48 protein-coding genes (2 of these 48 only partly in view) are annotated in these 57671 nt (G+C 57.6%); 18 read left to right on the forward strand and 30 right to left on the reverse strand.

The features are described from left to right. The 3 genes from lysA to BGIM_RS0104080 form a co-directional block, all read left to right on the forward strand. On the forward strand, nucleotides 1-109 hold the 3' end of the coding sequence (gene lysA / locus BGIM_RS0104070) for a diaminopimelate decarboxylase (protein WP_020468523.1). It extends 1181 nt beyond the left edge of the window; the window shows 109 of its 1290 coding nt (coding positions 1182-1290); its start codon lies beyond the left edge, outside the window; its stop codon occupies nucleotides 107-109. 80 nt (nucleotides 110-189) lie between these two features. Beyond that, a complete protein-coding gene (locus BGIM_RS0104075) occupies nucleotides 190-3162 on the forward strand; it encodes a response regulator transcription factor (RefSeq protein ID WP_020468524.1) in 2973 nt (990 codons plus the stop codon). Nucleotides 3163-3320: 158 nt separating this feature from the next. Then, nucleotides 3321-4094 (forward strand): tetratricopeptide repeat protein, encoded by a 774-nt coding sequence (locus BGIM_RS0104080; protein ID WP_157368599.1) that lies wholly within the window; start codon nucleotides 3321-3323, stop codon nucleotides 4092-4094. 7 nt (nucleotides 4095-4101) lie between these two features. On the opposite strand, the gene BGIM_RS0104085 is transcribed toward BGIM_RS0104080, so the two are convergent. Further along, on the reverse strand, nucleotides 4102-5019 hold the full coding sequence (locus BGIM_RS0104085; protein ID WP_029629726.1) for a ribonuclease Z: 918 nt from the start codon (nucleotides 5017-5019) through the stop codon (nucleotides 4102-4104). Nucleotides 5020-5110: 91 nt separating this feature from the next. On the opposite strand from BGIM_RS0104085, the gene BGIM_RS0104090 reads away from it, so the two are divergent. Next, nucleotides 5111-5572 (forward strand): YbaK/EbsC family protein, encoded by a 462-nt coding sequence (locus BGIM_RS0104090; protein ID WP_020468527.1) that lies wholly within the window; start codon nucleotides 5111-5113, stop codon nucleotides 5570-5572. Between the two features lie 12 nt (nucleotides 5573-5584). On the opposite strand, the gene BGIM_RS0104095 is transcribed toward BGIM_RS0104090, so the two are convergent. From BGIM_RS0104095 to BGIM_RS0104105, 3 genes are read right to left on the reverse strand one after another with little or no spacing between them, the layout of a single operon-like run. Beyond that, nucleotides 5585-6670, reverse strand: a complete 1086-nt coding sequence (locus tag BGIM_RS0104095; protein WP_020468528.1) for an alpha/beta hydrolase family protein — start codon at nucleotides 6668-6670, stop codon at nucleotides 5585-5587. 12 nt (nucleotides 6671-6682) lie between these two features. Next, complete coding sequence (locus BGIM_RS0104100) at nucleotides 6683-7870, reverse strand: TolB family protein (protein WP_029629727.1); 1188 nt, start codon at nucleotides 7868-7870, stop codon at nucleotides 6683-6685. 51 nt (nucleotides 7871-7921) lie between these two features. After that, nucleotides 7922-8836, reverse strand: coding sequence for a dihydrodipicolinate synthase family protein (locus BGIM_RS0104105; RefSeq protein ID WP_020468530.1), 915 nt, complete (start codon nucleotides 8834-8836; stop codon nucleotides 7922-7924). 208 nt (nucleotides 8837-9044) lie between these two features. Here BGIM_RS0104105 and BGIM_RS0104110 point away from each other — a divergent pair, with 208 nt between their 5' ends. Beyond that, the gene (locus tag BGIM_RS0104110) at nucleotides 9045-9848 is read left to right on the forward strand and encodes a glycerophosphodiester phosphodiesterase (protein WP_020468531.1); all 804 of its coding nucleotides are present in this window, start codon (nucleotides 9045-9047) and stop codon (nucleotides 9846-9848) included. 57 nt (nucleotides 9849-9905) lie between these two features. Here BGIM_RS0104110 and BGIM_RS0104115 read toward each other — a convergent pair whose 3' ends face one another. From BGIM_RS0104115 to BGIM_RS0104130, 3 genes are all read right to left on the reverse strand, one after another. Next, on the reverse strand, nucleotides 9906-10331 hold the full coding sequence (locus tag BGIM_RS0104115; protein ID WP_020468532.1) for a hypothetical protein: 426 nt from the start codon (nucleotides 10329-10331) through the stop codon (nucleotides 9906-9908). A 120-nt stretch (nucleotides 10332-10451) separates the two neighbouring features. Continuing rightward, entirely contained in the window at nucleotides 10452-10634 is a 183-nt protein-coding gene (locus tag BGIM_RS0104125; protein ID WP_020468533.1) for a hypothetical protein, read from the reverse strand. Between the two features lie 41 nt (nucleotides 10635-10675). Then, the gene (locus BGIM_RS0104130) at nucleotides 10676-11557 is read right to left on the reverse strand and encodes a Mov34/MPN/PAD-1 family protein (RefSeq protein ID WP_020468534.1); all 882 of its coding nucleotides are present in this window, start codon (nucleotides 11555-11557) and stop codon (nucleotides 10676-10678) included. A 411-nt stretch (nucleotides 11558-11968) separates the two neighbouring features. On the opposite strand from BGIM_RS0104130, the gene BGIM_RS0104140 reads away from it, so the two are divergent. Beyond that, the gene (locus tag BGIM_RS0104140) at nucleotides 11969-13588 is read left to right on the forward strand and encodes a hypothetical protein (protein ID WP_020468536.1); all 1620 of its coding nucleotides are present in this window, start codon (nucleotides 11969-11971) and stop codon (nucleotides 13586-13588) included. A 155-nt stretch (nucleotides 13589-13743) separates the two neighbouring features. On the opposite strand, the gene BGIM_RS0104145 is transcribed toward BGIM_RS0104140, so the two are convergent. The 3 genes from BGIM_RS0104145 to BGIM_RS0104155 all read right to left on the reverse strand — a co-directional run bounded on the left by BGIM_RS0104145 (nucleotide 13744) and on the right by BGIM_RS0104155 (nucleotide 22750). Then, nucleotides 13744-19008, reverse strand: coding sequence for a tetratricopeptide repeat protein (locus BGIM_RS0104145; protein ID WP_020468537.1), 5265 nt, complete (start codon nucleotides 19006-19008; stop codon nucleotides 13744-13746). A 240-nt stretch (nucleotides 19009-19248) separates the two neighbouring features. Continuing rightward, a complete protein-coding gene (locus BGIM_RS0104150; RefSeq protein WP_157368600.1) occupies nucleotides 19249-21354 on the reverse strand; it encodes an SMP-30/gluconolactonase/LRE family protein in 2106 nt (701 codons plus the stop codon). 133 nt (nucleotides 21355-21487) lie between these two features. Further along, complete coding sequence (locus BGIM_RS0104155) at nucleotides 21488-22750, reverse strand: hypothetical protein (RefSeq protein WP_157368601.1); 1263 nt, start codon at nucleotides 22748-22750, stop codon at nucleotides 21488-21490. A gap of 153 nt (nucleotides 22751-22903) precedes the next feature. Here BGIM_RS0104155 and BGIM_RS0104160 point away from each other — a divergent pair, with 153 nt between their 5' ends. Further along, nucleotides 22904-23872: a 2-hydroxyacid dehydrogenase gene (locus BGIM_RS0104160; protein ID WP_020468539.1), complete on the forward strand. Its 969-nt coding sequence runs from the start codon at nucleotides 22904-22906 to the stop codon at nucleotides 23870-23872. Between the two features lie 54 nt (nucleotides 23873-23926). On the opposite strand, the gene BGIM_RS0104165 is transcribed toward BGIM_RS0104160, so the two are convergent. After that, the gene (locus BGIM_RS0104165; protein WP_020468540.1) at nucleotides 23927-25387 is read right to left on the reverse strand and encodes a Dyp-type peroxidase; all 1461 of its coding nucleotides are present in this window, start codon (nucleotides 25385-25387) and stop codon (nucleotides 23927-23929) included. Between the two features lie 25 nt (nucleotides 25388-25412). Further along, complete coding sequence (locus BGIM_RS0104170) at nucleotides 25413-26672, reverse strand: hypothetical protein (protein WP_157368602.1); 1260 nt, start codon at nucleotides 26670-26672, stop codon at nucleotides 25413-25415. A gap of 432 nt (nucleotides 26673-27104) precedes the next feature. Between BGIM_RS0104170 and treZ the strand changes: the two genes are divergently transcribed. Then, the gene (gene treZ / locus BGIM_RS0104180) at nucleotides 27105-28967 is read left to right on the forward strand and encodes a malto-oligosyltrehalose trehalohydrolase (protein ID WP_020468543.1); all 1863 of its coding nucleotides are present in this window, start codon (nucleotides 27105-27107) and stop codon (nucleotides 28965-28967) included. Next, nucleotides 28964-30199 (forward strand): trehalase family glycosidase, encoded by a 1236-nt coding sequence (locus BGIM_RS0104185; protein WP_020468544.1) that lies wholly within the window; start codon nucleotides 28964-28966, stop codon nucleotides 30197-30199. The genes treZ and BGIM_RS0104185 overlap by 4 nt, the downstream gene beginning before the upstream one ends. A gap of 10 nt (nucleotides 30200-30209) precedes the next feature. Here BGIM_RS0104185 and BGIM_RS0104190 read toward each other — a convergent pair whose 3' ends face one another. Beyond that, entirely contained in the window at nucleotides 30210-30455 is a 246-nt protein-coding gene (locus BGIM_RS0104190) for a hypothetical protein (RefSeq protein WP_020468545.1), read from the reverse strand. 334 nt (nucleotides 30456-30789) lie between these two features. Between BGIM_RS0104190 and BGIM_RS0104195 the strand changes: the two genes are divergently transcribed. Then, nucleotides 30790-30975 carry a hypothetical protein gene (locus BGIM_RS0104195; protein WP_020468546.1) on the forward strand — a complete coding sequence of 62 codons (186 nt, stop codon included), beginning with the start codon at nucleotides 30790-30792 and terminating at the stop codon, nucleotides 30973-30975. A gap of 15 nt (nucleotides 30976-30990) precedes the next feature. Here BGIM_RS0104195 and BGIM_RS0104200 read toward each other — a convergent pair whose 3' ends face one another. Further along, nucleotides 30991-31398, reverse strand: a complete 408-nt coding sequence (locus tag BGIM_RS0104200; protein ID WP_020468547.1) for a response regulator — start codon at nucleotides 31396-31398, stop codon at nucleotides 30991-30993. Between the two features lie 289 nt (nucleotides 31399-31687). Beyond that, nucleotides 31688-33352 carry a CocE/NonD family hydrolase gene (locus BGIM_RS0104205; RefSeq protein ID WP_040888067.1) on the reverse strand — a complete coding sequence of 555 codons (1665 nt, stop codon included), beginning with the start codon at nucleotides 33350-33352 and terminating at the stop codon, nucleotides 31688-31690. Nucleotides 33353-33546: 194 nt separating this feature from the next. On the opposite strand from BGIM_RS0104205, the gene BGIM_RS0104210 reads away from it, so the two are divergent. The 5 genes from BGIM_RS0104210 (at nucleotide 33547) to BGIM_RS0104235 (ending at nucleotide 43559) form a co-directional block, all read left to right on the forward strand. Further along, complete coding sequence (locus BGIM_RS0104210) at nucleotides 33547-35886, forward strand: PSD1 and planctomycete cytochrome C domain-containing protein (RefSeq protein WP_020468549.1); 2340 nt, start codon at nucleotides 33547-33549, stop codon at nucleotides 35884-35886. Between the two features lie 14 nt (nucleotides 35887-35900). Then, nucleotides 35901-37301, forward strand: a complete 1401-nt coding sequence (locus tag BGIM_RS0104215; protein WP_020468550.1) for a DUF1501 domain-containing protein — start codon at nucleotides 35901-35903, stop codon at nucleotides 37299-37301. A gap of 116 nt (nucleotides 37302-37417) precedes the next feature. Then, the gene (locus tag BGIM_RS0104225; protein WP_157368603.1) at nucleotides 37418-39868 is read left to right on the forward strand and encodes a DUF1592 domain-containing protein; all 2451 of its coding nucleotides are present in this window, start codon (nucleotides 37418-37420) and stop codon (nucleotides 39866-39868) included. Nucleotides 39869-39891: 23 nt separating this feature from the next. Continuing rightward, a complete protein-coding gene (locus BGIM_RS0104230) occupies nucleotides 39892-41157 on the forward strand; it encodes a DUF1552 domain-containing protein (RefSeq protein WP_020468553.1) in 1266 nt (421 codons plus the stop codon). A gap of 170 nt (nucleotides 41158-41327) precedes the next feature. Continuing rightward, nucleotides 41328-43559 (forward strand): EF-hand domain-containing protein, encoded by a 2232-nt coding sequence (locus BGIM_RS0104235; RefSeq protein WP_162136213.1) that lies wholly within the window; start codon nucleotides 41328-41330, stop codon nucleotides 43557-43559. A gap of 117 nt (nucleotides 43560-43676) precedes the next feature. On the opposite strand, the gene BGIM_RS48595 is transcribed toward BGIM_RS0104235, so the two are convergent. The 15 genes from BGIM_RS48595 to rsfS all read right to left on the reverse strand — a co-directional run bounded on the left by BGIM_RS48595 (nucleotide 43677) and on the right by rsfS (nucleotide 54906). Next, nucleotides 43677-43934, reverse strand: a complete 258-nt coding sequence (locus BGIM_RS48595) for a F0F1 ATP synthase subunit epsilon (protein ID WP_020468555.1) — start codon at nucleotides 43932-43934, stop codon at nucleotides 43677-43679. 95 nt (nucleotides 43935-44029) lie between these two features. After that, a complete protein-coding gene (gene atpD, locus BGIM_RS0104245) occupies nucleotides 44030-45475 on the reverse strand; it encodes a F0F1 ATP synthase subunit beta (RefSeq protein WP_020468556.1) in 1446 nt (481 codons plus the stop codon). A 42-nt stretch (nucleotides 45476-45517) separates the two neighbouring features. Then, nucleotides 45518-46000: a DUF1569 domain-containing protein gene (locus BGIM_RS0104250; RefSeq protein ID WP_020468557.1), complete on the reverse strand. Its 483-nt coding sequence runs from the start codon at nucleotides 45998-46000 to the stop codon at nucleotides 45518-45520. Further along, nucleotides 45972-46238 (reverse strand): type II toxin-antitoxin system RelE/ParE family toxin, encoded by a 267-nt coding sequence (locus BGIM_RS68155; protein ID WP_020468558.1) that lies wholly within the window; start codon nucleotides 46236-46238, stop codon nucleotides 45972-45974. The genes BGIM_RS0104250 and BGIM_RS68155 overlap by 29 nt, the downstream gene beginning before the upstream one ends. A gap of 80 nt (nucleotides 46239-46318) precedes the next feature. Beyond that, entirely contained in the window at nucleotides 46319-46531 is a 213-nt protein-coding gene (locus BGIM_RS60160; protein WP_020468559.1) for an addiction module protein, read from the reverse strand. 12 nt (nucleotides 46532-46543) lie between these two features. Then, nucleotides 46544-47422: an ATP synthase F1 subunit gamma gene (atpG, locus tag BGIM_RS0104265; protein WP_020468560.1), complete on the reverse strand. Its 879-nt coding sequence runs from the start codon at nucleotides 47420-47422 to the stop codon at nucleotides 46544-46546. 88 nt (nucleotides 47423-47510) lie between these two features. After that, nucleotides 47511-49169, reverse strand: coding sequence for a F0F1 ATP synthase subunit alpha (atpA, locus tag BGIM_RS0104270; protein ID WP_029629733.1), 1659 nt, complete (start codon nucleotides 49167-49169; stop codon nucleotides 47511-47513). Beyond that, the gene (gene atpH / locus BGIM_RS0104275) at nucleotides 49126-49761 is read right to left on the reverse strand and encodes an ATP synthase F1 subunit delta (RefSeq protein ID WP_020468562.1); all 636 of its coding nucleotides are present in this window, start codon (nucleotides 49759-49761) and stop codon (nucleotides 49126-49128) included. The genes atpA and atpH overlap by 44 nt, the downstream gene beginning before the upstream one ends. Before the next feature lie 6 nt (nucleotides 49762-49767). Next, nucleotides 49768-50439, reverse strand: a complete 672-nt coding sequence (gene atpF / locus BGIM_RS48600) for a F0F1 ATP synthase subunit B (protein ID WP_020468563.1) — start codon at nucleotides 50437-50439, stop codon at nucleotides 49768-49770. Nucleotides 50440-50491: 52 nt separating this feature from the next. Next, complete coding sequence (gene atpE, locus BGIM_RS0104285) at nucleotides 50492-50773, reverse strand: ATP synthase F0 subunit C (RefSeq protein ID WP_390566149.1); 282 nt, start codon at nucleotides 50771-50773, stop codon at nucleotides 50492-50494. Between the two features lie 107 nt (nucleotides 50774-50880). Further along, entirely contained in the window at nucleotides 50881-51747 is an 867-nt protein-coding gene (atpB, locus tag BGIM_RS48605) for a F0F1 ATP synthase subunit A (RefSeq protein WP_020468565.1), read from the reverse strand. Nucleotides 51748-51749: 2 nt separating this feature from the next. After that, a complete protein-coding gene (locus tag BGIM_RS0104295; protein WP_162136214.1) occupies nucleotides 51750-52085 on the reverse strand; it encodes a hypothetical protein in 336 nt (111 codons plus the stop codon). A 47-nt stretch (nucleotides 52086-52132) separates the two neighbouring features. Next, a complete protein-coding gene (locus tag BGIM_RS48610; RefSeq protein ID WP_040887599.1) occupies nucleotides 52133-52342 on the reverse strand; it encodes an AtpZ/AtpI family protein in 210 nt (69 codons plus the stop codon). Between the two features lie 175 nt (nucleotides 52343-52517). Further along, nucleotides 52518-54341: an arginine--tRNA ligase gene (gene argS / locus BGIM_RS0104305; protein ID WP_020468568.1), complete on the reverse strand. Its 1824-nt coding sequence runs from the start codon at nucleotides 54339-54341 to the stop codon at nucleotides 52518-52520. 178 nt (nucleotides 54342-54519) lie between these two features. Further along, nucleotides 54520-54906 (reverse strand): ribosome silencing factor, encoded by a 387-nt coding sequence (gene rsfS / locus BGIM_RS0104310; RefSeq protein ID WP_020468569.1) that lies wholly within the window; start codon nucleotides 54904-54906, stop codon nucleotides 54520-54522. Nucleotides 54907-55283: 377 nt separating this feature from the next. On the opposite strand from rsfS, the gene BGIM_RS0104315 reads away from it, so the two are divergent. The 3 genes in view from BGIM_RS0104315 to BGIM_RS0104325 are tightly spaced (at most 59 nt apart) and all read left to right on the forward strand, a layout consistent with a single transcriptional unit that may run on beyond the window. Continuing rightward, on the forward strand, nucleotides 55284-56273 hold the full coding sequence (locus tag BGIM_RS0104315; RefSeq protein ID WP_020468570.1) for a phosphoglycerate dehydrogenase: 990 nt from the start codon (nucleotides 55284-55286) through the stop codon (nucleotides 56271-56273). A 59-nt stretch (nucleotides 56274-56332) separates the two neighbouring features. Then, the gene (locus BGIM_RS56900) at nucleotides 56333-57535 is read left to right on the forward strand and encodes a 3-keto-disaccharide hydrolase (RefSeq protein ID WP_020468571.1); all 1203 of its coding nucleotides are present in this window, start codon (nucleotides 56333-56335) and stop codon (nucleotides 57533-57535) included. Nucleotides 57536-57578: 43 nt separating this feature from the next. Beyond that, nucleotides 57579-57671: the beginning of a TIGR03067 domain-containing protein gene (locus tag BGIM_RS0104325; protein ID WP_020468572.1), read on the forward strand. 348 nt of this gene lie beyond the right edge of the window; 93 of the gene's 441 nt are visible here — the first part of the coding sequence; it begins with the start codon at nucleotides 57579-57581; its stop codon lies beyond the right edge, outside the window.

A 57671-nucleotide genomic window follows, 5' to 3' on the forward strand; every position in this document is an offset into this window, starting at 1 on the left:
CCGCTGTCGCGCGGCCGAAGTCCTCGTCACAGGCGGCACAGCCCGTCTGATCCGTCGTCGGGAGACGTATGAGGATTTGGTGGCCGCGGAAGTGGATTGCAAAGATTGATCCGGTCGTGTTGAATGGATATTGAGTGTGTCCGTGTCAACCGACCCCCGGTATTCCATTCGCCGACGGAGGCAGCCACCGTGTCGTGCCGCATTGCCCTGACATCCCTGCTCCTGCTCGCCAGTTGCCCGTTGGTCGGTCTCGCGCAGCCGGATTCGGATTTTTACCTCGTCCCCAAAACCGTCCCCGAATTCTGGCGGGCGGCTCGTTTTGAACTCCGCACCGGAAGTTACGAACGGGCGGCCGAGCGGATCAAGGGTTTGCTCGCCCTCAACCCGGACGAGAAAACCCTTTTCGACCTCGCGGAAAACCCGCCTGTTGGTGGTGAATCCGGCGTCACGCAATTCTTGAAACTCCGCAACATTCCCAGATGGAATGTGAACGACAAGCTCAATGGAGAAGCCAAGGAGAACGTCGAAAAGCTCATCAGTCAGGTGACAACCGCCGTCAACAACGAATTGAAAAGCGAAGTTCGCATCAATCGCTTCATCAAAGCCCTCGTGGGAGAGCAAGAGGAATCGGCTTACGCGATCAAGGAACTCCGTCGTTCCGGCAAGGCCGTTGTCCCGTTGCTTTGCTCCATCCTCTCGAACAAGCCGGATGACGAAACTCGGAACGCCATTTTTCAGGCCATTCCCCAACTCGGGGATGACACGATCCCCGGCTTCGTGGCCTATCTGAGCATTGCCGAACAACCCGATCAGGTCGAGTTGATTTCGTGTTTTCAAAAGCGGGGTGATTTCCGGGAGATGGTCAGCCGCGTGCAGTCCGACCCGGTTCCCACGCTGCTGTATCTCTGGGGTAATCCGAACAGCGCCGCCACGGTGAAAAACGCCGCTTTGCGAGGGGCGACGCTGTGGACGCTCAAAGATCCCACGTTGTCCGCGAAGCCGGAAATGCGCACGGCGGTGGGTCAACTAACGGCGGTTGCCAAGGGTTTTCTGGAAGGCAAGCCAAACCCCGGAAGTCCGACCGGCAACGACATGGGAACACCGACCTATCAAGTCTGGATGCCCGAGGGGAAGACGGTCAAGGAGGTTGCCCTTTCGAAATCGGCGACCTTCGAATACTACGGCCTGCGATATGCCCGTTGGGTGCTGGAACTGGAACCGGACAACGCCGCCGCCCAGGAAATATTCCTGAGCATCGCCATTGAGGGGCAGGCCAATCGCACCGGGGGCACGTTGCCGCTTTCCAAGACGGCCCCCCAACTCAATTCCGTGCTGTCCACGGCTTCATATTCGTTGCTGACCAGCTTGTTGGAAGACGCCATGCGGAACAAAAAGACGGCCATTACCCTGGCCGTGGTTCGCACGCTTGGCGAACGGGCCGAACTGCGGGCGGGCAAGTCCGAGGAAATCCGGGTGGATGGCGAGAAGACTAAATTCCGGCCCTCCGTGTTGGTGAAAGCCCTCGATTATCCCGATCCTCGCGTGAAGTTTGCCGCCGCCGACGCTCTCTTGAAGATTCCCGGCGAACCGACCCACGGCCGCACGGATGAGATCATGAAGTTGTTGATGGCGACTCTCGCCGCCGACCCGCCTGCCGGGGCGAAACAAAAGGCTCTTTACGCCGACCCGGACCCGGTTCGCGGAAATGGCATTTCGACGGTTCTTCAGCAATCTGGCTATCAGACGGAAGTTGTGAACACCGGCCGGGAATTGATGAAGCGGATTCAACAGTCAACGGATGTGGATTTCGTCGTGATCGACCGGCATATTGTCGATCCGATGCTCACCGACCTGTTGCCTCAATTGCGGGCCGACCTCACGGCCAAGACCCTGCCGTTGTTCGTGGTCGCCTCTGCCGAGGGAATCACGCCCGTCAACAAACTGACCGCCTTGGCCCGGCTGGCCACCATTGTGGCTTTTCAGGATCTTCCCGACGCCCCGTATCGAGAATGGCCTCGCAACGAGGCGGAACTCCGGGAATTGCGGTTGCTGAACAACCAAATGGTCGCGGCCGTGCTCGGGCGATACGAGGCCCAAGTCAAGCGGATGACGACCATGGTTCAACAGGCTGGGTTTACCCTCGACGATCAAACCCGGAATCGTATCAGCTATCTCACGCTTCAAACGATTCCGTTCGTCACGCTTGATAGTTTTGCGCAAAACCTCTTGTTGGAAGAACGGCTCGACGCCATCAAACTTCTGCCCCCCGGCGTTTCGGATGAATTGGCCGGTCAGAAGATTGCCCAAATCCGGCCAAGGATCGCCACGGACGAAACTCCCTCGAAACCGGAAACGGAAAACATCCTCAATTTGATGCGGACCACGAATGAAGCCGAGTCTGCTTTGCTGGCAGATCGTCTTCCTCGCATGAATGCGACTTGGGATTCCTTCTGGTCGAAAGAAACTCCGCGACTTCCCGCCATCGTCGGTGTGCGTCACCCGGACATTGAGATGGCCGTCGCCCGCAAGATTCGCGGTTACAATCGCGTTCATGTGTTGCCGGCCGTGTTCACCCCGGCCGGATTGAGCGAGGAACTGGTTCAACTGATTGATCCCAAAGCCCCGATGGTCAGCCCCGAGGAGCGGCGAGATCAGGCGGCGACGGCGATGAATTGGTTCCGAAAGATGGCTCGCGGAGAAGTTCTTGGCTATCGCGTCATGCAGGCCGAGGCTCAAATTCGACATGCCCTGAATTCGGATGAGCTGGCGTTAATCGCCATCGACACCATTGTTCGCATGCCCAGCAAGACCGGCCAGCAAGACCTTGCGACGATTGCGACATCGGACACTCGCCCGGCGCCGATTCGGATTGCCGCCGCCGAGGGGTTGATCCGCAGCGTGCAGACCTACGGCAAGTTCGTCACACCGGAACAAATTGATGCTCTGGTGGTGATCGCCAAAACCACGGAAGACGCGGATGTGAAGGCAAAACTGAATTCGGTCATCGGCGTGCTCAAACCGGATGCCAAGGTGACAGGGGGGCTGTTGAAGACCTATACGCCGGATCTATCGGCTGCTCCTATGAAAGAAAAGGGACCGGACCCGAAGGAAGATCCCAAGGATCCAGAGAAGAAAGAACCGGACCCGAAGGAAAAAATGTAAGTTTTGGAATGTTCATTTGTACATCAAAAGCCGGTCGCCTTGCCAGAGGTGGTCGGCTTTTATCATTCACACACCCTTCGGGGAGGTTTTTTGCGCAAGTCCCGAACTGCCGAGTATTCTGTTGGTAACGAACTACATTCCTTATGGCGGGTCCGATCATGTCCATCCAACCAAGCATTGCCGAACTGACTTCCAAAGTCGTTTCGTGGGGAGAAGATGCGGAAATGCTCGCCACGGCGGCTGACGCCCTTGGACAGGTCGAACCGCACGAAATGACCGTCGGCCTGCGGACAGACCCCCGGACAGCCTGGACCCAATCGATGGAAGCTCTCGGGACGGATTCTGAAAAGTTGAAGGGTGTGGTCCTTCCGGGGGAATGGGGCCGTTTGGTCGTCCGGCTGGAGTCGGTGGCCGCGTTGCCGTTCGCCCTTGGGAACTACCCGCAACGGGTTCGTGAGCTTGGCACGTTGGTCCAGACGGAAGATTTGAAGTCCCTACTGGCCTCCGATCCGATCATTGACGAAACGCCGAAGGCTCTTGCCGATTGGTGTCGCAAGCAAGTCGATGCGGACAAGATGCCCCAAGCTTTGATTGCCGCCGCCTTGCATCGGGTGAGCCGAAATTATCCGATGGCCGAACGGGTTTTGGGTGATCTGGCCCCCAAAGTTCCGTTTGAATGGCTGACGATGCTGGAAAACGAACGGGCCACTTTGCTTTGGGAACGCGGCCTTCATGCTGCCGCCAAAACACTGTGGGATTCCCTGCCGGACACCAACCCGGTCATTTTCAACCGGGGCATGGCCTCGCTGTTCCTCGGCGAATCGCAAATGGCGATCGCCCACTTCCGCAAACTGGCCGACCAACTTCCGGAAGCCAGTGCCTGGCATCACTTGGCCAGCCTTTATCTGGCCCTTGCCGAAATGCGGGCGTAAAAGCCTGTCAATCGGGGAATGTGATTGAGGTGGAAAGCATTTCACGCCCCAACACCACGCCGGGATAGATTCTTTCCGCTTCGGCCCGGTACTGCTCGGGGAAGGGCAAAGCCGGGCTGAAGTGGGTCAGCCACAGTTGACCCGCGCGAGCGGCCGCCCCAATCATTGCCGACTCGGCGAACACCATGTGCTTGTTTTCCAAAGCCTTCGGCAAATCCTCCGGGTCGCCGTACATCGCCTCGCAGATCAGCAGATTCACGTCCGTCACAAACTCCACCAATTGCTGCGTCGGCCGGGTGTCGGTCACAAACCCGACGGACAAACCCGGCCTAGGCGGGCCAAGCACGTCTTCCGGCAGGTAATTCTTGCCGTCGAAGGTCACGGTTTCCCCACGCTGGAGGCGTTTCCAAAACTCAACGGGCAAGCCGAGTTTTTTCGCATTCTCCGGTAGAAACGGCCGGGCACGAGGCAGATCAAACCGATACGCCAGACAGGGAATTTCGTGTTCAGCCCAAGCTGACGTAACGCGCAGGGGACCGACGGGAATCACATCATCGGGCTTGCCTGTCATCTCGCGGTATTTCACCGGATAGGGCAAGTGGGGGGCGATTACCCGCAAGCCATCGACGATCCGGCCAATGCCCCTCGGCCCGGCAATGGTCAGGGGTTCGCTTTTCGTGCGGCCGCTGTTGCCGATGGTGAGCAACAAGCCCGGAATCCCCCCGACGTGGTCGGCATGGAAATGCGAGATCAAAATGGTCCCGATGTCCTTGATGCCCCAGCCAAGTTTGCGAAGACCAACCTGCGTGCCTTCGCCGCAATCCATGAGGATCATCTCGCCACCGCAGCGGATGAGCGCGCTCGACAAAGGTCGGCCCGGCATGGGCAGCGTGCCCCCGACTCCCAACATCCCGACGTCAATCATGAAATTCCACTTCCCGAACGAATGCGATCCCGAATAGTCTATCGGACAACTCCAACGGGCCAGCGGTTCAGCCATCGAAAGGTCAGCGATCATGCCAACCGTTTTTGAACGCATCATCGAGCGGCTGACGTCGACAGGCATTTCCCATCAAGTCAGCCACCACGCCCCGGTGTTCACCAGCGAAGAGGCGGCCGCCGTCCGGGGTGTCTCGCTCTCATGCGGGGCGAAAGCCCTCATCATGCGGGCAGGCGACGAGTTCTTGATGGGCGTGATCCCCGCCGACCGCAAGCTGGATAGCAAGAAGTTGAAACAATTCAGGGGCGTAAAATCACTGCGGTTTGCGAGCAGGGAAGAAGTATTGGAACTCACCGGCTTGCTGCCCGGTTCAATCCCGCCGTTCGGGAGTTTGTTCGGCTTGCCAACCCTCATGGACCCGGCCCTCGGGTTGAACGAAACCATCACGTTCAACGCCGGGGACCACGCCATTTCGGTCTTCATGAGCTTCGGCGACTACCTGACCGTCGAAAAACCGGTCGTCGCTGAATTGACTTGAGCCGGTCCTGACTCACGGCAGATCTTTCAACGGCGACGTCATCTCGATGCGAACTTTGTACTTTTTCGGATTGGAAACGACGGTGACCTTGGGGCCATCCGGGCCGGTTTCATACTCAACGGTGACTGAACCTCGCGTGCCGTCTTCGACCCAAACTTGGAAATTCCGGGTGACCACATAACCCGGCACAAACAGTTTTCCCTTTGCTGGAAGCCGAAGGGGCGTTTCAGCGGGCCTTGAAAGCACATCTGGCAAAAAAAGTTCGTCGGCCTTTGTCAAATCCCGGTTGCCGGTTCGATAGTTATGCACCCAACGAACCTGGTCTGTTGCCTTGCTGACATTGGTGACAATCTCTTTCTTTCCGGCGTTTTTGCAGTTGATGATAAACTCCTCAATCATGTTCGCCGGGCACATCGTTTCTTTCTCATCCCAAACGAAATGCAACTTGCCGGGACCGACGTTGGCGGCCGCCGGGATGGCGTTGCGGGATTCATACAGTTCGGGCAGCTTCGCCGGCGGGCCGCCGAGGGCTTTTTCCATCCATTCGTTGCAGTCGACCCGCCCTTTCGAGGCATGCCAGCCGCCGTAATCGCTGATGCCGAAGAACGAGATGTAATTCCGAAACAAGTCCGGGAATCGTACCATGCAAGCGATGGCGTTGCCGCCCCCGCCGCTGTAGCCGACGATGTTCAAATTCTTCACGTCGATCTCTTGGGGATATTTCTTCATGGCTGCCAACACCGCGTCGAGAATGTCATGCACATCCAAGCCGCCGCTATCCCATTTGCCGCCAGAGTCGCCGCACCCCCGCATGTCGGGAGCGATGGCGAACACCCCTCGGGGGGCCAGTTCTTTGACATCCAACGCGACGGCCTTGCGCGATCCTCGATAGCCGTGCATGACCACCAAGAGCGGTTTCTTTTTGCCATCGGGGATGTATTCGACATCGGCCAGCAACGGCTTGGTGTCGTCAATGGAACTGGCGTAGGTGAGCAGTTCTTTTTTGGTCGCGGGCTTTGGCTCATCGGCGAATGTCCGTTGATCGAAACATCCGGCTATGAACAGGCCGACAAGGAGAATGCGGAACGTGATGGTCATAATTGGTTCATTTCATTTGAGGTTAATGGTGGGCTGCCAATGGGGCCACATCGCGGCATAACCGGTTTTCAACTCCGTGAGGCGTTGTTCCCGGCGGTCCGCGAGATTCATCACGAATAGCTGACGGATGCCGTCGCGTTTCGATCCATACAACAGCGATTTTCCATTAGGCGATGGCTGCGGATGATAGTGAAGCGTCCCCTCGGGAGACTTCGTCAGCTGCTCCGATTTTCCATCAAGAGTGACGCGAAACAACTCGACAGACTTGCCTGCCAATCCTGTGTGGAAAATGGATTTCCCATCAATGGCCCAAATCGGGGTGTCGCTGCTGCCGCCGTGAAAATCCGGCACATCGAGAAATTCGATCACCCCCCGATAGCCGCCGCGATCCGCGAGCTTTTTCAACCCCGTCCCGTTCGCCCGGACGATGTGCGGATGGCAGTTGTAATGCTCTCCCGAGACAAACAACACCCATTCGCCATCAGGGGACCATGTGGGGGCGAAATTGAATGGATGGCCGGTGTTGATTTGCCGGGCGTTCGACCCGTCGGCGTCCGCGAGGAACACTTGATAATTCTTGTGATAAGCGATTCGTTTGCCATCCCGCGAACTGTTGAAGCCGTAGGTGAACTCCTTCGATGATTTCGTGAGATCCGTTTTGTTCCGGCCGTCGCGATCCATGCGAAACGGGTGGGAATTACCGTCGATGATCGCCGTGAAGCCGAGTTTCGTTGGATCGTTCGGCCAGAAGAACAAACCGCTGTTGTAAAAGCTGATCCGCTCCACGGCGGTGATGTTTGTCGCTTTGCCGGTCGAGAGTTCAACTAGGTAAGTGTCAATCAGCCATCCTTCCTTGGTGTGCCGGAAGGTTTTGTGTTCCTCTTCCCATTTGGCATTCTCCGGGCTTTGCCAGCCGCGAACGATCACGGCCGTCTTGCCATCGGGGGACCAATCGGCGAACTGTGTCCAGGTGTCTGGTTCTCTTGCTAACTCTTCGGCTATTCGCTGTCGGCCGGAACCATCCGCCCGCACGATCATTGCCCGTGAAGTGCGAACATTCGCATGTCGCCCGCCGGGCAGGTTGGTCTGCAATTCGGTGTAGCCGATCAAAGGGACCGAACGGACTGGTTCTTGGGCTGACAGAGAAAGCCAGCAAGCCTGCAAGAGAACCAGCATGACGGTGGCAATCAATTTCATCATGTTCTCCGGTCCGGACCATCAACCCGTTCACTATTTCACCACATGATGAATTCAAACGCGAACTGAATCAAAGAATCCTAATCGTTCCAAATTGGCCAGCAATTGGGCGTGCTGATCCACCGTCAGATTCGCGTTGGGAAGCCGGGCGAGGCCGACATCCACACCTAATGCGGCCATGACAGATTTGGAAGCCGCCATGTAACCGAACTCGGCCAATAATTGAATGAGCCGCACCGAGCGATATTGCTCGATGCGGGCCGTGGCGAGATCACCAGTGGAGAACGCCGCCATCATCCGGGTGTAAATCGGAGTGGCAAAATTATAGCTGCTACCAACCGCTCCGATGGCTCCGACCGCCAGTGCGGCCAACAAATATTCGTCGATTCCCCACGGAACATCGAAACGGCCATCGCGGCTGTGCAGACACCGCTGATACATCATCAGATCGAAGTTGGAGAATTTGAGGCCGGCCAGCGTCGGAATCCGTTCGGCGGCCATGTCGAGAAAGTCGGCCATCGGCAGATACACGCCGGTCATCGGCGGGATGTCGTAATAGTAGAACGGCAACGACGGGGCGGCCCCGGCGATCTGTTCGCAGCAGGCGATGAGTGTTTCCAAAGATTTCGGCTTGAAATAACTCGGTGCCACGGCCGAAATGGCGGCGACTCCGAGGGATTGGGCTTGGGAGGCAAGTGCCCGCGAATCAGCGAGACAGTTCGAGCCGACGTGAACAATCAGCCGGAGTGATGAGTTGCGAACAACTTCGCTCCATCGTTGGGCGAGGGCCAGCCGTTCTGCAACTGTGAGGGACTGGCTTTCACCGGTGCTTCCTCCGATGAAGACTCCGGAGACTCCGGTTCGCAGCAAATGATCGGCTTGTTTCTCCACCGCTGACAGATTCAATTCGCCATCCGCAAGGAAGGGGGTGTGAGTGGCGGCAATGAGGCCTTGCAGGCGTGAATTCATCGTGAAGATTCCAAGGGAGAGGGCGGGGGTTATGACACGATAGCCCGAGGGGGCCGTTTGGGACCGGCAATTTACGAAAGTTCTCTTCCGAGGTTTTTCAGTTGAACGCCCCATCGCTTGGATAAAGCAGGCGAGCCGCCGCCTCATTTTAAAACGGCCCTAAACTGATTTCGTCGGTCATCCTGTTCTCGGTCACGAGAGAATTCTCATGCGACTTTCCCTCCTGCTGGTGCTGCTAATCGTCAGTGGTTCTCACGGCGAACCGCCCCCGTTGATCTCAACAACGACAAGCGTGATCGCCCATCGAGGCGGGACCGGTCCGGACGGCACGCTGGCGGGAATTAAAAAGTCCCTTGACCAAGGCTACTTGTTCATCGAACTCGATGTGAGATTGAGCAAAGACGGCCGGGCGGTCATCATGCACGACCCGACGGTTGACCGCACAACCAACGGCAAGGGCAAGGTGGCCGACATGACGTTCGATGAATTGCGGACACTCGACGCGGGGGCAAAATACAAGGATGTTGACGACCCCAAAAAATCCTACGCCGGGCAACGCATCCCCACGCCGGAGGAAGTCCTCGAACTTGTGGGGGGTCGCGGGATTGTGCTGTTGGAATTAAAAGTTCCGGAGGCCGCCGAGGCCGTCGTGAAAGCGGTTGTCAAAAGCAAGGCCAAGAACCGGGCGGTGGTGCGAACGGCTGATTACGAAATCTTGAGGGCGATCAAAAAGCTTGATCCGGAGGTGCTGACCGGGTCGATGGGGGCGATTCCCGAAAACAGTCCGGACGCTTTGATCGCCAAACTCAAGGAAGCGAAAGTTTCCGCCTTCACCCCAAAAGTCAACACGGGGGTGACGGCCGCCGTGGTCAAGAAGTTTCACGAAGCCGGAATTGCCTTCTGGGGGACAAACACCAACGACCCGGAAGAGATGAAGCAATTGATCGAAGCTCACGCGGCCGGGATCATCACGGACTTGCCCGGTGTGTTGCAAAAGCTGTTAAAACCATAGACAAATCGTCTGGATCGTTTGGCCGGTGGTGGTCGCCAATGCCGGGAAACAGGCCCGCTATCGGGCGTCCGGCATCGGCCATTCGCCGGTGGTGTGCCAGACTTCATAACAGGCGAGCCAGCGCCAGGCGGCTTGGATGGCGAACACGCAAGTGAATTTGGCCGCGTCCCACCGGCTGGAGTCGCGGGTGGAACCCTGCCGCCAGAGGCACATCGTCTGGCCTTCGAGCAAATGGGGGCTGTGTCGGATCGGCGTGATGATCCGGGTGACGGGGGGAATGACGGGGTAGTTGGTGTCGAGCCGTGTTTCCAGCGAATAGGTATTGTGGCAGGGTTTGAGACAGTAGCACAGCGTCAGGGAGTTCTTGGCGCGGATGATCCGCACCCGGAAATCCGTGTCACGTCCCTCGTTGTATTTTTCGATGGCCGGCAACTCGATGGTGAGAAGTCGCCGTTTTCCCGTGTCAGAATCGAAAAGTCCCATCTCGCTTCAGCCAACGGTGGAAGGGAAAGACGTCGTTTGAATGGGTGAAAATTGGAATGCGGAATGGAAGACAACCAACGGCAATCTGTCATTGATCCTGATTCCGCATTCCAAAACTGGTCAATAGTGGCAGGGCACGGATCGGATGGCGTTGATCACTTCTTCGTCGGGGACTTCTTCGGTGGTGCCGATGAAACCGGTGTTGGCGCGGTCCATCAGGACGGTGAGGCCATCTTGGGCGTTTCCCCGCAGGGCGTTGACGAGTTCCTTGCGTTCGGTTTCCGTCAGGGGTCGAAAATCCATGACAATCTCCTCGAATGAGGCTTCGGGATCGGGCGATACGGTCAGTTCATTAACCGGACGAGAAGACTCAGGATATTGAGATCGATCCGGTCATCGGGTTTTTCGGGGGCCAAGGGGATCAGAGAGGTTCCGCCGTTGGTCTTTTCCAGCAAATAATACCGGCGTTCCGTTCCTTCGATTTGCACATGCAACGCCGTCTCACCTTGTGGGTGGCGGATGGTCAGGCCGATCATCGGCGCCTGCCGACCCATCGCCACTTCCAGCCTCGTCTTGGGCAGGAGTTCGGTCAGCGGATTCAGACGGTCCGCCACCGCTTCCAATTCGGCCCACACCTTGCGGAGAGGTTCGGCCAGGTCCGGGCCTTTCTCCACTTCCACCGGAAGTTTCCGGTAATTCCGGTCCTTGCTTCCGAGGACGTACCACGTTTGTCGCAAAACTCCAAGCCCCAAGACATGTGGCTCGGGCTGACAGCGTTCGCCGGTTGCAGTCGGATAAGCATCCGCCGTGCCGATCCCGAAGACACCTTCTTTGCCCCATTGGTTCGCCACCCATTTGATGTCCCCGCGATAATCGCTGGAAGTCGGATGCCGCAAACTGCCGGGATGAGTGTGAACCACACCCAATAATCGCAGGTCTTTCCTATCTTGCCGGATGAACCAATTGGCCAATTCCTGCGATTTATTGTCAAATAGCACATGCGATTCGCTTGCGTTGCGGTTCGTCCCGGCCGGCAGGGTCGCCAGCACGATGGCCTCATCGCGGCCCCGCAAACCCAGCAACAGCCAGCCGATTTCCTCCTGCCCGCGATCTGACTCTCGATGGGCCGCATATTCCGCAAAAAGCACGCGAAACACACCTTCAGTCAGGACGACCCGTCGAAGCGGTTCCGGGTTCGACCATGTTGTCGTGGTGGCTGGAGGCATGGTCGTCTCGCGAGGGACGCCTTGCATCCAACGAACCAATGCACGGGTGAGTTCCCGCACCAACACGACGAAATCGATCAGCGTTCTCCCATGAAGGAGGAAACCCGGCCAATTTAACCATTCGAGGGGTTTTGGCCGGAGAGCAGATCGCCGACCTTGGCGTCGGGGAAGAGGATGTCATATTCCGTCCGTGCATCATAACTGCCACAGGCGAACCTGTAAAGTTCGCCCGCCAAATTTGACATGATTACTACAATCAGCATGTCCTGCGCATCATCACCAACCCTTGTGGCTATCCCGGCTTAATGTCATTGACAAGCCGGGCGGGCTGGTTAGAGTGAAGTTGGTGACCACATCGTTCGGTGCGGGGCGTCCTTCCGTTCCATCGGCATTTCGGGGAGTCTCATCCAAATGGCCAAGAAGAAAAAAGAAACCGGTCCGGGGCCGGTGATGATCATGTTCCTTGTCTTCTTCATCCTTTCGACCACAGCCTTGGGGGTGACCACTTACCTCGGCTTCGAGTCCGAAGGCCAGGCCCGCGAGGAAACGAAGAAGGCCGTGGAAGACAAGAAACAAGCCGAGAAGAAATTCGCCGAAGAAACCGCTCGCCGGAACGTGGACCGGATCGCCATGGGCATCGAGGACCCACAGGATCGGGAAGATATTGCCGGGGCCGCGAAAGAACACAATGCGGTGATCTTGGAGGAACACAAACGTATCACGGACCGTCTGACTGGTGCTTTCCCCACAAAGGACGCTTTCAGATGGCCGCTCATTGACGATCTTCGGGGTGGCGGAACCGGCGGCGAGGGGGACAAGAAGCCCGCTCCGGCCCCGAACAAGACTGTTCCGTCCATCGCCAAGGAATGGGCCAAAATGTACCTTGATGCGGACAAAAAACTGAAGGATGCGGCGATTGCATTGCAGAACGCCGATGCGCAGAAGAAAGCCGCCGATGACCGCGCTGTTGCCGCCAAGACCACCTTTGACACGAAACTGGCCGAACTCGACGCCACCTACAAGGGTGCTATTGCCAAACTGACCGCCGACTTCAACAACCTCAAGGTGGAGGCCGACAAGGCAGGCACCACGTTCGCGGCCAAGGCTGCCGATTGGGCGGTTGAGAAAGCTGATCTTGAGGGACAAATTCAGAAGATGGGAGCCGACAAAAAAGACCTGAAAGAAAAACTCGTTCGCGCCCAGAATCCCGATCCCACCGACTTTGAAACCCGGTTCAAACACTTGGACTTGGTGAAACTAGAGGAGCGCAAAGGGGAAATTGCGGGCAAGGCCGACAGCAAGTCTGTCACGCTACAATTTAACTCCCGAAATATTCTGGCGGTCGGGCAGACCTTCATGGTTCTCGCCCCGGACAAATCCCTTGTCACGGTGATTGAACGCGAAAAGGCCTTGGAAAAAGATCACCGGGATCGTCGCGGCCTTTTTGACCGCGAGCCGTTCACCAACAACGAACAGATCAAGGGGATGGTGGAAATCACCGAAGTCACCGGCGCTTATTCGGCCCGCGCCCGCATTGTTTCGCAAGCCGAAAGCATCCGTGATCCGATTTCCAAGAAGGACTCGATTTACAATATCACCCTTACGGGCAACAGCCGCGAACACGTGGCCTATTGCGGCATCATCGACCTTGACGGGGATGGCCTGCCGAACAACGAAGAATTCGTCCGAATCCTTGAGAAGAACGGTGTGATTGTCGATGCCTATCTCGATTTGAAGACGGGCGAGATCAAGGGCCGCGGGATGAACGCCGCCACCAAATTCTTGATCCTCGGCCCCGATGCCCCGGAAGTGGGCAAGGTGAAGGAAATGATGAACAAGGCCAAGGAAAACGGAATTCAGATCGTCGACGCCCGGAAGTTCCTGAAGCTCATCGGTGTGACGCTGCCCGCCAACCCGATCCCGCCCCGGTATAGCACGACGAACATCGTCGGCGACGGGGCGGCCCCGATGGGTGATGCTCCCGCCGCCAAGAAGGATGAAGTCCCGCCGCCGGCCAAGAAGGGCGAATAAATCGTCCGGATGATTGGTTGATAAAAGCAAAGAACCCCGTCGTTCAACGACGGGGTTCTTTGCTTTTACACGTTGATGGTTGCCGCTCAATCAACTGGCGTCAGTGACCAAGAAAGCATCCTCTCTTCGGTCACCGACCACCGACTCAACACATTTCACGCCTTCTTCTTCGCCTTTGACAAGGCAAGGAACTTCTTGGCGTTCGCATCCGTCGGGTACAATTTCAGGGCGTTTTCAAAACTAACCGATGCCTCGGGGAATTTACCCGCCGCCAAATCCCGCTGGCCTTGCACCATCCAGGCACAAAGGTCGGATTTCTTCTTGGCTTCGGCATTGGCCGGAGAGAGTTTCAGAACTTCTTGATAGTTCTTGTAAGCATCGACGAACTTCCCTTGATCTTCCAAACCATCCGCCGCTTTGAAGAGGGCGACGATCTTCCCCGCGTTCTCGTCGGCCTTCGGCTCTACTTTCGGAACCACCTTCGGCGGGACTTTCGGTTCCACCTTCGGCATGGGCATCGGCTCAATCTTCTTGGGAACAATCGGCGTTTCCTTTTTCGGCGGAACCATCGCCGCTTTCGCCTCGGCCAACCCCTTGAGGGCGGCCGGGTCGGCCGGGATTGCCTTCAACGCGGCTTGATATGCCTCGACCGCATCCGGGTAATCTCTCATCTGCATGGCCCGTTGGGCGGCGGTCATGGCGGCGACGTATTGCTTCTTGCGAGCCTCCATTGCCCCGGCCTCGGCGTCAAGAGTCTTGGCTTGTTTCAGCAAAGCCGTCGCCGTCGGGTCGTTCGGGATGATCTTCAACGCGTCCGTGAATGCCTTTTCTGCGTCGTCGTAATCCTTCTTCACCAAGGCGGCCCGGCCGGTCTTGATGGCGTTGTCGTAGGCTTCCTGACGCTTCTTGGCTTCCATCGCCCCGGCCGTGGCCGTTTCGATCATTCTTTCGGAGTCGTTCAAAATCTTGGTGGCGGCCGGGTCTTCTGGTTTGAGGGCGAGGGCTTGCTTTGCAGCGGCCATTGCCTCAGGGTACTTCTTCGTCGCGAAGGCCGTTGAAGCGTTCCTCAAGGCGAGCAGATAGGCTTCCTGCTTCTTCTTCGCTTCCGTGTCCCCGGCTGCCATTGATCGGCGCACCGCTTCGTACTCGGCCTGCACCTTCTTGATGTCCGGGTCAGTAGGGTCTTCGACGGCCGCTTCTGCAAGGAACTTGGAGGCTGCGTTCAGGTCTTTCGCGGCGATTGCCTTGCGGGCATCCGCGAGCAAGGCATCGACCTTGAGGCCCTTTTTCGCATCCATTTCCTTCTTCTGGACGATGGCGGCCGAGGCTTTCTTGGCCGTGTCGATGTCGACAAACAACTTCTTCACATCCGGGGCATCCGGGCTGATCTTCGCGGCCTTGTCCGCAGCGGCTTGGGCCTCGCTGAACTTGCTCGACCGCAGGGCGGTGCGGGCCGTTCCGAGGTGTTGGGCCAATTCCGCGGCTTTTTGCTTCGCAGAGATGCTGGCCTTCGCCTCGTCCTGTTGCTTGGTCACTTCCTTGATGAGTTGAAGCGAAGCCGCATCCCCCGGCAGGATTTCTTGGGCTTTTTGGAAGGCGGCCAAGGCCGATTCCAATTGCTTTAAGCGAAGGGCCGCCTGGCCGGTTTGAATTTGCTTCTCATAAGCGGCCCGCTTGGCCTTCGCCTCGGCTTGAGCCTTGGCGTCTCCCGCCATCTTCGCAGAGGCGGTTTCGGCGGCTTCCAACCCGGCTTTGGCTTCTTGGTTGTCCGGTGAAATCTTCAGGACTTCGTTGAACGAGACAATCGCCGCATCGTATTGCCGGGCCTTGAGGTTGGCCTCTCCATTGGCGAGCAACTTAGTCAGGTTTGTCTTTTTATCCGTCTCTTCTTTCTGTCGGCGAGCCAGGGCAGCTGCTTCATCGCGGAGTTGTTGGGCCTTGGTCAGTTCCGTTTGCAGGGCCACATCATCCGGCTTCAGGGCGGTTGCGGCTTTAAGCGTCAACACCGCCTTGTCGTATTGCTTTGCGGCCATGGCCGTGCGGCCTTCGGCGAGTCGCTTTTGGATGTCAGCGATTCTGCGTTGTTCCTCGGCCTTCTTTTTCGCATCCACATCGGCTTCGGCTTTCGCCTTGGCGAGCAAATCAGTCGCCTCGCGGAGTCCATTGTTGGCCTCCTCGGTGCGGAGAGTGTTGGAGGCGAGTTTGTAGGAAACCACCGCCTCGTCGTACTGTCGGCTCTTCATGGCTTCGCGGGCCTTGGCGAGAGCGGCCTGATATTTCACTTGAAGGCTGGCGTTTTGCTCCTCCAACTGCTTCCGACGAAGCTCTTCTTGCGCGAGTTGGGCTTCCAGCTTACGGTGTTCTTCTTCGCCTTTCTTCATCGCGTCCGCACGGGCTTGTTCCACCAAGGCGGCCGAGACGAGTTTTTCGATTTCCGGCGAAGGCTTCAATCGGCGGGCATTTTGGAAAGAGGCCACGGCGATGCCGTAATTTTGTTTTGCCAATGCCCGCTGGCCTTGATCGACGAACGTGTCGTACTCGGCTTGGTTCTTCTCGGCGATGGCCTTCTGTCGGGCGACTTCCAGAAGAGCCTTCTTTTCCTGTTCGGCGACAAGTTGAATTTTCACCCGATCCAGTTCAATGTCCTTCAAGCGGCGAACTTCCGCATCTCGGGCGGCTTGTTCGGCGGCCTGACGCTTTTGCCGTTCGACGGCGAGCCGTGCCTTGGCGTCCGCGAGTTCTTGAATGACCGCGTCATCTCGCTTGATGGCGTTGGCGCTCTCCAAGAATGACACCCGTTGCTCAAGGTTGTTCTGGCGGTTGGCCAATTGGGCTTGGGCGATCAGGTTTTGTTGCGCGAGCAACTGTTGACCGAGGAATGCCTTTTGTTGCTGCGCGCCAAGCAGGGCTTGTTGCCGTTGAGCTTGCAAGCGTTGAGCCTCGGCGGCGGCGGCCAAAGCGATTTGGCGGTCCCGTTGCTGGGCGGCCAGCACTTGTTGTTGCTGCCAGGCGGCTTGCCGTTGAGCTTCCAAGTCGGCCTGCCGTTGTTGAGTCTCCACCTGAACCAGCAATTGCCGGGTTTCGACGTGATTGGGGTTGGTCTTCAAGACCGACCGGAACAGGTCGATGGCGATGGCAAACTTTCCTTTGCCGATTTGGATGTGGGCTTCCTTCACTTGTTGTTGCACAAACTGCTGTTGCTGGACAACCACCACCTGTTGCTGCGGCGGCAAGGTCGTGAGCCGGGCGATATCTCCCATGCGGTATCGGAGATCATTCGCATCCTGACAGCGGACCGTCGTGTTGGCCACTTGAACATTCAACTCGGCATCAAGGATGAACGTGTTCACGTCAAAGCTGGCGACCTCCCGGAGAGAACCCATCAGGAAGAAACGAGCGCCGACGGCCCGGCCGAGTGTGAGACGGGCGTACCCGTTGGTCAGCACATCGCGGAGCGTCAACCCGAGGCGACCCATCCACCAGTACACTTCGCCGGGGTTCACCACATCGTACTGCATACGAAAATAGGGAGAAATCGTGTCGGCGGTCCATTGTCCCAATCCGGGGGGAATGCTGGACTGGATGGCGAACGGATCGCGGAATTCCACGAACGGCAACACCACCATCCGGGGGCGAATCACCGGCACAACCACCGGCGGCGGGCAAAGCGGCCGGCACTGGTCGAGACGCAACCGCACGCCGGGATGGCCGGGATTCAGGCCGAGGGCAAATTCAAAATGTCGCAGAGCCTCGCGGAACAATCCGCGAAGGAAACAATTATCCCCCAATTGCACGGACGCGACAAAAGCCCGTTGGTTGACCACGGCGGGGCCGTCCAAAATCACCACCGGGGGAGGCGGCGGGGCGCCGACTTCGATGACGCGGAAGCCATTAAAATCCTCAATCACCACCCGGCCAAATTCCGGCGGGCGCGGGGTGAAAACCATGATCGGCGGGGGGGGCGGGGCGACCACTTGCGGAGCCGGGACCGGCGGGGGCGGGGGAAGCTCGGCCACCGGTTGCGGCAGCACCGGCCGGGCCTGTTCGGCCAGCGCCTTTTCGTAATTCCGCTTTTCGTCATCATTCATCTGTAACATGCGGGCCAACGCCGGGAGCCGATTGCTCATTTCCTCCGGGCTGGCGGCGACGATGCGGGCCGTCTGAACGATCAAGCCGCTTTGGGTGTCCACTAACCGGGCGTTAACCGAGATGCCCGCCAGACGGTTGACGCTGCCCAGAACGACGTAGCGGGCGCGAGACAACTTGCCGAATTCCGTGCGGCCGGTTTCATCCTCATACAAGGCTTCGTGGGTGAGCTTGAGCTCCTCAAGTAAAGCATTGGTCTGCGCCCGTTCCACCACATCGAAACGAGGACGGAAGTTACCAAGCAGTTCTTCCGCGATGGCATGGCCGGCTCGCGGGACGCCGATATCGTTGATGACTTCAAAATCGGCAACGGCAACGCGCGGCTTGCGGTTGTTGATGGCCAGTTCAGACTCGGCAATCTCCTGACGCACCACCGGCGTGTCCCAATTTTGTTGGGCCACCTTCAAGACGGTGATCGCTTCCTCAAGCCGATAGGGGTCTTTGCGAATCTGGGCGGCTTCGTTGCGGTTTTCGTCGTATTTTTGGAGTTTTGTTTTGAGCGGGTCGTAAATGTCGCGGTAATCCGCCAAGTTGGCCCCGTTGGCGGCGGCTTGGTCGTAAGCCAGCACGGCCGAGCGGATGTTGTTCGCCTTGCGGGCCGCCTCGGCTTCCTCCAGATATTTCGACTTTTTTTCTTTGTCTTCCAGTTCGGCCGAAACAAGGGCATCCGCCTGACGCTTCAAGTTGCTCAGCGTTTCGGCGGCATCGGTTTCGCCGTATTGGTCAAGGGCCTCGCTGGCGAGCTTGGCGGCCTCGATCGGTTTGCCGGCCGTGAGGATTTCTTGAATGTCATCAATGGTCTTTTGGACGGCGTCTTTCTGTGTCAGCTTCGTTTGAAGGCGTTCGATCTCTCCTTTGACGAAGTCTGTTTCTTGAATGGACAAGGCCGTCTGCAAGTTGTCGAGAGCCTCTTTGTCCTTCCCTTCGGCCATTTGGAGGAAGGCCTTGGAAAGAACGGCTTCGTACTTCTCCTGGCCCGTTTGGGCTGTCAGGGTGGGAAGGACCGGCAGCGTGTCCTCGTCCGTTTTGACTTCCGGCGGGGGAGGAAAGGCCGGGTCCGTTGGATCGACGGGGTCCGTCGGATCGGGAATAGCTGTCGGGTCGGTCGTCGGAATCGGTTTGGAGACGCCCGGCGGGATCGGTTTTGATTCGCCCGGTGAAACCGGTTCGTCCTTTATTTGGGCCACGACGGGTGCGGCATTTTGGCCGCAACCGGTTAAGAGGATGGCGACAGCCAGGGTGGAGAGGCTGAAGCCTAAAAAGAGACGATGCATGGTAAAGAGTGCTCCCGGGTGCGTGGGTGGTGCGCAAGCCATCATGGCCATTCGACAAACGGGGACGAGACCGTTGCCGGGTTAACGGGATCATACCCATGCCTTGCGCGATTTGGCAAGGCGAAGCTAGGGGTTCGGGGTAACAAACGGAAATGATGGCAAAATGGATAAAAAGATCAGCAATCTGAAAAGTGTTCGAGCGACAACGATGCTGTCACTCGAATGAATGCCAACAGATTGTCACGATCCCGCAAAAGTGATCTCGGTCCCCGGCAACAGAATTTTCAGCTTCTCCCGTCCGGCCGGGGTGAACTTGCCGTGCAGGTGAAGTTTGACAAGTCCCTTTAAGTTGCCAAGTGTTTCCACACAGGCATCGGTGATCTTGGGGGATTGCAAGGAGAGTTCTTCGAGAGTGGTCATCTTGGCAATGGCCTTCAAACCCTCGTCGTCAAACACGCCGATGACAAGCATGAGATTTTTCAACGCCGGGAGTTTGGCGATTTGTTCGAGCGTGGCATTGCTCGCGCCTCGGTCGTAGATGTCGAGTTGTTCGAGTTGTTTTAACTGAGGCAGAAACGAGAATCCTGCTTCCGTGGTTTCGGGGCCGTGAACATGCAGTTGCCGAAGGTTCGTCAATCCGGCCAGATGTTTCAACCCGGCGTCCGTCACCTTCGTGTGAACGACTTCAAGCCGCTTCAGGCTCGTCAGTTTGCCGATGGCTTCCAATCCGGCGTCGCTGGCCGGGGAGGAGTGCAGGTTGATTGACACCAGTTGTTTCATCCCGCCGAGATGTTGAAACCCCGAGCCGGTGACTTTGCTAGCGCAGACCGTGATTCGCTGCATTTTCGTCAGCCCGGCGAGATGCTCGAACCCCTCGTCACCAACGGCCGTCAGGCACACGTTGAGCCGTTCAAGGTTGGTCAGTCCCTTGAGGTGAACAAGGCCGGAACTGGTGACGGCGGTGCCGGAAAGTTGCAAGTTCCGCAGTTCGGTTTGCCCGGCCAACTGTTTCAGCCAATCGTCGGTGACGCGGTCGCCGGGCTTTTTCGGCGTCGGCACCTTATGGCCGTCCGTGTTTTCGTTGAGATCGATTTCGACGATCCGAGAGAACATCGAAAGGGCTTCATCACCGGTGATTTCCCGCAACCAGTCGGGGGCAAAGACTTCGCGAGTGGCTTTCCCGACAAGACGTCTGATTTCATCAAGCAGTTTTCCTTCGGCGGCCTGACGGGTCAACGCCGGTTTCAATTCGGCCGAGAGAAAGGTAGCGAGCTTTGTCTGCAACTGTTTGTCACGGAACGCGAAGTTCTCGATGGCCGGGTCTTTTTCAACCTGTCTTTTCAGGTATCGTTTGACAAGTTCTGCATCCGGATGCGGTTTCATCGGGACAAGATTTAACATGCGGGTGATTGCCATCGGCTTGCCGGGATGACCCGCAAAACCTTTGACACCGACTTTGGCGTGGAACACTCCCGGAGGTTCGCCGGTGGTGCAGAAAATCTCATCGTGATCCGGGCCACCGAAGGTGATGTTGCTCACCACTTTGGCGGGGACCGGCAAATACGCGAGCACTTTTCCTTCCGGACTCAACACGGTGATCCGGCCCTTGCCGGTTTCCGGTCGGTGGAAGTCGGCCACCCAAAGGTTGCCTTCGGCGTCGAACACGCAACCATCGCCGCCGGAACCGCCGAGATCGTAAAAGAGTTCCGGCTTGCCGAGCGTTTTGTTATCGGCCGGAAGGGCGTAACGCAGGATCTTCTTTGTCTGCGATTCGATCACGTAAAGGAACTTGCTGGCGGGATCGACATCCAATCCGTTCGGGAAAGCCAGACCGCCGCCGATGAGATCGGCTTTGCCATCGGGCCGCACACGGTAGATGTTCCCCACGGGATTGGTTGGCGTCGAACCTTCGGGATCACTCCAGTAGATATTGCCCTTCGCGTCCACCGTGAGGTCGTTGAGACCGCGAAGCGGCTGGCCGTTCACTTGATCGACAATCACGCCCGCCTTGCCCTCCGGGGAGACGTCAAGGATCGCCTTGCTCATGTTATCCGCAACCAACAGATGCCCGTCTCCTTTCAGGACCGTGCCGGCTGGATTGATTTCCAAATACCGATGGAACTTCTTTTGAGCATCCACGCGAAGCAACGCTCCGCTGCAAAAGAAGACCTCGCCTTTCCTCCACGTCGGTCCCTCGGAATAGCCATAGGCATCCGAATAATGGTCGAACTTCACGTCGGCGAGAAGTTTGGCCAGATCGCCGGTTGGTTCGGCCCCGAACGCGGGGATAATAAGCGTTACAAACAACAAGGTGGCAGTGGAAAAGTGAGAGCAAGCGCGCGGCATGATGGCGGCGACCTCTTGGGGGTGTGATGGAATTGAAATAGAGAATTGCCCGGCGGATTCAGGATTTGTGAACGAACAAGAGCCTTGCCGCATGAACGGCAAGGCTCTTGGAATTGAACGATAGATACTTCAATCAATCGGGAATATAGCTGGCCGGGGTGACCATCGGTCGCGGAGCCGGCGATGAACTCAGACCGGTCGTGCCGATTTGGTAGACCATCTTCTCGGCCGTCATCTCGCTCCACGACTTGCCGCGTTTGGTCTTGAGGTGGATGTTCCCCTTCATCAGCACTTCGCCGGTGCCGGAGAGAATCGTGAGGTGTTCGCAGGTTCCCTCAATGCCAGGGGCTGTGAACTTCACATGGCCAATCGCCGAGACCCCGGCCAAGGTCGAGGGGCGGCCGTCTTGCGGGGCCGACATTTCGATCTTCTCGCCGTAGACCTTCAGCAAGATTTCTTCGCTGGAGGTGTTGCGAATCTCGAAACGGGGCTTGCCGTCCCCCATGCGAAGGGTCATCTTCAAACGGGCGGCTGCCGGGGCGGGGGTCGTTTCCACCGGTTTGGACGGAACCAATTTCACGGAGTCGGGAGGCAACGGAGCCGGGACCGGCTTGCTTACTTCGTTCAGCGGGGGCAACGGATTGGCCGCCGGAGGCGTCAGAACCACCGGCGGCGGGAGCGGGGCTTCCACTTTCGGCGGGAGCGGGGTAACCGGCGGCGCAATCGTCGGCTTGGGGGCTTCCGGTTTCTTGGTCTCCGGCAATGGCGGGGGGGCCGTTTCCGGGGCCTTCGGTGCGCTCGGCAGCTTGATGTCGAAGCTTTCTTCGGCTTCCAATATGGGAAACTTCGGGGTCGTCATATCCGGTTTGCCGACGGCCGGTTTCGGCTCGTCTTTCTTCAGCGCATCCGGCTTTGAAACCGGTTCTTTCTTGGTGTCGGCCTCGGCTTTCACCGGGACGATTTCCGGCGGCAAGTCGGGCAGGTCCACCGGGACGAACACCGGATCTTTGCTTCCTGTTTTCAGGGTGGAAGCCGGCTTTGGCGGCGGAGCTTCCTCGTGCGGCAAAGCCTTGCCGGTGGCCGGAGCGGGAATGTCCAAATCCGGCGCCGGAACCACTTGCTTCACGGGTAAGGCCGGGGCGGGCACACTCGGCAGGTCCAGTTCAAACTCGATGGCCGGAGGCGGGGTCTTCGCCGGTTCGGTGGTCAGTTCTTTGAGCGGGGCCTTCACAGGGCCGCTCGGCGTGTCCGAACCGGCCGCGGGGGTGGCTGGTTTGACAGTGATGGCCGGGGGGGCGTCTTTGGGGGATTCCTTCTTGTCCGTGGCAAATACCGCCAGTCCGCCAACCCCAAGGGTCAGCGTGCAGGCCGCCACCTTCCAACGATTCATACTCATGGCATCTTCTCCATTCCAAGACGGATTTTCCATGTCCGCCGACGAAGGGATAACATCTCCCGAAACCCGTGTCGATGCCAACTCGCCACGACTGCCTCAACGGGGTAGAATCACCCTGCTTGTTCCCCTTGACAGCTCTCCGAAAGTTGACCAATGTCCGCGAAACCCCGCGTCTTTGTGGCCCGGCGCATCCCCGATCTCGGCCTGGATATGATTGCCCCGCATTGCGACATGGAAGTTTGGCCGGAACTTCTCCCCCCGTCGCCGTCCGTTCTGAAGGAAAAGGTGAATGGTTGCGTCGGTCTCGTCTCCCTGTTGACGGATCGCATCGATGGCCCGCTCATGGATGCCGCCCCCGGTTTGAAGATCATCAGCAACTTCGCCGTGGGTGTGAACAACATCGACATCCCGGCGGCCACAGCCCGGAACATCAAGATCGGCAACACCCCCGGCGTTCTCACCGAGGCGACCGCCGATATCGCCGTCACCCTGCTGTTGGCGGCCACCCGGCGGTTGTGGGACAGTGCCATTGATGCCAGGGAAGGGCGTTGGTTCACTTGGGACCCGCGCGGCTGGCTTGGTCAGGATCTCAGCGGCCGGACATTGGGCATCGTCGGCATGGGCCGCATCGGGCTGGCAACCGCCCGACGGCTACATCACGGCTGGGGCATGAAGGTGCTTTATTCCGCCCGCTCGCCCAAACCAGAAGCGGAAAAGGAACTGAAAGCCACCCGCGTGGAGATGGACACGTTGCTGGCCGAGAGCGATTTTGTCTCCGTTCACACCGACCTGAACGCAGACACCAAGGGCCTCTTTGGGGCCGCCCAATTCGCCAAGATGAAGCCGACGGCGGTGTTTGTGAACACCTCGCGCGGTCCCGTCGTCGATCAGGCGGCGTTGGCGAAAGCCCTGCGGGAGAAGACGATTTTCGCCGCCGGTCTGGACGTGACCGACCCCGAGCCGCTACCCAAGGAACATGAGTTGTACACGCTACCCAATTGCGTGATCGCGCCGCACATCGCCAGCGCCACCGTGGACACCAGGAATGCAATGGCCCGTATCTGTGCCGAGAACCTGATCGCCGGGCTGACAGGTCGGCCGCTGACGGCGAGTGTTAATTAAGGCGTTTGAATGTCTCGCCGTGTCATCGGTTCGGATCGTTAATAGGTCGCCCGGTCATTTGTCCGGTAACTCACACAAATATTGCATCGCCGACAGGCTTGGCAGAAAGAAGTATCCACCGCCCAAAGTGGTCACGAATTGGGGCATCCCGCTTAGCCGGAGGCGAACGGGGTCTTGCGGGATGGTCATGCTCGGCGGGATTTCCGCCGAAACTTTGGGAGCGGTGATCGGATCGGGACTCTCGTAAAGACGCGAGAATTTTCCATCATTCAACCACGTCTGCTGCACAAACTCGAACTGTTTGCGGATGCTCGCCTGAAGCGTGATGAAGAACAATCCCCGTGATTTGCCATCATCAATGGCCGGATCGACCGGGCGTTCCCCGAAGGTTCGGCCGCGACGCAACAAACGGTGCCGTCTGACCGTTACTCGTGATTGGACAGAGCCTTCGTCCAAACTGTCGCGTGGATTGGATCGGCGGATGTGGGCGGCGATCGGGCATTTCAAACCGTCGGAATCAATTGGCTGTTTCCCGTCGCCGACGTATTCAAAATTATTGTCTCCCTCCATGCCGGGGTCCGTTTGCGGATATCGAACCAATGGCGCGCCGCTTGGCCACCGCCCCACGCATTTGGCGGCCAGCCATCCGGCGGTGACCGACCCGCCATGAGAGGCCGCCTCTTTTTGAAAGTAATGATGGAAGCCCGCCACATCCTGTCTTAATTTTCGGATAACCAGATAACTGCCGAACTTCCCGAAATCGAAATGCCCGCCGTTGACCGTCGGAGAATAGGAATAAGTTCCGTATTCATCCGGGCAGCCTAGCAAAAACTCGCCGGGGTTGATGGCCGATGGTTTCGTCGCCCCGCCGATTCCGTCGATGTCGGGCTGGGACAAACCGTCACGGAAGCCGAAATGTTCCCTCTCGTCTTCAAAAATCCGGGACTTCTCCGAGGCGATTTGGCTCACGGCCCCGCTGTCGATGGCCGGGGTGATCCAGCGAGCCCGAAGGTTCTCCAGTTCTGTTTCGTCTTTTGCGTATAGCAAAACGACCAGATCCAGCGTGGGTTGTTTGGGATTGCCGTATTCCCAATGATGCGGGTCGTTGGTTCCCACATCGCCAAGGACATTCGCTCGGATTGCTTCTCCCATCGAGTTTTTCGGGGCGCCTTCGTCGTCGGTGCCGCAAAACTCCGGGGGAAAATTGGCGTATAGTTCGCACCGGGAAATGCCCAGTTTGACCAGACCCGGCGCGCCGATGGCCACATTGAGGGCCGTGCTTGAAACAGGGACGTCGGCCTTGGCCTTCTCCTCCCGAGAACGGGCATCCTCGATTGGCAGAGTTTTCAACCAGCGTTTTGTTTCATGTCGATTTTTGATGTGGAGAAACTCGAAACTCGAGAATCGCAAGCGTGAATAGCCAAACGCAACAAGTCCTTGGATGTCGGCGAGATCAAGCGTCATGGATGCCTCGGTAAGAATGGTCGCCTTGTGATTGCGAGTGAAAATCAGCATTTGCCCTTCGGCACGACCCTCAACATCAAAACCGCCGCAACCATTCACGCGCTTCGGCCTCGCTCGGGGTTCGCCGGAGTTCGCGGCAGATCGCGTCGTTGTTCAGGATGTTTTTGACATTGAGGCTTTGATGCCAGCTATGCCAGAAATCGGTTCGTATCTGGTATTTGCGAGTCCAGTGCAGGAAGCGGTGGCCGTCCCGCGAACCGCCGCCAACCAGCCAGCGGGTTTCGGGAAACTCAAGTGAGTTGCTCCACACGGCCGTCAGGCCGACGCTGGCCTGATCGATAAAGTCCCCGAGGTAGTTTTCCCAACTGCCGTCGTAGTTGCTCATGAAAAGCAACCGGCCGTCGGGCAGGATGACCCACCGGGCGAAATGGATGTTGGAAAGCGATCCCAGCCGGCCGTGGGTAAAGAGAGTTCGTGCCGCAATGTCGAGGATCAGAAAGACCAGTTTCAACAGCCAATGCCGGAACCAACCCGGCTTGATCGGGACCATGTGCGTCATCTGGTTTTGAGTGATGTTGGGACTGTCTTCAATCTCGCGTACATCTTTGGAGGGCACCACCGGCTTGTCTTCGATGGGCCGGTCAATCTTCTCGCGGAATCGCAAATAGGGCAACATGATGAGCAGGAGAATCCCCTGCGGGATCGCCCATAACAATCGAGGTAGGTTTTTGAACAGATTGGGCCAGAACCGTTCAGGAAATGTTTCCTCGGCCTGCAAGCCCGCCTGTTTCAATTCCCGGACCACCGCCCCGTGAATTTGCACGGCGGTTTGCCCGGCGAAGTTCGGGCGTTCGTCGTCGAGAAACTTTTCCACATGACGTTGAATTTTGTCTTGTTCGTCGATCATGGCCCGCGTCAGATGCGGGTAGCCGGTGTGCAACGCGCTGTAAGGACGCATCCGTTGCCGGAGGAAATCAAGTATTTGATCGTCGCTTCCCTGTTCGGGGAAATCCACGCAGTGGGCATACACGGTTGTGAACCAGAGCCGATTTTTCGCCAGGCAATCCCGAAGATAGTCCTCGGTCAAGCCATCGAAATTGCTCTCGAAGACAAGAAATTCCGGACTTGGCGGAGCTTCCGGACCCGATTGGTAGGAGGGAAGCACCACCCATCGGAGAAAATGCGTGGTCTCAAAGGTGGCCAGCATGAGGGGCGTTGAATGCGCGGAATTCGCGGTGATTGAATGATTATTTGGATCATCCACAAACAAACGACGAAGCAACTCGCCTTGTTTTGGCTTCACCTCGGCCAGAATGGAAATGACAGAGTGAACCATTTCACTGTCTCTTTTGTGAGTCGTCCGAGAATTGTCGAGTCTGACGGGACTGTTGTAGCGGGTCAATCGGCTTGAAAGTAGGCCGGTTCGAGTGATTGAGATTTTTGGTTGAGGGAGCGATTGACGGCGATCTTGGGAAACTGTCGGGGCAAATGTGGCAAAAATCTGGCGGTCATCGGTCTCGGAAAACGGCATCACATTTGCTTTGTTGAACCCTTGGCGAAGGTTCGATGCGAACATGTTGACTCCAACATTTGATGCTTCGTGGTGTGGTGATTGAAGCGATTGTTTTCGTAGCGGAGGGTGATTTTCATTCCAATAATTTCCACTTTTCATCCACGCCGAGGCCTATTGATCTGAAATCAAGCCGGGCACTGATGTTCTCCGTCCAAGACCGCAAAAATGTATTTGAGTGATTAAGGGATATTCCACATGGCAGAAGATTCTCCCGTTCCCCGACGTTATCCCATTGGGGCCGAGGTCATTCCTGATCGTGGCGTTCACTTGCGTGTGTGGGCGCCGGCTCGCTCAACCGTGGAAGCGGTTTTCGAGGGTGGGACGACGATTCCGCTGAATCCGGAGGCCGGGGGATATTATTCCGGTTGGTGCGAGGGGGTTACCGCCGACTCGCTTTATCGTTTCCGGTTGGATGGCGGGCCGATCCTGTTTCCCGACCCGGCCTCTCGATGTCAACCGGATGGCCCGCATGGGCCAAGCCAGGTTGTCGGACCGTCATCCTTTCGATGGGATGATTCCGACTGGACGGGGCTGACCGAAACAGGCCAGGTTCTTTATGAACTGCACTTGGGCACTTTCACCCCCGGCGGGACATGGAAATCGGCGGCCGAGCGGTTGCCGGAACTGGCCGATTTGGGCATCACGGCCGTGGAAGTCATGCCGGTCGCTGATTTTCCCGGCGCCTTCGGTTGGGGCTATGACGGGGTCAGCTTGTTCGCACCCGCCCATCAATATGGTCCGCCCGATGACATGCGAATGTTCATCAACACCGCCCACAAGCTCGGCCTCGGCGTCATCCTTGACGTGGTGTACAACCACTTCGGACCCGATGGGAATTACATCCGCGAGTTTGCCCCTGCTTTTCTCAGTGACCGCCATATGACCGAGTGGGGCGATCCGTTTAATTTCGACGGCCCCCAAAGCGGACCGGTGCGGGAATTCTTCATCGCCAACGCGGCCTATTGGATTCGTGAATTTCACCTCGACGGTCTTCGGCTCGACGCGACCCAAGCCATCATCGACGATTCTCCGGTCCACATTCTGACGGAAATCGGCCGGGCCGTGCGGGAGGCGGCGGGAACTCGCTCCGTGTTCATCATGGCTGAAAACGAACCACAGGAAGCCGATTTGGTTCGGCCGATTGAGAAGGGGGGCAGCGGGCTTGATGCCCTCTGGAATGACGATTTGCACCATGCCATCCGTGTTGCCCTGACCGGCAAAAACGAGGGGTATTACACCGATTATCTCGGCACCCCGCAGGAACTCATTAGCGCAACGAAATGGGGCTTTCTCTATCAGGGCCAGCAATTTAGCTACAGTCGTCAACGGCGGGGCCGGCCGGCGTTTGATATTCCCCGGCACAAGTTTGTCACCTTTATCGAGAATCATGATCAGGTGTCGAATTCCGGCCGGGGATTGCGGGTTCATCAACTCACCAGCCCGTCTCGTTACCGGGCAATGACGGCATTCTTCCTCCTCGGACCGGGAACACCGATGCTCTTCCAAGGGCAGGAATACGGCAGCACCAAGCCCTTCCTTTATTTCGCGGATCATCATCCGGACCTGGCCGCCTTGGTGATGCGCGGCCGCCGGGAATCCATGCGGCGATTCCGAAGCCAGGCCACCCCGGATGGTCAACGGTTGTTTAGCGACCCGGCCGCCCCGGAGACATTCAATGTCTGCAAACTTGATCCGGCCGAACGGGCCAACCGGGGAGAGTGGATTGCCTTGCACAAGGATTTGTTGACTTTGCGCAAAAACGATCCTGCCTTCCGAACACCCACTCTGGATGGAGCGGTGTTGGGAATGTCCGCCTTCGTGATTCGTTATTTTGTGCCCGAAGGAGAAGACCGCCTGTTGGTGGTGAATCTCGGCAGGGACTTGCATTTGGAACCGGCCCCGGAACCGTTGCTCGCGCCACCGGTGCAGGGAACCCACTGGCATCCCATCTGGTCAAGCGAAGAGGCGAGGTACGGCGGCCACGGCACCGCGCCGCTCGACACCGAAGAAAGCTGGCGGATTCCCGGCGAGGCGGCCGTGCTGCTGGGCGCCAAATGAGCAACGACATATCCTCTCCCCGAACCACCCCGAACATATCAACATACATTGATTCGTTCTGGGAGCGGCTGATCCGTCATCAACCGACCGACACGGGAACCCTGATCGGTGTGCCGAGGGCTTATCTGGTGCCTAGCGCCGACGCCCATCGGCCGCTTTTTCAGGAACTGTATTACTGGGATAGTTTCTTCATGGCCCTCGGCCTTGTCGGCACCTCTCGCGAGTGGCTGATTCTCGACATTGTTGAGAACATGGCCCATCTGATCGAGCGGTTCGGCTTCATCCCCAATGGAACGAGGTATTACTTTACCTCCCGTAGCCAGCCGCCATTTTTCACCCGGATGGTTGATCTCGCCTTGACCGTCCTGAAGGCAAGGAGCGACCCGGGCACGACGGAGTTTCTGAAGCGGATGACAAATCTCGCCGTGCGGGAACATGAGGGTTGCTGGCTGGGGGAAAAGCATCCGCACGAGCGGCGCAAGTATCGGGGGTTGTCGCGCTATCACGACATCAACTACAGCCATTTTCTGGCATCATGTGAAAGCGGTTGGGATCATTCGCCCAGATGCGACGGAGCCAACCCACTGGCGGAGGCCGGGCGCTGGCTCGACTTCCTGCCCGTGTGTCTCAACAGCATTTTGCATGTGCGCGAAACAGACCTGGCCGCCTGGCATGCGGAATTAGGAAATTCTTCCGGAGCTGAGTTTTGGAAAGGGTCTGCGGAAGAACGGGCGAATGTGATGTCCGAGCTTTTCTGGAGTCCGGAGGAGGAATTCTTCCTCGATTTTGACTGGAAGGCCGAGCGACGCGACCCGTTGCCAAGCCTCGCCGGTTTCTACCCCCTCTGGGCCGGTTGGGCCACGAAGGATCAGGCGGCGAAGATCGTCGGCCGTTGGTTACCGAAGTTTCTGCAACCCGGTGGCATGGTGACCACCTTGGAGCCATGCGCCAGCCGTCAGTGGGCTTTCCCCAATGGCTGGGCGCCGTTGCAATGGATTGTCGCCGCTGGGCTGGACCGATTTGGTTATGCGAAGGAGGCCAACGAGATTCGTCGACGCTGGTGCGAGACATGCCGTCGGGAATTTGCCCTGCGAGGCACGCTTTCAGAAAAGTACAACGTGGTCGAACCGGAGGATCATGCCGAGGAAGGGCTATACGGCATGGTCGAGGGCTTCGGCTGGACCAATGCCGTTTATGTGGATTTCATGCGAAAACTGGATGGCGGCGGTTGAATACCACACTTCAAACAGCGGCGGGAGCGTGCATCACTTCGCGGATATCCGAAACCAAGTCTTCCACCGGTCTCAAACAATCGTCATACATGCCCGGAATCTGTTCTCCATCGACCAAGATGGTGAACTCATCCAACGACCCGTCGATCCGCACCACCAACACATGTCGATCTTTTTTGAAGGCGGTAAACAATCGCTCAACATGTTCGTTAATGGTTGGGCAAACGGGGCACCGCCGGATGATGACGTAAGTCATTTGACACTCCCTGAATTGGGTTCCCGACGCAGAATCGCCGGGAAGAATGGAATGATCTTTTGCAAGGCCCGCGCCAAACCGTGAGAAATCACTCACATTTCATCTTTGGCAGGTAAAAACAGGCGATTCCACTCAAAATTGTTCGGAATCGCCTGAAGACTTGAGCCCCGTCTGCTTACTGTGCAATTTTGACTGGTCAATTCCAACACACATACTCTGGTGAAATTGCACATCTTGGAGAAATGCCCATGAATTCACGGGTGTTCAACTTCCGGTATGGAAAATGCTGAGATCCAGCCATCAAACATGAAATGATTTAAAATTGGGATGCGATATGAAATCCGAACTCTCCCCGCCCCAAGCCAATGATGCTTTCGAGGGCAAGAACAAGAAGGCCGCCGACACATCGGTTCACGTGCGGGAAATCCTCTTGGAACTGGCCTATCGGCTGCACGCCACCAAAGTGGTGCGACGACCGCCGCAATCCGGTGACACCAATCCGATGATTCCCCGGCGTTGATCGACCCGGCCACCCTCAGACGACCGTGTTTCTGGCGATATTGACCAATTCCTCGGGGTCGGCCGGTTTGACCAAATATTGGGAGAAACCGGCGGCCTCTGTCCGCAGCACATATCCCAAACTGCTCATGGCGGTGAGCGCGATGAGCGTCATTGGCCGTGTGCCGGCCTGTTCTCGCAGGTGAACGGCCAGTTCATCTCCTTCCATTCCCGGCATATTCAAATCAAGGAAACAAAGGTCCGGTTGGAAGTCTTTGGCCAGTCGCACAGCAGAGTGGCCGTCGTAGCAGGGCCGGGCGTCGAAGCCATAGGCTTTGAACAGGCTGACGCTGGTGTCTGCGATGTCTTGATTGTCGTCCACGCACAAAATGCGGCAAGGACGCCGGTCGGCGGCGGGAGAGACGGCCGATTCCGCGTTGCTCACAGAGGATCTCCGAAAAACGATTCACTTCTCAAATGTATAGGCAAAGAAGGAATCTGGGCGGGGAACAAGTTCCCGGGAGCAGGCACGGAGGGGAAATGCCAGCCGAATGGTGAGGTTATCCGAAAAACTCCACATTATTATAGACGCATCTGACGCCGCGACTGTTCGGTTTCGAGGATTGGAAATACCCTCTTTCCAATCGCCGGGGCTTGGAACATTTGAGCTCAAAAGAAGTTACCATCCTCATGAGCAGAGTGAGGACGGTTTCCAAACGTGGTTCTCGCCAACATCACTTCTGCAAAACTACCGGGGCGATCACCCGCGAGGCGTTCTTCTTGTCAAAGTAAACTGTGTTCTTTGCCACCACCGTCTTCGCGGGTGGTTCGATGGTCAGGGGCTCGCCGGTGTTGGGGTTTGTCTCATAGAACTGCGCCCCGGTGCTGGCGACGGTGATACGGATGCGGTGACCCTTGTTGAAGACCTGGCTGATCCAGCCGACATCGAACGCCACCTTGTAAATCTTACCTTCCTCCATCATCACTTCCTTCTCGTAGCCATCCCGGTATCTGGCCCGGCGAATGTAATCGGCCAGAAGCATCGACCGGCCGTCCGGATAGACATCACACACGCGGACAATGAAATCTGTGTCTTTGGCCGTCGAGGAAACCCACAACTCGGTCTGGATCTTGCCGGTCCATTCGACGGGGGCGGTCAGCACATCCGTGGTGAATGTTTTCACTTCGGCTTGCTTCTCAAAGTCGCGAGCATCCTTGGCGCCAGGGAAGGGAGGACCGGGGATTTTTGCGGGGTTCACTGGGTCGGCGAAAAACGTCGTGGAGGCCGATTCTTCTGTCGGGGCGGTTGTGTTCAGCTTTCCTTCCGGGTGCAAATAGTACGAGGTTTTTTTCGCGGCAATCGGCCAGTCCCTGGCGGTGCGCCATTCGTTGCCGGGAGTCTCTTTTTCGCCGATAGCCCCCATCGCGTAATAACGCACGGTCGGTTCACGCTCCACGCCGTTGTCGATGCCTTTCAAGTAATGGTCGAACCAGCGGATGGCATGTTCATCCAGCGGGAATTTGGCATTCTCCGGGAAGATCATTTCATTGGATTTGTTGGTGTCTTTGAAGCGTCCGTGCAGCCACGGGCCGATCAGCAGTTGCTGTGTTCCTTGCGATTTCGGCCCCCCTTTGTGCTGTCGGCCAATGTAACTGTCCACGGAGCCGACACACATGAAATCGAACCAACTGCCGACCGTGAAACAGGGGACGTTCATTTTGTCAAAGTGGTTGGAGCAATCCTCGGCCGCCCAATAGTCGTCGTAGGTCGGATGGGCGAACCATTCTTGCATGAGCTTCTGGTTATCCAACGGATCACGACAGACCGCCCCCATCCCCTTGAAGCGGATCGGCCGGGTGGCGCCGCCGATCCGGTAGCCTTCGTGATAAAGACTCAGGCCGGTGTCGATCATGTATTGGCAAACCAGGTGCGGCGGTTGCGTGATTGCCAAAAAGTTTTGGGCGAAACCCGCCTGCGAGCTTCCCAGCGTGCCGACTTTCCCGGTGGACCATTCCTGTTTCGCCAGCCATTCGACCGTGTCGTAACCGTCTTTCAATTCGCCCCAGCCAAGCGCCCGGTAACCAACCCATGTTCCCTCGGACTGGTAGGCCCCCCGGAAATTCTCCACGCACACGACATACCCTGGCACGGCCAACTTGGCGAAGGATTTGCGCGTCTCCGCTCCGCGAAGGTCGGCGTATCGTTGTTCGTAGATCACCGGCCACGGGCCTTTGCCCTCGGGAAAATAGAGATAGGCCGATAACTTTTTGCCGTCCCGCATGGGAATCATCACATGCTTCTCGGTGACTTTCCCCAGATCAACCGGCGGCGGATCGGCCGCGATGATCGCCGGAAGGGAACAGAAAATCATCGCCATCGTGAGCAGCAGTTTCGTCATCGGCGCTTCCTGACAAAAGACACGTTGGACCATCACGGCGATGATTGTGCCCGACGTGTCGGCGGGATGCAAGGATGAAGAAGATCAGAAAGTTTCCGGCTCGAACTGGAAAATGGAAAGGGAATCGAGGATAATCTCATCCTCTCCCCGTTGGCTCCCGCCCCGATCCCACCCGCCCACATTCGAGTCCGCGAATGAAGCGATATGCCACTTTGATCTTGATCTGCGGAATCATCCCGTCCGGCTTCGCCGGGGAACCGCCGTTGAAGCCGGAGGATGTCCGCTTTTTTGAAACGCGCATCCGGCCGTTGCTCGCCGACAACTGTTTCTCTTGTCACGGGCCGGAAAAGCAAAAATCCGATCTGCGTCTCGATTCGGCCGAGGCTTTCCGTCGTGGCGGCAGTTCCGGCGAAATGCTCATCAACTCGGCGAAAGCCGAGCAAAGCCTGTTGCTTCAATTGGTGCAACACGCCGACGCGGACAAGCGGATGCCGCCCAAAAAGAAACTCACAGAGAAGCAAATCGCCGATCTGCTTCTCTGGGCGAAAATGGGCGCCCCTTTCCCGCCAAAGACCACGGCCACACCTGGCGAAAAACATTGGGCGTTTCAGCCGATGGTGAACCCGGTGCCGCCAGCGACGAAGGACAATGCTTGGGCCAAATCCCCATTGGATTCGTTCATCCTCGCCAAACTGGAGGCGAAAAACCTCCGGCCCGCCCCGCCAACGGATCGGCGAACCTTGATCCGTCGGGCGACTCTTGACCTCACCGGTATTCCCCCGACTCCGGAGGACGTGGAATCGTTCCTAAAGGAATCGGCCGACAATCCGCAAACGGCTTACGAAAACCTCGTCAATCGTTTGCTGGCTTCCCCCGCTTATGGGGAACGCTGGGGCCGACACTGGCTTGATGTGGCCCGCTATGCCGATTCCAACGGGTTGGACGAGAACATCGCTTTCGGCAATGCCTGGCGTTACCGGGATTATGTGGTTGCCGCCTTCAACAAAGACAAGCCGTTCGATCAGTTCCTGACGGAACAACTCGCCGGGGATTTGCTCCCAACCCCGGATACCGCCACCCGGCACGAGCGATTGATCGCCACCGGCTTTCTCGCTCTTGGGGCGAAAGTGCTGGCCGAGGTGGACGCCAAGAAGATGGAAATGGACATCGTCGATGAGCAGGTGGACACCGTCGGCCGGGCGTTCTTGGGGCTGACGCTTGGCTGTGCCCGCTGCCACAATCACAAATTCGATCCGGTGACCATCGACGATTACTACGGTCTGGCGGGCATCTTCCAAAGCACGAAGACGATGGAGCATTTCAAGAAAGTGGCCCGCTGGTATGAAAACCCGTTGGCCACCCCCGAGGAGATCGCCAAGAAGGCCGAACACGACGAGAAGATTGCCTCCCTGAAAGAAGCCATCAAAGCCATCAAAGAGGCCGTCGAACTCAAGAAACGCAAAGATGAATTGGCCGAGCTTGAAAAGGTGTCTGCCGAACTCCCCACGGCTCTCGGCGTCACCGAAGGAAGCGTGGCGAACACAAAAGTGTTGCTTCGCGGGGATCACCTGACGCCCGGCAAACTCGTCCCCCGGCAATTCCCGGTCGTGCTGGCCGGAGCCAAACAATCGCCGCTTGCGGACAAGGAGAGTGGTCGGTTGGAGTTGGCGAAGTGGCTGACGAAGAAGGACCACCCATTGACGGCCCGAGTAATGGTCAACCGAGTCTGGCGCTGGCATTTCGGCCAGGGATTGGTGCGTTCGACGGATAACTTTGGCTTGATTGGCGAGAAGCCAAGCCATCCCGAATTGCTTGATTGGCTCGCGTTGCGATTCGTCGAAGGCGGTTGGTCGATTAAGGCCCTACATCGGCAAATCATGCTCTCGGCCACTTATCAAATGGGCAGCACGTTCGACGCCAACAGCGCCGAAGCCGATCCGGATAACCGCCTCCACTGGCGGGCCAATGTTCGCCGTCTGGAAGCCGAGGCCATCCGGGATTCCCTCTTGGCAGTCAGCGGCAATCTCGACAAGTCGATGGGCGGGCCATCGCTGCAAAACATCAAGAACCGAGATTATCTGTTCGACCACACCTCGAAGGACAAAACCACCTACGACACCCGGCGGCGGTCGATCTATTTGCCGGTGATCCGCAACAACATCTACGATGTGTTTCAACTTTTCGACGGGACGGATGCCACCGTCATCAACGGCGACCGGGCGACGACCACGGTGGCCACACAAGCCCTGTTCATGATGAACGGGCCGCTGATGGTTGAATCGGCGACGAAACTGACTTCCCGGTTATTGGAAGACAAGACGCTCGATGATGCGGGAAAGGTGCGACAACTTTACTTGACGACCTATGGTCGTCCCCCGACGGATCGGGAAGAAGAACGGGCCAAAAAAGCCATCGCGGGATTTGAGAAAGAGTTGAATGCCGACGAACCGGATGCCGTCAAACGACGGGCCAAGGCGTGGGCCTTCTTCGGGCATGTGCTACTGGCGGCGAACGAATTCATCTACGTGAATTAAACAGGGAGAATCCCATGACCATGTCGCGTCGCCAGTTTTTGAAGCAGTCGGCCCTCGGCTTTGGCTCACTGGCTCTCACGTCGATGCTGACGGAAACGGCCTCGGCGGCCGTCGATCCGTTGGCCCCGAAGAAGCCGCATTTCCCGGCGAGGGCGAAGCGGGTCATCTTCCTGTTCATGAAGGGGGGGCCATCGCACATGGACACGTTCGACCCCAAGCCCCTGCTCACCCGCGATCACGGCAAGCCGTTTCCCGGCAACAAACCCCGCGTGCAATTTGCCGAGACGGGAACCTTGCTTCGCTCGCCGTGGAAGTTCAAAAAATACGGCCAAAGCGGCATCGAGGTGAGCGAATTGTTCCCTAATGTCGCCGAATGTGTGGATGATCTTTGCTTCATCCACTCGATGCACGGAACCAACCCGGCCCACGGCGGGGCGTTGCTGAAATTGCACACCGGCAGCGACAGTTTTGTCCGGCCGAGCATGGGTTCGTGGATCTCCTACGGGTTGGGAACGGAGAACCAAAACCTCCCCGCGTTCGTCACCGTTTGTCCGACGCTCGCCCACGGCGGCGTGAACAACTGGGCATCGGCATTTCTCCCCGCCGCCTGTCAGGGAGTGCCCATTGGGAACGCCAGCGTGCCCGTCGAGCAGGCGAAAATCCGCTACATCCAAAACGCCGGAATCCCGGCCGGTCTTCAACGTCACCAGCTTGATTTGCTGGCCGAGATGAACCGCGACCATCTTAACCGCACCGGCCCCGATCTCTCCCTTGAGGGCCGGATCGATTCATTTGAACTGGCTTTTCGGATGCAGCGTTCCATCCCCGAAGTGGAAGACATCTCCAAGGAAACAGCCGCGACGAAAACCATGTACGGAATCGACGAACCAGTAACCTCAAACTTCGGCCGCCAGTGCCTGCTCGCCCGGCGTTTTGCCGAGCGGGGCGTTCGCTTTGTGCAGGTGACCCACAGCGATTCAATGGTGCAATGGGACCAGCACGGCAATCTCAAAAAGGGACACGAAAAGAACGCCCGCGAAGTGGACAAGCCAATCGCCGGTTTGCTGAAAGACTTGAAATCTCGTGGACTGTTAAAAGACACGCTGGTGATCTGGGGCGGCGAGTTCGGTCGGACCCCGACCGTCGAGGGGGGCGGCAACGACGGCCGCGATCACAACCCGGAAGGCTTCACCATCTGGATGGCCGGCGGCGGCGTCAAACCGGGATTCCGCTACGGCACCACGGACGATTATGGCTGGTATGCCGCCACGGATAAAGTTCATCTCCATGACTTCCACGCGACCCTGTTGCACATTCTGGGCATGGATCACGAAAAACTGACCTATCGCCACGCCGGCCGTGATTTCCGGCTTACGGATGTGGCCGGCAAAGTGGTCACGAAGATTCTGGCGTGATGAAATTGGCTGCCTGCCTTTGCCCGAAATTCGTTGAGTTGAATCGGCCGAACGAGTACATTCAGGAGGTTGACTGCCTTCCCGCCCCCTCCTGATCTCGACTCTCCGGACTCTCCGTGAACCGCATCACCTTTGAACGATGGTTCCCAAGTGCATTGAAGGCACTCTTTTTTAGTGTGCTCGTTCTCCCGATGGTGTCGCTCAAAGCCCAAGACAAATCGCATCAACCCGATCACGCTCTCTTTGAAGCCAAGATCCGGCCTTTGCTGGTTTCCCATTGTTCAAGTTGTCATGCGTCGGAGGCGAAACAGCCCAAGGGAAAATTGCGGGTGGACAAACTGCTCCCGGAGTTTGCCGATGTGGCCAACCGAGAGCGATGGCAGGAAGTCCTCAAGCGGATCAAAGCGCGCGAGATGCCGCCGAAGTCAGAACCGCGTCCGCCGGACAAAGATATCCTTGTCCTGACTGATTGGATCGCGGGAAGGCTTGAATCAATCCCCGCCAAAAACGCCGGGCAGGGGAGGGTGGCCCTTCGTCGGCTCAACCGGATTGAATACGAGAACACCGTCCGCGATCTGTTGGGAGTGGACATCGACCTGCGTGAAATGCTCCCGCCCGATTCGTCGGCCAACGGGTTCGACAACAACGCCGAGGCCCTTCATGCCTCTTCATTTCTGATTGATCGCTATCTGGAGGCTGCCGACACGGCCTTGGGGGTGGCCATCGCCAATTTGCCACAGCCGCCGGTGTTCAAAAAACGCCTGCTGCTCAAGGACGAACGCGCGGTGAAGGTCTCCACCGAGAGCGTTTACCTTCAGAGAGAAGATGCGTTGGTGATGTACAGTTCGTCGCACTGGAACGCGATCACCGTGGGGCAGTTCTATCCGCAGGACCGGGGGAAATATCGGATTCGCATTTCGGCCTTCGGTCATCAAAGCGCTGACAAACCGGTCACTTTTCGTGTGGATGCCGGTCCCATGTTGATGGGAACCAAGAACCATTTGGTGGGATACTTCGATGTTCCGGCCGACAAGCCGAAAGTCATCGAATTTGTCGATCACTTCGAGGCGAGGAATCACATCCGCATCGCTCCCCACGGGCTGGCGAACGCCCAGACCGTCGTGAAACTCGGGGCCGAGAAATACGACGGTGCCGGGTTGGCCGTGCAATGGGTGGATGTGGAGGGGCCGTTGCATGACGTGTGGCCTCCCGAGAGCCACCGCCGCATTTTTGGCGATCTTCCGCAGGCGTCGTCGCCGGTTTACAACGATGGCAGACGCGTGGAAGTCGTCTCGAAGAACCCCGAGGCCGATGTCGAACGGATCATGCGGGATTTCGTCCGACGGGCATTTCGCCGACAGGTGTCGGACGATGAGGTGAGGCCATTCATTAATCTTGTGAACAAGAAATTGGCCGAGAAATACTCCTTCGAGCAAGCGGTGCGAGTCGGCTTGAAGAGCGTGCTTGTCTCGCCGGATTTCTTGTTCCTTCGTGAAAAACCGGGCAAACTTGGCGAATTCGCGCTGGCCAATCGGTTGTCCTATTTTCTGTGGAGTACGATGCCAGACGACGAGTTGCTCGCTCTCGCCGGGCAGCAAAAACTCAATCAGCCGGATGTTCTCCGGGGCCAAGTCGAGCGACTGCTCAAACATCCGAAGGCCGCCGCCTTCACCGAGAACTTCGTCGGCCAATGGCTTGGTCTGCGGGACATCGATTTCACCGCCCCTGATTTTCGACTCTACCCGGAATTTGACGAAATGCTGAAGACCTCAATGGTGGGGGAAACGCAATTGTTTTTCAAAGAACTCCTCAACAATGATCTGAGCCTGACCAACTTCGTCGCTTCTGATTTCACTTTCCTCAATGAGCGTTTGGCCAAACATTACGGCATCCCCGGCGTGGAGGGGCCGCAACTCCGCAAGGTGATGCTTCCCGCCGACAGCCATCGGGGCGGCGTCCTGACGATGGGGAGCGTACTCAAAGTGACGGCCAACGGAACCAGCACCTCGCCGGTGGTTCGCGGAGCGTGGGTGCTGGATCGAATTCTCGGCACGCCGCCATCCCCACCGCCGCCGGGAATCGGGGCCGTCGAACCGGACATCCGGGGGGCCACCACGATTCGGGAACAACTGGCGAAGCACCGGCAAATCGCCACTTGCGCGAGTTGCCACACCAAGATCGACCCGCCGGGATTTGCCTTGGAAAGTTTCGATGTGATCGGCGGCTGGCGCGAGAACTACCGCAGCGTCGGCAATGGAAAGCCAGTGACAATCGGAGGGCGAAGAATGCCCTATGCCGAGGGGCCGAAAATCGACCCGGCCGACGAATTGCCGGATGGCCGAAAGTTTCGCAATATTGATGAATTCAAACAATTATTGTTGAAAGACAAGGATCAACTGGACCGTTCTCTGGCGATCCAGTTGCTTACTTATGCCACCGGAGCCGCCCCGGCGGCGGGTGACAAATCCGAGGTTGAATTGATCGTCAAGAAAGTCCGTGAGAAGAACGATGGCTTGCGAAGTCTCGTTCACGAGATTGTCCAGAGCAAGGCGTTCCAGACGAAGTAACAGAATCCACCGAAGGGTCTTCCATGAATCTCCCTCGTCGAACATTCCTTCGGGCCGCCGGTGTGTCTTTGGCGTTGCCTTGGCTTGATGCACTGGCTCCGACGCGCGCCTTTGGGGCCACCCCCGTCGTCCCTCGCCGGATGGTATGTGTCTGCACGCCGCTCGGCCTGCACCCGGCCAATTTCTTCCCGGAGAAAGCCGGGAAGGATTACGCCCTGACGCCATATTTGGACGTTCTCAAGGACCACCGCGACGACATGACGGTGATCTCCGGACTGTCTCACCCGGACATCGAAAATTCGCACGACTCCATTTACAGTTTCCTGACGGCCGCTCCGCATCCCGAGCGACGCTCCGGGTTTCGCAACACGATCTCCCTTGACCAGTTCGCGGCTGAGAAGATCGGCACAGAAACTCGTTATCCCAGCCTGTCCCTCTCGGGAGAGGGATTTGGCCTGTCGTGGACCCGCAGCGGGGCGCTCGTCCCCTCGGATTTCTCACCATCGCGGCTGTTTGCCAAATTGTTCATCGAAGGACGTCCCGATGAAGTGGCGGCCCAAGCCCGGCGATTGCGGGACGGCCGAAGCATCCTCGATTCAGTCGGGGATCAGGCGAAGAAACTCGCATCCGATCTTGGCGCCAACGACCGCGAAAAACTGGACGAGTATTTCACCAGCGTCCGCGAATTGGAACTACGACTTGCCAAGAATGAGGAATGGGCGAAGAAACCCAAGCCCAAGGTCGATGCGAAGCAACCGCAGGATATCCCCAACTCCGGCGACCTGATTGGCCGAACCCGATTGTTGTTCGATCTCACTCATTTGGCCCTGCAAACCGATTCGACCCGCCTCATTACCATCATGCTCGGCGGGGCCAGCACGGTGCCGCCGATTCCGGGTGTGACGATGGCCCACCACGACCTGTCCCATCACGGCCAAGATCCGGTCAAACTGGCCCAACTTCGCACGCTGGAAGTGGAAAAGCTCAAAGTCGTGCGCGACTTGCTGAGCAAGTTGAAGCAAACAAAAGAGGAAGGGGCCACCCTGCTTGACCGGACGATGGTGTTTTTCAGCAGCAATTTGGGCAACGCCAGTAATCACTCCTGCAAAAACCTCCCCGTGCTTCTGGCGGGCGGCGGCTTCAAACACGGGCAACACTTGGCGTTCGATCCAAAAAACGCCCCGCCATTGAGCAATCTCTTTGTGAGCATGTTGCAGCGAATGGACATCAATGCCGAAAAATTCGGTTCCGGTTCCGGGACATTGACCGGTTTGGAAAAGGCGGGGTGAGCGGTGAGATCATGAACAAATCTTCCGCAAATCTACTCGTCTGAACGGGCAATCGGCCCATGACTGCCGAAACATTGTAACTCCGCCGGGGTATCAGTGTTGTACCGGATGACGCCCGGAACGCGACTGCCGCGAACCGGGCCGTTATTCTTCGGATGGGGTCATTGTCGATGAAAACCCGTTTTCTGTTTGTCCTGGCCTGCGGGTGGACGCTCTCGCTCGCGTTGCCGGCCCGGTCTGATGAGATTGATGTTCGTTTCAAACAACTCGACACCAACGGCGATGGCAAACTGTCGGCCGATGAGTTGAAGGATCACGCGGACTTGCAAAAGCTCCTCAAAGGGGCCGATAAAAACAACGATGGTTTCCTGACCATCGACGAAATCCGAACTCATTTGGGACGACCGGCTCCCCAGGCGAAAGAACCGGCCCCCGCCCCGGCAACTCCCGTGAAGAATTCCGTTCGAGAAGGTCCGCAAGTTCTCGCCCCGGCTTCCGCCGGAATTGGCCGAATGGTTCCCGATGCCGTCCTCAAAGATTTGGGCGAACGTGATATCAAGATTAAAGATGTGATCGGGAAAAATGGCTTGGTGGTTGCGTTCACCAGCACCGTCTGTCCGATCAGCAAGAAATACGGTCCGACGCTGGCCAAGCTCGAAGAAACGCTGGCCGCGAAGGGAATTGGCATCCTTTACGTCAATTCGGTGCCGAATCAAAAGCCGGAAGAGATGCGGGTTTTCGTGGCCGCGCACAAACTCAAAGGTTCATACGTTCACGACCGCGACGGAATTTTCGGCAAAACACTCGGTGTCACCACGACAACCGAAGTGTTCCTGATCGACAGTCATCGAACACTCGTGTATCGCGGGGCCATCGATGATCAGTATGGCTTGGGCTATTCTCGCGAGACCCCGAATCGCCATTATTTGGACGAGGCGATCCAATCTCTGCTGGCCAACCGACTGGCCGACCCGGCAGCGACCACGGCGCCGGGCTGCGAATTGGATCTCGGCAAGTCCAAAGCGATTGTCTCGGATGTGACATATCACAATCGCATTTCCCGCATCATTCAAGCCAATTGTGTCGAATGTCATCATGCCGGTGGAGTCGGCCCGTTCAGCATGGACACCTATGACGATGTGGTGGCCCATGCCGCAACGATTCGCAAGGTGGTTGAGAAAGGAACCATGCCGCCGTGGTTTGCCGTTCCGACCACGCCCGCCAAAACCAGCCCTTGGGTCAATGACCGGACGATGTCCGACACGGATAAAACCGATTTGCTTGCGTGGTTGAAGAGTGACCGCCCCAAGGGAAATGAAGCCGACGCCCCGCAACCCCGGACGTTCGAGGGGGGCTGGCTGATCGGAAAGCCGGACGCCGTTTATCAGTTTGAGAAGCCGGTGGCCGTGAAGGCCACGGGGATCATGCCCTATCAGAAGGTGACGGTTGAAACCCATCTGACCGAAGACAAATGGGTGAAAGCCTTGGAGGTTCGCCCCTCGGCCCGCGAGGTGGTTCACCATGTGTTGGTGTTCATTCTTCCTCCCAAGAAGGAACCCAACGCCCGTGATCCGGAAGGCGACGAAAGCTCCGGCTTTTTCGCCCCGTATGTGCCGGGACAGAGCGTGTTGAATTATCCCGAAGGCTACGCTAAGAAATTGCCGAAGGGATCGCGTCTGTTCTTCCAAATGCACTACACGCCCAACGGAACCGCGACCGAGGACCAAACCCGGATCGGCCTCATTTTTGCGAAGAACCCGCCGGAACATGAGGTGCGCGTGGTCGGCATCGCCAACACGGGACTTAAGATCCCCGCCGGGGCGTCCCATCACCCTGAGGCCGCCAAACTGAAACTCCCGGCCGATGTGACCGTGCTCGCCTTCCTGCCGCACATGCACCTTCGCGGCCAGGCTTTCCGGTACGAGATCACGCCGCCCGGCGGCAAAAAGGAAACGGTTCTTGACGTCCCAAATTTCGACTTCAACTGGCAGTTGTATTACCGGCTCGCCCAGCCTTTGGAATTGAAAAAGGACACCGTGATTGATGCGACTGGCTGGTTCGACAACAGCAAGAGCAACCCCGCCAACCCGGATGCCTCGAAAACCGTGCGATGGGGGCCTCAGACGTATGACGAGATGATGCTTGGTTACGTCGAATACGTCGTGCCGGTGGGATCATCGGTGACGATGGGCAACTTGCGACATTTTGACCCGGCCGACATCTTCAAGAAATTTGACCTCAACGGCGACGGGAAGATCGACAAGGACGAGTATGCCAACTTCGTCCGCATCACGCCGCAATTGAGCGACAATCCGCTGGTGGCCCAATTGCTGTGGTCACGGCTTGATGTTGACAAAGACGGGGTGATTACGCTTGAGGAATTCAAAAAGTTGCGGAAGTGACGAAGAAAGCCGGTTTCATCACTGGCTTCACCCAAACAAAAGGCCCGCGTCTCATGAGACGCGGGCCTTTTGTTTGGGTGAAGCCAGTCAAGTCAACGAACCAAGACCGGACCGCGATTATCCAATCACTCGGGTCGTCAACACCGTGACCACGTCCGAACGGACTTGGGCGAAGCCGCCATCGATGATGATCTTTTTGGTTTCGTTCCCGCTCTTCAGTCGAAGCTCGCCCTTGCCCAGACGGCCGATCAAAGCGGCGCGGCCATGTTGCACGCCGAGCTCGCCATCGACCATCGGCAGGACGATGAAGTCGGCCTTCTCATCCAGAATCGCCCGTTCCGGGGTGACGATCACGCATTGAAGAGACTTGGACATGGGACCGCACTGGTGGTTATGGGAAGGTTCTGATTCTCAAGGACGGTGAAACAATCAAAGGCCGGGGGACAAGCGCCCGGCCTTTGCCCGCCGTCTTACTTGCCGGCCATCTTCTTGGCCTTGGCGTCGGCTTCTTCGATGGTGCCGACGTACATGAAGGCCCCTTCCGGCAGGTGGTCCCACTTGCCGTCGCAAAGTTCCTCGAAGCTGCGAATGGTGTCTTCGAGCTTGGTGAAGTTGCCGGGGATATTGATGAACACTTCGGCGACATAGAACGGCTGGGACAGGAACCGCTCGATGCGGCGGGCCCGGTTCACGACCTTCTTGTCGTCTTCGGACAATTCGTCCACCCCGAGGATGGCGATGATGTCCTGAAGTTCTTTGTTCCGCTGAAGAATCGTCTGCACACGGCGGGCAATGTTAAAGTGCCGTTCGCCGACGATTTGCGGGTCAAGCAGACGGCTGTTCGAGGCCAGCGGGTCCACGGCCGGGTAAATCCCCTTTTCGGAGATCGACCGTTCGAGGTAAATGAAGGCGTCCAAGTGCTGGAACGTGTTGGCCGGGGCCGGGTCGGTTGGGTCGTCAGCCGGAACATACACGGCCTGCACGGAGGTGATGGCCCCCTTGCTGGTCGAGGTGATCCGCTCTTGCAACTCGCCCATTTCCGTGGCCAGCGTCGGCTGGTAACCCACGGCGCTCGGCATCCGACCCAAGAGGGCCGACACTTCCGAACCGGCTTGGGAGAACCGGAAGATGTTGTCCACGAACAACAGCGTTTCAGCCCCGGTGCTGTCCCGGAACCATTCGGCCATCGTCAGGGCAGACAGGGCCACCCGCAGACGGGCGCCCGGCGGTTCGTTCATCTGGCCGAAGACCATCGCGGTGCTGTCGATAACCGCCTTGGCATCGGCGCCAGAGCCGGTCTTCGTTTCCTGCATTTCCAGCCAAAGGTCGTTCCCTTCGCGGGTCCGCTCACCCACCCCGGCGAACACCGAGTAGCCCTTATATTCTTTGGCGATCCGGGCGATAAGTTCCTGCAAGATAACCGTCTTGCCGAGACCGGCCCCGCCGAACAGACCGGCCTTCCCGCCGCGGGCCAGTGGAATCAGCAGATCGATCACCTTGATCCCGGTCACCAGCACTTCGGACTTGGGGGACAGATCGGCGAACTTTGGCGGCTTTTGGTGAATCGACCGCGATTCCTTGGCGTCAATCGGGCCGCGACCGTCAATCGGCTGGCCAAGGAGGTTGAACACCCGGCCGAGCGTTTCCATCCCGACCGGCACTTGCACGGCCTTGCCGCTGTCGAGGACTTCCATGCCGCGGGTCAACCCGTCAGTGGAACCAAGAGCCACACAGCGCACCCGGCTGCCCCCGAGGTGCTGCTGGATTTCGCCCGTCAGGTTGATGGGGAACGTCTTGTGTTCCGCCTTCACCGTCACGGCGTTGTAGATGTCCGGCATTGTCGCGCCGTCGAACTCGACGTCGAACGTCGAACCGATGACTTGAATAATCCGGCCCTTGATCGCGGCAGCGGCCATTATGTTTTCTCCGAGGTCGTCCGACCGGCGTTACAAATCAAATCAACTCGTTTTCGGCAGCAAAAAACTCAGGTGGTGGGCGGCGTGAATCAAACTCAATCCCACCCACTCGTCTCGGGTGAGCGGACCGAACAACGGCGAGGGAATCAACACTCCCTCATAAGCCTTCATTCGCCCGACTACATCCCGAAACCTTGAAATCGCCTCTTGTTCGTCGCCATCCGGCACGGGAACCGATTCTTTAATCGTCGGCCCGCCCATAGCGAATGTTTTGGTCGTCAGGATCTTCCGTTTTGCCTGTTTTCCGATGGTGTTTCGCAACACCCACATCATGGCCCGAACCGGCGGGGGCATCCTGGGAAACCCGTCCATCGGGTATCGCATCCACTCGCCCAAATGTCCTGTCACTTGGGTGAGATTCCATTTTCCGACCGGCCGATAACCGTAATGGTGAAGGTTTTCGACATCCACCAGCATCTCATCAAGGGACTGAAACTCAAGGGGCCGACGTTGAGGGATCGTCATCGTTGTCCCCTTCGGCCTGATCCTCGTCGAGTCGTCTCAACAAAGTTCCCGGGTTTCGACTCGCGTGGTACACCGCCACAATGGTGACTTTCAATTCATCATGCCGAAAAACGATCACGTAATTAAACCGGTGAACCAGCGCACGTCGATATCCAGTTCTTACTTCCTTAAATCGCTTCGGCATTACTTGAATCGATGAGATTGTCGTTCGGATCTCACCGACCAATTCTTGTCCCAACCCGTCTCGTTGGTCTTCGAGTCATTTTCTGGCTTCTTCCATGTCTGCGGCGGCTCGCGGCTTGATGGAAACTCGAAAACTCATTTTCTTCCCGTCAACTCGGCCAGAACTTCTTCCCACGGCCTGCCATCATCTGGATTCCGACGATCTTCTTCGATCCTCATATCCAAGTCAGCCATTTGAGCATCTGTCAGCGACATTTCCTCGTCGGCGATGCTCTCCAATAACAACCGTGACAGTTCTCGTTTCTCGGCCACGCTTAACGCAGCCAAATCCGGCGGTAATGCACTCATGGCTTTCACCTGTTACTTCAACGCTTCGGCCCCGGCGATCAACTCACTGATTTCCTTGGTAATCTTGGCCTGACGGGCACGGTTGTATTGCTGCGAAATACTCTTAATCAAGTCGGCGGCGTTTTCGGTCGCCGCTTTCATGGCCACCCGGCGGGCGATTTGCTCACTCACGGCCGCATCCAAGAAACATTTGAACAATCGTTGCTTGAAAGCCACCGGAACGATGGCGTTCAGGATCTCCGTCGCGCCTGGGATGTATTCGTATTCAACTCCGCTGCCAGCCGGTTTAGTGGCTTTCGTCGTGGTGACCGAACCGAGCGGCAACAGGGTCTCCACCACCGGAACCTGCCGGGAGGCGGTAATGAACTTCATGTAGGCGACCTGGACTTGGTCCACTTGGCCGCTGATATAAAGATCAATCATCTTGTCGGCGATCGGCTCCACCTGATTGTAGGCGGGCTTGTCTTCAAACTGCGTGTAGGTCGCCTGCATCGGAATCTGCTGATACTTCAGCAGGGCAATGGCCTTTTTGCCGGATGCCTCCAAGGCGAAAGGCAGGTTGGCCGCTTGCATTTCACGGATGCGTTTGGTGGCTTCTCGCAAAATGCCGCCGTTGTAACCGCCGCACAGTCCGCGATTCGACGAGATCACCAGCAACAAGCTTCGCTTGATGACCGGCCGGACCACCAACAGCGGATGAGAAGCCTCGCCACCGGCACTGGTCAGGTCGGCCGCAATCTCCGCGATCTTGCGGGTGTACGCTTCCGCTTCCGAGGCCCGGTCGAGGGCTTTCTTGAAGCGGGCCGTCGCAATCAGTTCCATCGTCCGCGTGATCTTGCGGATGTTGCGAACAGCCTTGCGGCGTTGAACGAGTTGACGAAGGTTGGCCATGGCTCGTCACGTATCCCAAAGAATTACTTCGACACCCAAACCCCGGACCCGTGCTTCAGCCATTGGGTCCGTCAACACTCACAATTCATCAGGCCTTGAACTGGCCTTTGAAGTCCTTGATCGCCTCATCCAATTTCTTGCCCAGTTCATCAGTGATCTTGCGTTCTTTCACCAACGCATTTCGCACTTCGGGCTTCTGGTCTTTCATGAAGGTCAGGAACTGTTCTTCCCAAGCCTTGGTTTGCTTGACAGGGACTTCATCCAGGCCGCCGGAATTTCCGGCGTAAATGATCATGACCTGATCAACCACATTCAACGGCTTGAACTGGGACTGCTTTAGGATTTCGACCATGCGGTAACCGCGGTCGAGTTGCTGTTGCGTGGCTTTGTCGAGTTCCGTCCCGAGTTGGGCGAAGGCTTCCAACTCGCGGAATTGGGCCAGCGTCAGCTTCAACCCACCGGCGACCCGCTTGTCCTTCATGGCCGAGATCTGGGCGTTGCCACCCACCCGGGAAACCGAAATCCCCACGTCCACAGCGGGCCGAACACCCGAGTAGAACAGGGAGGGTTGCAGGTAAATCTGGCCGTCCGTGATGGAGATCACGTTCGTCGGGATGTACGCCGACACTTCCCCTTCGAGCGTCTCGATGATCGGCAGGGCCGTCATCGAACCGCCGGAATCCGGCAGTTGAACAACTTTTTGGCCTTTATCCTTGGCGATGTGGTCGGCGTGTTCCTTGTCCAACGGGCCGACGTAAACCTTGCCATCCGTGCCGCTGGTGGCGGTCGGAACGCCATTGAAATCGTTGCCGACGATGACCCATTTTTGGGCCAATTTCGCCGAGCGTTCCAGCAGACGGCTATGGCAATAGAACACGTCGCCGGGATAGGCTTCACGGCCGGGAGGACGACGAACCAGCAACGACAACTGACGATAGGCGGCGGCTTGCTTGGACAAGTCGTCATAAACGACGAGCGTGTCCTTGCCTTTGTACATGAAATACTCAGCCATCGCCGTGCCGGCGTAGGGAGCCAAGTATTGCAGCGGAGCCGGGTCGGCCGAAGACGACGAGACGACGATGGTGTAGTCAAGAGCCCCGTTGCGACGAAGGTCTTCGACGATCTGCGACACCTTCGCCTGCATCTGTCCGCAAGCGACGTAGACGCAAATCACACCCTCGCCTTTTTGGGCGAGAATCGTATCGAGGGCGATGGCGGTCTTGCCCGTCTTGCGGTCGCCAATGATGAGTTCACGCTGGCCCCGGCCGATCGGGGTCATGGCGTCGATGGCCTTGATCCCGGTCTGGAGGGGCTGCTTCACTGGCTGGCGGTCGGCCACGCCGGGGGCCGTCGATTCCATCGGCCGGGTGTCGTTCGTGATGATCGGACCCTTGCCGTCCACGGGGTTCCCAAGCGGGTCCACCACGCGGCCGATCAGGGCATCGCCAACGGGAACGCGAAGCAACTCGCCGGTCGTGCGGGCTTCGTCCCCTTCGAGAATCCGGAGGTAGTCACCAAGGATGATGACGCTCACCGACGATTCTTCGAGGTTAAAAGCGAGGCCGCGAACCCCCGTGCGGGTGAACTCGACCATCTCACCGGACATGACGCCCGCGAGACCGTAGATGCGCGCGATGCCGTCGCCCACTTCCAGAACACGCCCGACTTCGCGCACGTCCTGGCTCGTACCGAGGTTTTGAATCTCACCCCGCAGTACTGAAACGATCTCGTCCGACCTGAATTTCATAACTGCTTCTCGCCAGAAGTTGATTGCGAAGATTGTTCACGCGGGTTCGGACGGAACTGTCGAACACCTCGTCCCCGACTTGAACGACCATGCCGCCCAAGAGGGTTTCGTCCAATTGACTCACGATGACCGGCTCCCGCCCGTAAGCGACGCCGACCGTTTGCCGCAAGCGTTCGGTCTGTTCGGCCGAGAGCGGCAGCACCGACCGAACCAGCACCCGAACCCGCTTGGCGCGGATATCCATGAGATGCCGGTAAGCCGGTGCGATGTGCGACAGCAGGGACAGCCGGTTCTTGCTGTTCAGCACCAGAAGAAAATTCACCACCACATCGCTGACCTTCGAGCGGAAAGCCTTCTCGATGATCGGCGCCTTGGCCGATTTTTGGATCACCGGGGACGACAGAGAGTTTTCCACGTCGGGGGATTGCTTGAACAATTCCCCGATGATCCCGTCGAGTTCCTCGGCGACTTGCTCGGTCAACTCTCGCTTTTCGGCGACATCAAGCAGGGCCTCGGCGTAAACGCGAGCCACCTGCCGGGCGGAACTGCCTTCGTCGCCGTCGCTGGTTTCGGGTTCGAGGTTGTCGCTCATTTTGGATCAGGTCTTGCTCAGGGTTTGCTTGAGGTCAACCAACGCCTCGTCCACCAACCGGGCATGGTCGGAGGGGGTGAGTTCCCGTTTGATCGCCTTCGTGGACACCAACGAAGCGAGTTGAACCGCCTGCTGGTAAATCTCTTGAAGGGCCTGATCGCGGGCCATCTCGATTTCCTTGCGACCGCGTTCCCGTTCGGCCTGGGCGTCCGCAGAGGCCTCGGCCTTCATTTGATCTTTGACAGCCTGGGCATCCCGGCGGGCTTCATCAAGCATGGCCCGGACTTCGTTGTGACCTTGGGCCAGTCGGGCTTGAATTTCGGCGAGAGCCTTTTGAGCTTCCGCACGGGCGGTGTCCGCGTCCGAGTGGACCTTCAACAGACCGGCTTCCCGCTTGTCCAACCCCTCGATCATCGGACCCCAGGCAAACTTGCCGAGGATCACCATCAAGGCCAGGAACACCACCAAGGTGAAGATCCCGAGATCCCACCGAGTGAGGCCGAACTGATGCTCGACGCCCGGCTTTTCATGACCGCCATGACCTTTGTCACCGGCCGCGTGTTCGGTTTTGACTTCCGTCTTGTGTTCTTCCGTCGTGACTTTTTCATCGGCCCGCAACGGAGCGACGACAAAGCCAGTCAGAACAACCCACATGACGAGCAGCGTGCTCAGACGCATGATGGCTCCCCGGTGGCCCCGCCGAAGCGGGGATGGTGAAAGACGGCCTTGGTTAGCTGGCGATCAGCGCCAAAACCAGACAGAACACAACGGCGATCAAAGCGGCCCCTTCAACGAGGGCGGCCAGCAAAATCATGGCCCCGCGGATCGTGCCGGCTTGTTCCGGCTGACGGGCGATGCCGGAGAGGGCGGCGAAGCCGACCAGACCGATGCCCACGCCGGCGCCAATGATGGCGAGACCCATGCCGATGCCGGCGCCGATCCCGGTGTACTTGGAGACCGGAGTGGTCACAGTTGTCTGGGTGGTGGTCTTGTTGACATCACCTTGCGCCATCGACACATCGGCAAACATCAACAGAGCCACGATCACAAGGGCCACGCGAGATGCGAACTTCATGGGAACGACCACTCCTGTGCGGGGGTAGATGGATACTTCAACAATCAATGTTCCGGGTGCAACGCCATTCCCAGGAACGTCGAGGTCAAAAACACAAACACAAACGCCTGGACACAGGCGACGAACATTTCCAGCAAGCTCAACCCGATGATCGTCAGCACGCTCAGGGGGGTGATGATGAAATACCAGTAACCGTCGGCCGTCCCTTCATGAACGGCAATCCCGATCATCGGGATGAACGACAGGATCACAAACAAGGCCGTGTGACCGGCGAGCATGTTGGCGAACAAACGAACAGCAAGCACAATCCCGCGAATAAACGCCCCGAGCACTTCCAAAAAGAAGATCCCGAGTTCGATGATCGGAGCCAAAATCTTCAACAACGGGCTGTCACGATCAATTTTCACCTTGAACGTGTCAAGATAATGACCAAACCCGTGAGCGCTCTTGATGCCGTGATAATGGATCGTCAGGAACGCTATTAGCGCCAGCACTCCTGTCACCGCAATGCTGGCGGTCGCCGAACCAAGGAACGGGATCATCCCGAGCAGGTTGACAACCAGCACAAACACAAAGATCGTCCACAAAAACGGCAGGAATCGCTTGGAATCATGCTCGCCAAGTGTCGGAATCGCCACCTGATCGCGGATGAACAACAGGAGTGCTTCCACGGCATGTGTCAGGCGGCCCTTGACGACCCCGCCCCTGGCGATCCGGCGGGCGGCGGGCACGAATACCAACAGAATGATCGATGCCGCGATCAATTCCAAAATCATGAACTTTGAGATCCAGCTTGGAAGGTGGAACTCAACGCCCGCCGTCTCAAAAATTCCAATATGCTGCGTGTCGGCCGGTTCTTTGAACGGGTCGAACTCTTTGATAAAGTCTCGGAACGTCGTCGGGTGAGCCATGCTCACAACTCCCCTTGGGTGGAAACCATCCGATGGACCAACAGCGTTTCCGCAATCAACGCAACCACGTAAAACACCCCGCCCCAAATCACCAACTCCAACTCATGACCTTGCAGGTCGGAGATGAGATACCAACCCAACCCGCCAGCGACCACCGCGAATCCCAATCGAATAAAAACCGATCCCATCAAGATCGCGATTTGGAGGGTTGGATGGATTGCCCGAATCCGGGCCGCCATCATCAATGTCCAAATCCCCGGCAGCAGGTTGATCACCGCCGCCAAGATTGTCGTTTTGGAATCCGTTCCGAAAAACAGAATGGCCGGTGCGGCACTCAACAGCCACGTTCCGATTACCACTGCGGTCAGAATCACCACGGACCGGATCACGAAGACGGCCCTTTCGGGGCGGTCATGCGGATAAGCAAGACAAACACGCCAAGCATCCCCACGAACACACCGGCAATGGTGACCCAAGGCAGGGTGCCCGCCAGCCAGTCGATCCCCGCGCCCAAAATCACCGGGCCGACGAGAGTCGATCCCGCTGAATACCCAAGAGCGAGCATCCTTCGCTGCGACTCGGACCCGTCAGCCATATGACCGATCCGGTTTGGGTGTGATAACATTAATCCACGGGGAAAACCGCCATTCTTGGCGAGAAACCTTATTGAAGTAGGCTCTTGAACAAAGTCAACGCCGACATCTGGGAAAAAGGAGTGAGATGGCTTCCCACTATCGGGAACCATGACGCAAAAACGCGGCGAGGCCGAATTACATCCGCTCGACGGTTTTGATTCCCAACAGATCAAGCGTGAGATGGATCACCCGAGCCGTCAGATCGACCAACAGCAGTCGGCTATCCCGCAGTTCCGGCGTCTCGGCCTTCAACACCGGGCATTGTTCGTTGAACGAACTGTAACTCTTCGCCACATCCCAAAGGTAGGCCGTCAGATGGTGTGGCATATACTCGGCGGCCGCCGTCTCCAACGCATTCGGCAACCGCAATAGTTGCAGGGCCAGTGCCCGCTCGGTGGGTTGGCCGAGGATCACCTTTGGCGGGTTGGTGCGGAATCGTTCTTCAGGTTCGTTCGCCTTGCGGAAAATCCCCCGGCACCGGGCGAAGGCGAACTGCATGTATGTTGACGTGTTGCCGTCTGTCGCCAGCATTTTCTCAGGATCGAACTTGTAGTTGCTTGTCCGATTCTGGCTTAGGTCCGCGTATTTAACAGCTCCAATTCCGACATTCTCGGCGATCTTGGATATCTCGGTCTCGTCCAAGTCTGGAACATCGTGCCCTTGTTCTTTTCGGGACTTGTAGCTTTCCCAATATTTCTTGTTGGCGAGGACAAGTGATTCCTCAAGAAGTTCAACTAATCCCGGCGCGGCTCCCTTTCGTGCGCCGAAAGGTTTTCCGTCAGCGCCAAGAACGCTTCCAAAACTCAGGTGTTCAAATTCAACATTGGTGTAACCCCATCGTTTTGCTTGAGCAAACAGGGTCTTAAAATGAAGTGATTGTCGAAAATCGACGACATAGAGCAGCACATCGGCATGGAAGACATTTACCCGATGTCGGACGGTGGCCAAGTCAGTCGTTGTGTAAGTAAACGCTCCATCTCGCTTGCGTATCAAAGCGGGCGGATCTTCCTTTTCCAATTCTTCCTTGGTTTGCGGGATATTCCCCTTGGCATTGGGAATGACCACGGCTCCCTGACTGTCAAAGGCAATGCCTTTGGCCAACTGTTCAGCCACGATCTCCGGGAGTTCGGGATTGTAAGCGCTCTCGCCAAGTTCGTGATTAAAGGTCAGAATGCCGAGTTTTTCGTAGGTCGAATGCAGTTCACTCAGGCACGCAGGCATGAACTCATTCCAAAGCCGAAGATTTTCCTCGTCTCCCGCATGTAACTTTGCCGTTTCGTGCCGGCATTTTTCGGCAATCGGATTGGCAATCGCTTCCTCGTCTTCGCCGCCGGCTTCCTTGATGAGTATTCGCACGGCCTTGTACAATCGGGCCAATTCCTGAACGGGATTTTGTTCGTATGCCTCCCGGTCAAGCAGGTTCTTGTAACCGTATAGCAGGATGCCGAATTGGGTGCCCCAGTCGCCGAGATGATTGTCGCTGATGACCGTGTGGCCGAGGAATCGCAGCAATCGGGTGATCGAGTCGCCGATGATCGTGCTTCGCAGGTGGCCGACGTGCAGGGGCTTGGCGACGTTTGGGCCGGAATAATCGATCACGAAGGTCTTCGGCGAAGCGAGGGTCGGCACGCCAAGTCGCTCATCGGTGGCGATCTGCTGAAGTTGCTCGACCAGCCAGTCGGTCTTTAACCGGATGTTGATGAAGCCCGGTCCGGCGACGGTGGCGGAATCCACCAGCGAATTGGCGGGCAGGGCCGCGATGATGGCTTGGGCCACGTCCGTCGGCTTTTTGCCAAGGGTCTTGGAGAGGGCCATCGACATGTTGGCCTGATAATCCCCGTGGTCCGCGTTGGCGGCCGGTTTTACCATCGCCACATAATCGTCGATCTTCGCAGGGTCGACGGACATTGCGACCAAGGCGGGCCGAAACAGGGATCGAACTTCGTCAAGCAGATTCATGGGTCAGTCAGTCTCGGTCAGATTCGTTGATATCAGAAAGGTTTTATGGGACGGGGTTCGGGTTCGCATGACCCTAAAAGAAAATCAGCCCCGGCGGTTGCCGGGGCTGATGAGTGACGATGATCCGGTCGCGGCGTCGAACCGCGATTTCACAAGGGTGAATGGCGAAGGGGTTTCCTTACTCGCGTTCCCAGTCGATTCGCGGAGCGTCAGCCCAGAGTTCTTCCAGGTTGTAATAGCTGCGCGTATCAGGGTCGAAGACATGCACCAGCACGTCCCCGTAATCTTGCACAATCCATTTGCTGGCCTGATATCCCTCAATGCCGCGACGCGAGTCGCCGACGGCCTTCAGGGAATCATCGACTTCCTCGGCCAGTGTGTGAATCTGCCGACGGCTGGTGCCGGTGCCGATGACAAAGTAATCGTATAGAGGGTGAATTTTGCGAAGGTCGAGGACGGTGATGTCCCTGGCCTTGTGGTCCCTCAAAGTGCGGGCACAAATGGCTGCTCGCTCGAGGACCGGGGGAATGGTGCGGATTTCTGATTCAATGGTCGCGGTAGTCAAGAGACCTCCTCCAAGTGGAAATAGGTGGAGGAAGGGTTGTATCGGCAAGCCGAACGCGACCGCGTTGGGATTGTGGCCGTGGAACACCTCCTCCGATGATCCAATTGGCACGTGCGACGATCCCGAACACATGTCGGGACACCTACTTAATCATCGCCGCGCCGGGGTTAAAGTCAAGCGTTTCCCCCCTGTTTTCACCGCTTCCGCATGTTGTTTCCCCCATGATTGTCAGGTATTTCCCGTATTGGCTCCTGAAATCAATTGACGCTTGGACACCGGATAATCGCGGAGGTTCCCGCGAAACGACGATTTTCGTCGCCGATCCGGTTCCTATCATCCCCTCTGCGACATCGCCGACTCTCCCAGAAAGTCCTCCCATGCCGAAAGTATTGATTGCTCCCGCCCCCCTCGCCAATATGACCGGCAGCCATTTGGACGTGCTGACCGCCGCCGGATTTGAACTCGTTTATCCGTCCGTGGCCCGGCAAATGGTCGAAAGCGAATTGCTTGCCATCCTGCCGGGTGTTTCCGCCGCTGTCGCCGGTTCGGAACCGTATAGCCGCAAGGTGTTTGAAGCCAATCCGCAATTGAAGATCGTGGCCCGTGTGGGCGTGGGGTATGACGCCGTCGATGTGCAGGCCGCCACGGATCACGGCGTGGTGGTCGCCACCGTGCCGGGGACGAATCAGGACGCCGTCAGTGAACATGGTTTCATGCTGATTTTGGCGCTCGCCAAACACCTCATGCGACAGCATCCCGCCATCCGGGACGGAGGCTGGCCCCGGCAAGCCAATGTGCCGCTTCGGGGAAAGACCCTCGGCCTCGCCGGGTTGGGTCGTATCGGCAAGTCGATGACCATCCGGGCCGAAGCGTTCGGCATGAAAGTGATCGCCCATGATCCGTTCGCGGACAAGGTGTTTGCCGAACAGCACGGCATCGCTTTGGTGAGCCTTGAGGACTTGTTCCGGGAATCCGACTACGTCTCGCTGCACATGCCCCTGAATCCGGGCACGCGGAAGATCATCAACGCGGATATGCTCAAACTGATGAAGCCGACGTCGTTCCTCGTGAACACGGCCCGTGGCTCGATCATCGACGAACCCGCCCTTTATGAAGTCCTGCGAGACAAGAAGATCGCCGGGGCCGGGTTGGATGTGTTTGACGAGGAACCGCCCCTCAAAGACAATCCGATTCTGCAACTCGACAACGTCGTGATGACCGCCCATACGGCCGGCGTTGATCAACAATCCATCGCAGACATGGCCTTGCTCGCGGCCAAGTGTGTCGCGTGGATTTCAAAAGGGGAATGGCCGACGGAATGCGTGGTGAATCCCGAAGTGAAGGCCAAGTTCAAATGGAGCGTCTGAACTGATCGTCGAGGCATAAGCTAATCCCACCCGCTCGCCCATCATCCGGAGTCATTTCCATGCGTCGTTTGCTGCTGCTTTGTGCCCTGACGGCTTCCCCGGCATTTGCCGCCGACCCGAAGGAAGAGGGGTTCACGCCTCTCTTTAACGGCAAGGATCTCACCGGTTGGGTGAACGTGAACGGACATCCAAGCACCTTCTTCGTGAAGGACGGGATGATTATCACCACTGGCACGCCGACCGGGTTCATGCGAACCGCCAAGCAATACGAGAACTTCATCCTTGAGATGGAGTGGTTCCATGTGAACACCAAGGAAGTCGGCAACTCCGGGCTGTTCGTGTGGGGCGATCCGCTGCCGGCCGTCGGCACACCGTACACGCGGGGAATTGAAGTCCAGGTGCTCGTCAATCTCAACGTGAAGGATTCCTATACGAGCCACGGCGATTTGTTCAGCATCTGGGGCGCAAAGTGCAAGCCGGACCGCCCGCATCCGAAGGGGTGGGAGCGTTGTCTGCCGAGCGAACTGCTCTGCAAAGGGGGCGGCGAATGGAACCATTACCGCGTCGAGGCCAACAACGGCGTCATCAAGTTGCAAGTCAACGGCAAGGAAGTCTCCGGCGTGAGCGAATGCAATCCCCGCAAGGGCTACCTCGCCTTGGAATCGGAAGGGGCCGAGTGCCGGTTCAAGAACATCAAGATCAAGGAATTGCCAAGCACCAATCCGAATCCCAAGGAAATCGCCGAGGAAGCCAGGGGACACACCCTGCTTTACAACGGGCTGGACTTGAACGGGCTGACGGTTGCCAAGGACAGCGGTTGGAAAGCCCGCGTCGGAAGTCTGTCCCACGGTGGCAAATCAGATGATGACCCAATTTGGACCAGCAAAAAATACGGCGATGTTGAAGTGGTGTTTGACTGGCAAATCCCGGCGAAAGCCGAAGTGAAGAAGACGCGGCTTCTATTACGCGGCAAAGACGGGCTATCCGTGGATATTTCCTCCAGCGGGAGCGTGAGCGTCATGCGGGGGAAAGGCGGGGTCGGAACCGCAAAGCCGGGGGCCTCTGTCAAGAGCGGCGGGGCTTGGAATCGTGCGGTGGTCAGCCTGAAAAATGGATCGGCTAACGTAAAACTCAATGGCGTTGTCGTGATGGAAAACTTTAAACTCCTCAGTTTCGCCGAAGGTTTGAAAGAGGGGGAAATCGGCTTCTCGGCCGACGGCCCGATCAACCTGATGCATCCGTATGTGTTAGAGTTGAAGTGATATATGTTGTTTTATTGATTTATCAAAACCACGAGAGCTTGTGATGATTCGTTTCAAGTTGTTGGGCGTTCTGATGTTTGTCGGTTTCTCCGCGACCGTCTTCGCGGAGGATGACCAGGCCAAAAAGGATCTCGAG

This window comes from Zavarzinella formosa DSM 19928, assembly GCF_000255705.1.
In the GTDB taxonomy this organism is placed as follows: Bacteria; Planctomycetota; Planctomycetia; order Gemmatales; family Gemmataceae; genus Zavarzinella; species Zavarzinella formosa.

Bases quoted from the DNA above. Each gene is read 5' to 3' on its own strand.
- BGIM_RS0104080 (WP_157368599.1), top strand. From the start codon at position 3,321: ATGTCCATCCAACCAAGCATTGCCGAACTGACTTCCAAAGTCGTTTCG.
- BGIM_RS0104085 (WP_029629726.1), bottom strand. From the start codon at position 5,019: ATGATTGACGTCGGGATGTTGGGAGTCGGGGGCACGCTGCCCATGCCG.
- BGIM_RS0104090 (WP_020468527.1), top strand. From the start codon at position 5,111: ATGCCAACCGTTTTTGAACGCATCATCGAGCGGCTGACGTCGACAGGC.
- BGIM_RS0104095 (WP_020468528.1), bottom strand. From the start codon at position 6,670: ATGACCATCACGTTCCGCATTCTCCTTGTCGGCCTGTTCATAGCCGGA.
- BGIM_RS0104100 (WP_029629727.1), bottom strand. From the start codon at position 7,870: ATGATGAAATTGATTGCCACCGTCATGCTGGTTCTCTTGCAGGCTTGC.
- BGIM_RS0104105 (WP_020468530.1), bottom strand. From the start codon at position 8,836: ATGAATTCACGCCTGCAAGGCCTCATTGCCGCCACTCACACCCCCTTC.
- BGIM_RS0104110 (WP_020468531.1), top strand. From the start codon at position 9,045: ATGCGACTTTCCCTCCTGCTGGTGCTGCTAATCGTCAGTGGTTCTCAC.
- BGIM_RS0104115 (WP_020468532.1), bottom strand. From the start codon at position 10,331: ATGGGACTTTTCGATTCTGACACGGGAAAACGGCGACTTCTCACCATC.
- BGIM_RS0104125 (WP_020468533.1), bottom strand. From the start codon at position 10,634: ATGGATTTTCGACCCCTGACGGAAACCGAACGCAAGGAACTCGTCAAC.
- BGIM_RS0104130 (WP_020468534.1), bottom strand. From the start codon at position 11,557: ATGCCTCCAGCCACCACGACAACATGGTCGAACCCGGAACCGCTTCGA.
- BGIM_RS0104140 (WP_020468536.1), top strand. From the start codon at position 11,969: ATGGCCAAGAAGAAAAAAGAAACCGGTCCGGGGCCGGTGATGATCATG.
- BGIM_RS0104145 (WP_020468537.1), bottom strand. From the start codon at position 19,008: ATGCATCGTCTCTTTTTAGGCTTCAGCCTCTCCACCCTGGCTGTCGCC.
- BGIM_RS0104150 (WP_157368600.1), bottom strand. From the start codon at position 21,354: ATGCCGCGCGCTTGCTCTCACTTTTCCACTGCCACCTTGTTGTTTGTA.
- BGIM_RS0104155 (WP_157368601.1), bottom strand. From the start codon at position 22,750: ATGAGTATGAATCGTTGGAAGGTGGCGGCCTGCACGCTGACCCTTGGG.
- BGIM_RS0104160 (WP_020468539.1), top strand. From the start codon at position 22,904: ATGTCCGCGAAACCCCGCGTCTTTGTGGCCCGGCGCATCCCCGATCTC.
- BGIM_RS0104165 (WP_020468540.1), bottom strand. From the start codon at position 25,387: ATGCTGATTTTCACTCGCAATCACAAGGCGACCATTCTTACCGAGGCA.
- BGIM_RS0104170 (WP_157368602.1), bottom strand. From the start codon at position 26,672: ATGGTTCACTCTGTCATTTCCATTCTGGCCGAGGTGAAGCCAAAACAA.
- treZ (WP_020468543.1), top strand. From the start codon at position 27,105: ATGGCAGAAGATTCTCCCGTTCCCCGACGTTATCCCATTGGGGCCGAG.
- BGIM_RS0104185 (WP_020468544.1), top strand. From the start codon at position 28,964: ATGAGCAACGACATATCCTCTCCCCGAACCACCCCGAACATATCAACA.
- BGIM_RS0104190 (WP_020468545.1), bottom strand. From the start codon at position 30,455: ATGACTTACGTCATCATCCGGCGGTGCCCCGTTTGCCCAACCATTAAC.
- BGIM_RS0104195 (WP_020468546.1), top strand. From the start codon at position 30,790: ATGAAATCCGAACTCTCCCCGCCCCAAGCCAATGATGCTTTCGAGGGC.
- BGIM_RS0104205 (WP_040888067.1), bottom strand. From the start codon at position 33,352: ATGACGAAACTGCTGCTCACGATGGCGATGATTTTCTGTTCCCTTCCG.
- BGIM_RS0104210 (WP_020468549.1), top strand. From the start codon at position 33,547: ATGAAGCGATATGCCACTTTGATCTTGATCTGCGGAATCATCCCGTCC.
- BGIM_RS0104215 (WP_020468550.1), top strand. From the start codon at position 35,901: ATGACCATGTCGCGTCGCCAGTTTTTGAAGCAGTCGGCCCTCGGCTTT.
- BGIM_RS0104230 (WP_020468553.1), top strand. From the start codon at position 39,892: ATGAATCTCCCTCGTCGAACATTCCTTCGGGCCGCCGGTGTGTCTTTG.
- BGIM_RS0104235 (WP_162136213.1), top strand. From the start codon at position 41,328: ATGAAAACCCGTTTTCTGTTTGTCCTGGCCTGCGGGTGGACGCTCTCG.
- BGIM_RS48595 (WP_020468555.1), bottom strand. From the start codon at position 43,934: ATGTCCAAGTCTCTTCAATGCGTGATCGTCACCCCGGAACGGGCGATT.
- atpD (WP_020468556.1), bottom strand. From the start codon at position 45,475: ATGGCCGCTGCCGCGATCAAGGGCCGGATTATTCAAGTCATCGGTTCG.
- BGIM_RS0104250 (WP_020468557.1), bottom strand. From the start codon at position 46,000: ATGACGATCCCTCAACGTCGGCCCCTTGAGTTTCAGTCCCTTGATGAG.
- BGIM_RS60160 (WP_020468559.1), bottom strand. From the start codon at position 46,531: ATGAGTGCATTACCGCCGGATTTGGCTGCGTTAAGCGTGGCCGAGAAA.
- atpG (WP_020468560.1), bottom strand. From the start codon at position 47,422: ATGGCCAACCTTCGTCAACTCGTTCAACGCCGCAAGGCTGTTCGCAAC.
- atpA (WP_029629733.1), bottom strand. From the start codon at position 49,169: ATGAAATTCAGGTCGGACGAGATCGTTTCAGTACTGCGGGGTGAGATT.
- atpH (WP_020468562.1), bottom strand. From the start codon at position 49,761: ATGAGCGACAACCTCGAACCCGAAACCAGCGACGGCGACGAAGGCAGT.
- atpF (WP_020468563.1), bottom strand. From the start codon at position 50,439: ATGCGTCTGAGCACGCTGCTCGTCATGTGGGTTGTTCTGACTGGCTTT.
- atpE (WP_390566149.1), bottom strand. From the start codon at position 50,773: ATGGCGCAAGGTGATGTCAACAAGACCACCACCCAGACAACTGTGACC.
- atpB (WP_020468565.1), bottom strand. From the start codon at position 51,747: ATGGCTCACCCGACGACGTTCCGAGACTTTATCAAAGAGTTCGACCCG.
- BGIM_RS48610 (WP_040887599.1), bottom strand. From the start codon at position 52,342: ATGGCTGACGGGTCCGAGTCGCAGCGAAGGATGCTCGCTCTTGGGTAT.
- argS (WP_020468568.1), bottom strand. From the start codon at position 54,341: ATGAATCTGCTTGACGAAGTTCGATCCCTGTTTCGGCCCGCCTTGGTC.
- BGIM_RS0104315 (WP_020468570.1), top strand. From the start codon at position 55,284: ATGCCGAAAGTATTGATTGCTCCCGCCCCCCTCGCCAATATGACCGGC.
- BGIM_RS56900 (WP_020468571.1), top strand. From the start codon at position 56,333: ATGCGTCGTTTGCTGCTGCTTTGTGCCCTGACGGCTTCCCCGGCATTT.